Annotated in this window: 48 protein-coding genes and 2 tRNA genes (2 of these 50 only partly in view); 28 read left to right on the top strand and 22 right to left on the bottom strand. The window is 56.4% G+C overall.

The window, feature by feature from the left end; translation table 11 throughout:
* The 3 genes from hemW to Pla100_RS23235 form a co-directional block, all read right to left on the bottom strand.
* Window positions 1-427, bottom strand: the start of a protein-coding gene (gene hemW, locus Pla100_RS23245) for a radical SAM family heme chaperone HemW (RefSeq protein ID WP_146580653.1). The gene continues 749 nt to the left of window position 1, outside the view; the window shows 427 of its 1,176 coding nt (coding positions 1-427); its start codon is at window positions 425-427; its stop codon lies off the left edge, out of view.
* Window positions 424-1,263, bottom strand: a complete 840-nt coding sequence (locus tag Pla100_RS23240; protein ID WP_146580651.1) for an MBL fold metallo-hydrolase — start codon at window positions 1,261-1,263, stop codon at window positions 424-426. Before Pla100_RS23240 ends, hemW begins: the two co-directional genes overlap by 4 nt.
* Window positions 1,264-1,396: 133 nt before the next feature.
* A complete protein-coding gene (locus Pla100_RS23235) occupies window positions 1,397-2,200 on the bottom strand; it encodes a segregation and condensation protein A (protein ID WP_146580648.1) in 804 nt (267 codons plus the stop codon).
* A gap of 152 nt (window positions 2,201-2,352) precedes the next feature.
* Between Pla100_RS23235 and ilvN the strand changes: the two genes are divergently transcribed.
* The 8 genes from ilvN to ppdK all read left to right on the top strand — a co-directional run bounded on the left by ilvN (window position 2,353) and on the right by ppdK (window position 12,237).
* Window positions 2,353-2,874, top strand: a complete 522-nt coding sequence (gene ilvN, locus Pla100_RS23230) for an acetolactate synthase small subunit (protein WP_146580646.1) — start codon at window positions 2,353-2,355, stop codon at window positions 2,872-2,874.
* A 54-nt stretch (window positions 2,875-2,928) separates the two neighbouring features.
* Complete coding sequence (gene ilvC / locus Pla100_RS23225; RefSeq protein ID WP_146580644.1) at window positions 2,929-3,933, top strand: ketol-acid reductoisomerase; 1,005 nt, start codon at window positions 2,929-2,931, stop codon at window positions 3,931-3,933.
* A gap of 31 nt (window positions 3,934-3,964) precedes the next feature.
* A complete protein-coding gene (locus Pla100_RS23220) occupies window positions 3,965-4,564 on the top strand; it encodes a DUF4254 domain-containing protein (RefSeq protein WP_146580642.1) in 600 nt (199 codons plus the stop codon).
* A gap of 325 nt (window positions 4,565-4,889) precedes the next feature.
* A complete protein-coding gene (locus Pla100_RS23215) occupies window positions 4,890-6,722 on the top strand; it encodes a SpoIIE family protein phosphatase (protein WP_146580641.1) in 1,833 nt (610 codons plus the stop codon).
* The gene (locus tag Pla100_RS23210) at window positions 6,722-7,771 is read left to right on the top strand and encodes an SGNH/GDSL hydrolase family protein (protein ID WP_146580639.1); all 1,050 of its coding nucleotides are present in this window, start codon (window positions 6,722-6,724) and stop codon (window positions 7,769-7,771) included. Before Pla100_RS23215 ends, Pla100_RS23210 begins: the two co-directional genes overlap by 1 nt.
* Window positions 7,768-8,910, top strand: coding sequence for a Gfo/Idh/MocA family protein (locus tag Pla100_RS23205; RefSeq protein WP_146580637.1), 1,143 nt, complete (start codon window positions 7,768-7,770; stop codon window positions 8,908-8,910). Before Pla100_RS23210 ends, Pla100_RS23205 begins: the two co-directional genes overlap by 4 nt.
* Before the next feature lie 77 nt (window positions 8,911-8,987).
* On the top strand, window positions 8,988-9,368 hold the full coding sequence (locus Pla100_RS23200) for a DUF2237 family protein (RefSeq protein WP_146580635.1): 381 nt from the start codon (window positions 8,988-8,990) through the stop codon (window positions 9,366-9,368).
* Between the two features lie 220 nt (window positions 9,369-9,588).
* Window positions 9,589-12,237, top strand: a complete 2,649-nt coding sequence (ppdK, locus tag Pla100_RS23195) for a pyruvate, phosphate dikinase (protein WP_197168178.1) — start codon at window positions 9,589-9,591, stop codon at window positions 12,235-12,237.
* Window positions 12,238-12,414: 177 nt separating this feature from the next.
* Here the strand turns inward: ppdK and Pla100_RS23190 are convergent, their stop codons facing one another.
* From Pla100_RS23190 to tig, 3 genes are all read right to left on the bottom strand, one after another.
* Window positions 12,415-13,140 (bottom strand): histidine phosphatase family protein, encoded by a 726-nt coding sequence (locus tag Pla100_RS23190; protein WP_146580631.1) that lies wholly within the window; start codon window positions 13,138-13,140, stop codon window positions 12,415-12,417.
* An 817-nt stretch (window positions 13,141-13,957) separates the two neighbouring features.
* Window positions 13,958-14,377, bottom strand: coding sequence for an SDR family oxidoreductase (locus Pla100_RS23185; RefSeq protein ID WP_261344818.1), 420 nt, complete (start codon window positions 14,375-14,377; stop codon window positions 13,958-13,960).
* Between the two features lie 254 nt (window positions 14,378-14,631).
* Window positions 14,632-16,146, bottom strand: a complete 1,515-nt coding sequence (gene tig, locus Pla100_RS23180) for a trigger factor (protein ID WP_146580628.1) — start codon at window positions 16,144-16,146, stop codon at window positions 14,632-14,634.
* A 239-nt stretch (window positions 16,147-16,385) separates the two neighbouring features.
* Between tig and Pla100_RS23175 the strand changes: the two genes are divergently transcribed.
* A tRNA-Gly gene (locus Pla100_RS23175) sits at window positions 16,386-16,458 on the top strand.
* A 72-nt stretch (window positions 16,459-16,530) separates the two neighbouring features.
* Here the strand turns inward: Pla100_RS23175 and Pla100_RS23170 are convergent.
* Window positions 16,531-17,115 carry an anthranilate synthase component II gene (locus Pla100_RS23170; RefSeq protein WP_146580626.1) on the bottom strand — a complete coding sequence of 195 codons (585 nt, stop codon included), beginning with the start codon at window positions 17,113-17,115 and terminating at the stop codon, window positions 16,531-16,533.
* 197 nt (window positions 17,116-17,312) lie between these two features.
* On the opposite strand from Pla100_RS23170, the gene Pla100_RS23165 reads away from it, so the two are divergent.
* From Pla100_RS23165 to Pla100_RS23135, 7 genes are all read left to right on the top strand, one after another.
* A complete protein-coding gene (locus tag Pla100_RS23165; protein WP_197168175.1) occupies window positions 17,313-17,852 on the top strand; it encodes a DUF2617 family protein in 540 nt (179 codons plus the stop codon).
* Between the two features lie 6 nt (window positions 17,853-17,858).
* The gene (locus Pla100_RS23160) at window positions 17,859-18,728 is read left to right on the top strand and encodes a HisA/HisF-related TIM barrel protein (protein WP_197168174.1); all 870 of its coding nucleotides are present in this window, start codon (window positions 17,859-17,861) and stop codon (window positions 18,726-18,728) included.
* A 180-nt stretch (window positions 18,729-18,908) separates the two neighbouring features.
* A complete protein-coding gene (locus Pla100_RS23155; RefSeq protein WP_146580620.1) occupies window positions 18,909-19,247 on the top strand; it encodes a prepilin-type N-terminal cleavage/methylation domain-containing protein in 339 nt (112 codons plus the stop codon).
* 179 nt (window positions 19,248-19,426) lie between these two features.
* Window positions 19,427-19,909, top strand: coding sequence for a GspH/FimT family pseudopilin (locus Pla100_RS23150; protein WP_146580619.1), 483 nt, complete (start codon window positions 19,427-19,429; stop codon window positions 19,907-19,909).
* A 14-nt stretch (window positions 19,910-19,923) separates the two neighbouring features.
* The gene (locus tag Pla100_RS23145; RefSeq protein ID WP_231603427.1) at window positions 19,924-20,343 is read left to right on the top strand and encodes a hypothetical protein; all 420 of its coding nucleotides are present in this window, start codon (window positions 19,924-19,926) and stop codon (window positions 20,341-20,343) included.
* Window positions 20,340-20,888 (top strand): hypothetical protein, encoded by a 549-nt coding sequence (locus Pla100_RS23140; RefSeq protein ID WP_231603425.1) that lies wholly within the window; start codon window positions 20,340-20,342, stop codon window positions 20,886-20,888. The genes Pla100_RS23145 and Pla100_RS23140 overlap by 4 nt, the downstream gene beginning before the upstream one ends.
* Window positions 20,885-21,253, top strand: a complete 369-nt coding sequence (locus Pla100_RS23135) for a hypothetical protein (protein ID WP_146580617.1) — start codon at window positions 20,885-20,887, stop codon at window positions 21,251-21,253. The genes Pla100_RS23140 and Pla100_RS23135 overlap by 4 nt, the downstream gene beginning before the upstream one ends.
* A gap of 131 nt (window positions 21,254-21,384) precedes the next feature.
* Here Pla100_RS23135 and Pla100_RS23130 read toward each other — a convergent pair whose 3' ends face one another.
* Window positions 21,385-22,494 carry a DUF4261 domain-containing protein gene (locus Pla100_RS23130; protein WP_146580615.1) on the bottom strand — a complete coding sequence of 370 codons (1,110 nt, stop codon included), beginning with the start codon at window positions 22,492-22,494 and terminating at the stop codon, window positions 21,385-21,387.
* 329 nt (window positions 22,495-22,823) lie between these two features.
* Between Pla100_RS23130 and Pla100_RS23125 the strand changes: the two genes are divergently transcribed.
* A complete protein-coding gene (locus tag Pla100_RS23125) occupies window positions 22,824-23,456 on the top strand; it encodes a response regulator (RefSeq protein WP_146580613.1) in 633 nt (210 codons plus the stop codon).
* Between the two features lie 488 nt (window positions 23,457-23,944).
* Here Pla100_RS23125 and Pla100_RS23120 read toward each other — a convergent pair whose 3' ends face one another.
* From Pla100_RS23120 to Pla100_RS23110, 3 genes are all read right to left on the bottom strand, one after another.
* A complete protein-coding gene (locus tag Pla100_RS23120) occupies window positions 23,945-25,228 on the bottom strand; it encodes a DEAD/DEAH box helicase (RefSeq protein WP_197168173.1) in 1,284 nt (427 codons plus the stop codon).
* A gap of 389 nt (window positions 25,229-25,617) precedes the next feature.
* Entirely contained in the window at window positions 25,618-26,004 is a 387-nt protein-coding gene (locus Pla100_RS23115; RefSeq protein ID WP_146580709.1) for a M48 family metalloprotease, read from the bottom strand.
* Window positions 26,005-26,276: 272 nt separating this feature from the next.
* Complete coding sequence (locus Pla100_RS23110; protein WP_146580611.1) at window positions 26,277-29,972, bottom strand: bifunctional proline dehydrogenase/L-glutamate gamma-semialdehyde dehydrogenase; 3,696 nt, start codon at window positions 29,970-29,972, stop codon at window positions 26,277-26,279.
* Window positions 29,973-30,017: 45 nt separating this feature from the next.
* Between Pla100_RS23110 and Pla100_RS23105 the strand changes: the two genes are divergently transcribed.
* Complete coding sequence (locus tag Pla100_RS23105; protein ID WP_197168172.1) at window positions 30,018-30,392, top strand: DoxX family protein; 375 nt, start codon at window positions 30,018-30,020, stop codon at window positions 30,390-30,392.
* Between the two features lie 141 nt (window positions 30,393-30,533).
* Complete coding sequence (trmB, locus tag Pla100_RS23095; RefSeq protein ID WP_146580605.1) at window positions 30,534-31,238, top strand: tRNA (guanine(46)-N(7))-methyltransferase TrmB; 705 nt, start codon at window positions 30,534-30,536, stop codon at window positions 31,236-31,238.
* A 93-nt stretch (window positions 31,239-31,331) separates the two neighbouring features.
* Here trmB and Pla100_RS31855 read toward each other — a convergent pair whose 3' ends face one another.
* Entirely contained in the window at window positions 31,332-31,766 is a 435-nt protein-coding gene (locus tag Pla100_RS31855) for a substrate-binding domain-containing protein (RefSeq protein ID WP_261344817.1), read from the bottom strand.
* A 44-nt stretch (window positions 31,767-31,810) separates the two neighbouring features.
* On the opposite strand from Pla100_RS31855, the gene tnpA (Pla100_RS31850) reads away from it, so the two are divergent.
* On the top strand, window positions 31,811-31,972 hold the full coding sequence (tnpA, locus tag Pla100_RS31850) for an IS66 family insertion sequence element accessory protein TnpA (RefSeq protein ID WP_231603423.1): 162 nt from the start codon (window positions 31,811-31,813) through the stop codon (window positions 31,970-31,972).
* A gap of 46 nt (window positions 31,973-32,018) precedes the next feature.
* Here tnpA (Pla100_RS31850) and Pla100_RS23085 read toward each other — a convergent pair whose 3' ends face one another.
* The 4 genes from Pla100_RS23085 to tnpA (Pla100_RS23070) form a co-directional block, all read right to left on the bottom strand.
* A complete protein-coding gene (locus Pla100_RS23085; protein WP_146580601.1) occupies window positions 32,019-32,303 on the bottom strand; it encodes a hypothetical protein in 285 nt (94 codons plus the stop codon).
* The gene (tnpC, locus tag Pla100_RS23080; protein ID WP_146580599.1) at window positions 32,303-33,937 is read right to left on the bottom strand and encodes an IS66 family transposase; all 1,635 of its coding nucleotides are present in this window, start codon (window positions 33,935-33,937) and stop codon (window positions 32,303-32,305) included. The genes Pla100_RS23085 and tnpC overlap by 1 nt, the downstream gene beginning before the upstream one ends.
* A gap of 85 nt (window positions 33,938-34,022) precedes the next feature.
* Window positions 34,023-34,385, bottom strand: a complete 363-nt coding sequence (gene tnpB, locus Pla100_RS23075; RefSeq protein ID WP_146580597.1) for an IS66 family insertion sequence element accessory protein TnpB — start codon at window positions 34,383-34,385, stop codon at window positions 34,023-34,025.
* Window positions 34,382-34,732 (bottom strand): IS66 family insertion sequence element accessory protein TnpA, encoded by a 351-nt coding sequence (tnpA, locus tag Pla100_RS23070; protein ID WP_146580595.1) that lies wholly within the window; start codon window positions 34,730-34,732, stop codon window positions 34,382-34,384. The genes tnpB and tnpA (Pla100_RS23070) overlap by 4 nt, the downstream gene beginning before the upstream one ends.
* Window positions 34,733-34,855: 123 nt before the next feature.
* On the opposite strand from tnpA (Pla100_RS23070), the gene Pla100_RS31845 reads away from it, so the two are divergent.
* Entirely contained in the window at window positions 34,856-37,630 is a 2,775-nt protein-coding gene (locus tag Pla100_RS31845) for a DUF1549 and DUF1553 domain-containing protein (RefSeq protein WP_231603421.1), read from the top strand.
* Entirely contained in the window at window positions 37,620-39,137 is a 1,518-nt protein-coding gene (locus Pla100_RS23060) for a DUF1501 domain-containing protein (protein ID WP_146580591.1), read from the top strand. Before Pla100_RS31845 ends, Pla100_RS23060 begins: the two co-directional genes overlap by 11 nt.
* 84 nt (window positions 39,138-39,221) lie before the next feature.
* Here the strand turns inward: Pla100_RS23060 and Pla100_RS23055 are convergent.
* Window positions 39,222-39,297: transfer RNA gene (locus Pla100_RS23055), tRNA-His, on the bottom strand.
* A gap of 288 nt (window positions 39,298-39,585) precedes the next feature.
* Here Pla100_RS23055 and Pla100_RS23050 point away from each other — a divergent pair.
* Window positions 39,586-43,533: a serine/threonine-protein kinase gene (locus tag Pla100_RS23050; protein WP_146580589.1), complete on the top strand. Its 3,948-nt coding sequence runs from the start codon at window positions 39,586-39,588 to the stop codon at window positions 43,531-43,533.
* Here the strand turns inward: Pla100_RS23050 and Pla100_RS23045 are convergent.
* From Pla100_RS23045 to Pla100_RS23035, 3 genes are all read right to left on the bottom strand, one after another.
* Window positions 43,530-44,486, bottom strand: a complete 957-nt coding sequence (locus tag Pla100_RS23045) for a glycosyltransferase family 2 protein (RefSeq protein WP_146580587.1) — start codon at window positions 44,484-44,486, stop codon at window positions 43,530-43,532. The genes Pla100_RS23050 and Pla100_RS23045 overlap by 4 nt on opposite strands.
* A 152-nt stretch (window positions 44,487-44,638) precedes the next feature.
* A complete protein-coding gene (locus tag Pla100_RS23040; protein WP_146580585.1) occupies window positions 44,639-46,228 on the bottom strand; it encodes an MlaD family protein in 1,590 nt (529 codons plus the stop codon).
* Entirely contained in the window at window positions 46,225-46,830 is a 606-nt protein-coding gene (locus tag Pla100_RS23035; RefSeq protein ID WP_146580583.1) for a paraquat-inducible protein A, read from the bottom strand. The genes Pla100_RS23040 and Pla100_RS23035 overlap by 4 nt, the downstream gene beginning before the upstream one ends.
* A gap of 107 nt (window positions 46,831-46,937) precedes the next feature.
* Between Pla100_RS23035 and hisN the strand changes: the two genes are divergently transcribed.
* Window positions 46,938-47,759, top strand: a complete 822-nt coding sequence (gene hisN, locus Pla100_RS23030) for a histidinol-phosphatase (RefSeq protein ID WP_146580707.1) — start codon at window positions 46,938-46,940, stop codon at window positions 47,757-47,759.
* Between the two features lie 38 nt (window positions 47,760-47,797).
* Here hisN and Pla100_RS23025 read toward each other — a convergent pair whose 3' ends face one another.
* Complete coding sequence (locus tag Pla100_RS23025) at window positions 47,798-48,877, bottom strand: DUF502 domain-containing protein (RefSeq protein ID WP_146580581.1); 1,080 nt, start codon at window positions 48,875-48,877, stop codon at window positions 47,798-47,800.
* 197 nt (window positions 48,878-49,074) lie between these two features.
* Window positions 49,075-49,929 (bottom strand): ComF family protein, encoded by an 855-nt coding sequence (locus Pla100_RS23020; protein ID WP_146580579.1) that lies wholly within the window; start codon window positions 49,927-49,929, stop codon window positions 49,075-49,077.
* A 159-nt stretch (window positions 49,930-50,088) separates the two neighbouring features.
* On the opposite strand from Pla100_RS23020, the gene Pla100_RS23015 reads away from it, so the two are divergent.
* The 4 genes from Pla100_RS23015 to Pla100_RS23000 form a co-directional block, all read left to right on the top strand.
* Window positions 50,089-50,448 (top strand): hypothetical protein, encoded by a 360-nt coding sequence (locus tag Pla100_RS23015; protein WP_146580577.1) that lies wholly within the window; start codon window positions 50,089-50,091, stop codon window positions 50,446-50,448.
* A 334-nt stretch (window positions 50,449-50,782) separates the two neighbouring features.
* A complete protein-coding gene (locus tag Pla100_RS23010) occupies window positions 50,783-51,418 on the top strand; it encodes an RNA polymerase sigma factor (protein ID WP_231603418.1) in 636 nt (211 codons plus the stop codon).
* A 634-nt stretch (window positions 51,419-52,052) separates the two neighbouring features.
* Window positions 52,053-53,801 (top strand): BBP7 family outer membrane beta-barrel protein, encoded by a 1,749-nt coding sequence (locus tag Pla100_RS23005; protein ID WP_231603416.1) that lies wholly within the window; start codon window positions 52,053-52,055, stop codon window positions 53,799-53,801.
* A gap of 133 nt (window positions 53,802-53,934) precedes the next feature.
* Window positions 53,935-57,671 carry the 5' portion of an efflux RND transporter permease subunit gene (locus Pla100_RS23000; protein ID WP_146580575.1) on the top strand. The gene runs 217 nt beyond the window's last position, so only the first 3,737 of its 3,954 coding nucleotides appear in the window; it begins with the start codon at window positions 53,935-53,937; its stop codon lies beyond the right edge, outside the window.

The raw sequence follows: 57,671 nt of genomic DNA, 5'->3' as shown, positions 1-57,671 counted from the left end.
CCCGCTGGAGCAGCCGCAGCTTCGCGTTATCAAACGACTGCACCCCTAAACTCAAACGATTGACGCCCGTATCAACGAGCATATCGAGTAACACGTTGGTGATGTCTTCCGGATTGGCCTCGACGGTGAACTCAACGGTGTCAGCGATTTGAAAACGGTTGCGAACGGAATCGATCAATCGTTCGAGCCGCGGCATTGAAAGTTGCGTGGGCGTACCGCCGCCGAGGTAAACGGTCTCGAGCGGAACATCGGCGGGATGATCGATCGACGCCAATTCCGTTTCGGCGGCGTGAAGGAACCGACCTTGCAAATCATCTCGTCCGGCGACGACGCTGAAGTTGCAATAGCCGCACCGGTGTCGACAAAACGGCACGTGGATGTAAAGCGATCGCGGAGTCGGCCAACCGCCGGGTGGAGCGGAGTTCACAGCCACAGTTTCAATCGATCGCCGAGCATATCGGGAAGCGTCTTTTTGACAAATCGTTTGATTTGCGGGTCCGTGTACCGCGTGCTCGCGTGCGAACCGATGATCAATTCGTTTTGAAACTGATCTCTGCGTTCTCGATAATCGTCGACGTGCATGTGCCCGTGTTTGTGAATTTTATCGCGGCGGTGTTCGGGTGCGGCGAAAGTCAGTTCACTGATCAATACCTTGGCATCATAAAACTCGGGGTTTTGATCAAGGCCCTTCGGGGCGGTGTCTCCGGTGTAAGCGAAGATCGGCACGCGGACCTCGTTGGTGATTTCTGTTCCGGCGAGTTTCAGGTCTCGGATCTGCTCGCCGGGAAGATCGAGGTATTCCGGCTTGAGCTTGTGGCGTCGTTGATAAACGATGAAACCCAGTGCATCGATGGTGTGATGAACTTCAACGGACTTCACGACAAGCTCGCGACCGATCGGAGTCTCATCCCCGCCGAGCAAACCGATTAGCTCACAGGGCATCGCACCACGGTCAAGCGAACGGAACGTTTGCAACATTTTCCAAGCCGTGTCGACGGCGGAGTCAGGCATGTAAATCACCGGCGGGTCCATCTTCATCATCCGCCGCCGGGATACGTACGCGGGCAAGGCCGCGATGTGATCGAGGTGAGCATGTGAGACGAACATCGTGGGGGTCCCCATAAAATCCCACGGCTGGACACCGACATCAAAAAGCAGCTTCAGTTCATTGACACGCCAACAGGTTTGTACCGCCGCACGGGAATAGCCTTCGATGGTGAGACCATCGTGGGTGTGGGAAGCGACGGGAACGTTTTCGAGCATGGGAAGAAAGTGGCGAGTAGCGAGTTGCGAGAAGCGAGAAGCGAGTAGCGAGTAGCGAGTAGCGAGTAGCGAGTGGCGAGTGGCGAGAGGAAAGCAGCCAACAGCCAACAGCCAACAGCTAATAGCTAATGCGCTACCTCATTCGGATGGGCATGTTGCTTTTTTCGATCGCTTCGGAGGCGTAGTTGTCGACTTCATTGACGTTCAGTTCAGCGGAGTAACGCTCGGTTCGAACGACTTCGATGTCTCCGTTTTCGTTTTCGGTCACGGCGGCTCCGTGGTGGCGGGTCAGTTCCAACATAGCCAGGAACCAGCCGATGTAGGCCGACTTGTGCTGGCCCGGTCGGACCAAATCGACCAATTCGACGCGAGGTTGCTCGGAAAGTTTTTGGTGGATGCGTTGCATGTAAACGTGAATCGGGGTGTCGTCATAGATAACCTCGGTCGGCGGCGGACCGGCTGATTCTCTCATGATTCGGCCGAACGCGCTGACCAAGTCCCAGATTTCCAACCCGACGATCGGTTGGTCGGCCGGATCGTTGCGGCGGGAGGGTAAATCATCCGAAAGGCGTTCGAATCGGGTTTGCCATCTCGTCGACATTTCGTCCAAAACCGACGCCGCGTCGCGAATTTCCTTGTACTGCAGCAAACGCTCGACGAGTGATTCGTGATTTTCCTCGATGACTTCCTCCTCGTCTTCGTCTTCGATCTTGGGCAACACCGATTGGCTCTTCATTTCCACCAGCGTGGCGGCCAGATCGACAAAATCACCGACTTCGCCGAGGTCCAATTCCTCCAATAAGTCGAGATATTCGATGTATTGGTTCACTAATTTCGCCAAGGAAATCTCCGAGAGCGACAGTTCTTGGCGGCGGACCAAGTACAACAACAAGTCGATGGGACCGCGATAAATCGGCAAATCGATACGGAAATTCATGAGGAATCGGGGGATTAAGCCGGGCGTTGGATGACGAAGTGGTGTCGGAGGTCGGCGCAGCCCTTGGCAGCGTAGGGTGTCAAAATTATCATGCCTGCCCTTCAGTCGCGACCCGCTCCCTTCTTTGCAGCCAAACGGCTGCGTTTTGCGTCATGGCCAACTCGAATCACCGACACCTCCTTTCCGCACTCGTTCAAAACGTGCCAGGCGTGTTGGCTCACATTTCCGGTATGCTCGCTTCGCGTGGATTCAATATCGATTCACTCGCCGTCGGCGAAACGGAGGACCCGAAACTGTCGCGGATGACATTCGTGGTCGTGGGTGACGATAGCGTCCTGGAACAGGTCCGCAAACAGCTCGAGAAGATCGTAACGGTCGTTCGCGTCCTCGATATCAGCTCCAACGACTTCGTCGAACGGGATCTGTTATTGCTCAAGGTGGCCGCCCCGGCGGGCAGCATTCGGGCGGAAATCCGTGAGCTGGTCGATATTTTCCGAGGCCAGATCGTCGACGTCGGTCCTGATGAAGTGATGGTCGAGATCAGCGGACGCGAAAGCAAGGTCCAGGCCTTCATCGAACGGGTCCGCCCGTACGGAATCAGCGAGCTGGTCCGCACCGGACGCATCGCGATGGTCCGCAGCGGATGCCAAACCGCCGCCAAGACCGGCAAATAAGTATTCACCCCATAACTTTCCACACCGCCCGTACTTTACAAGGTTTTAAAACTGATGGCCGCCACGATTTATTACGACAACGACGCCGATCTGTCGCACCTCAAGGGTAAGAAAATTGCCATTTTGGGCTACGGCTCCCAAGGTCACGCTCAGGCTCAAAACCTCCGCGACAGCGGTTGCGAAGTCATCATCGGGCAGCGTCCTGGCAGTCCAAATTATGACTTGGCCGTCTCCCACAAGTTCGAACCGATGCCGATCGCCGAAGCCGTTAAGGCCGCCGACGTGATCAACATTTTGTTGCCTGATGAAGTCCAAGGCGACATTTTCCGTGATCACATCCGTGACAACCTGTCGACCGGCAACGTGCTGATGTGCTCGCACGGGTTCAATATTCATTTCGGTCAGATCGAACCGCCCAAAGGTATCGACACGCTCTTGGTCGCGCCCAAAGGACCGGGCCATCTGGTCCGCAGCGAGTACGAAAAAGGCGGCGGCGTGCCATCCTTGATTGCACTCGGCGAAGGAGCCTCCGAATCGACCAAGCAAATCGGATTGGCCTATGCGAAGGGCATTGGCGGTACTCGTGGTGGTGTGATCGAAACCACGTTCGCCGAAGAAACCGAAACCGACCTGTTCGGTGAACAAGTTGTTCTTTGCGGCGGAGTCAGCGAACTCGTTAAAGCCGGTTTTGAAACGCTGGTCGAAGCCGGATATCAGCCCGAAATGGCTTATTTCGAATGCATGCACGAACTGAAGTTGATCGTCGACTTGCTCTACCAAGGCGGCCTGAGCTACATGCGATATAGCATCTCTAACACGGCCGAGTACGGCGATTACGTTTCCGGTCCGCGGATCATCACCCCCGAAACCAAGGCGGAGATGAAGAAGATTTTGAACGAAATCCAGTGCGGCGAATTCGCTCGGAAGTGGATCAGCGAGAACCGTGCCGGTGCCCCGTTCTTTAAGGCCACCCGTCGCCGCGAACGATTGCACCAGGTCGAACAAGTCGGCATGGGGCTTCGCCGCATGATGAGCTGGATCGACGAAAAAGAGGTTTGATCCCCTGAGTCCTCTGCCGCCGGTCACGCGGTTGACCGAAATTCAAGTCGAGTGCGTCCAGCGATGGCATCGCGAACCGATTACCAATCCGTTCGACGACTCGGATGAATTCGAATTCGAAAAACTCGTGTGTCGACAACACGAGTTCAACTTTCGGCTTTGGCACGAGGAGGACCTCGCCCGCAGCCCCGAGGCGACCGACGAACGGATCGCTACGGTCAAGCGGGCAATCGATCGCTGGAACCAACAACGCAACGACGCGATCGAACAGCTCGACGATTTCATCGCGGATTTGTTAGCAAAAGTCGCAATCACGACTGGCGCGGCCGCGCCCATGAACACGGAGACCCCCGGCAGTGCGATCGATCGGCTCTCGATCATGGCCCTTCGGCTGTACCATTACGCCGAGCAACTCGAACGGGTCGAGGCGGACGCCACCCACATGGCAAGAGTCGCCGCGCGGATCGAGATTTGCCGATCTCAACACGCCGACCTTTCCAATAGTTTGCAAACGTTGATCGACGATTTGTTCGCCGGCCGTAAGCGGCATAAAACGTATCGTCAGATGAAAATGTACAACGATCCGTCGCTCAATCCCGCGATCTACGGCTCGGGCAACGCAAGCGGCTGATGAGTCCCTCGCCAGGAATCCTCTGCTCACCGGCGTGTTGATTGAGTGCACGTTTGGGCGTTTTCGTTTAACGGCAAGCCGCAGGCGCCTGCGTTTTCAAACTCTGTCGCCTGCGGCTTGCCGTTAAACGATTCAATCAACAGACCGTCACGCGTCGGGTTAGGGAATCAGGAAGTTATTTCCGAACGCGTCCTTACCGAAACTCTTGGCAATTTTCGCTACGGCGGGACCTGCGGCAGTTCCGCGAATGTTCGCCCGGTGCATTTGATTGCCAACGTGCTAGAATGCTCGCTTCAAATCATTTCGATTCGGACTGGGATTTGCGATGGCACATGTGACTACTTCGATCAACGGCACCCCTTCGGATCAATTCGAATTGGATCGGGATGAGATGCGGATCGGTCGGCACCCCGAATGCGACATTGTTGTCGATGCCGGTGCGGTCAGCCGCTACCACGCGAAACTCGTCCGGGCGGCTAAGGACTGGACGATCGAAGACCTTGGCAGCCGCAACGGTACGTTCCTCAACGGCCAGCTACTATCCCGTCCTCATGTTCTTTCCCAAGGTGACCGCATCCGGATCAGCGAAGTGGAACTGGTTTTCCACGACGACCAAGTCCCCGAGTTTGCGCGCGGCACCAGCGCGATGACTTTTGACGGTTCCAATTTCGGGATCCAGATGGTCGACGAGACCGACTCGAGCGCCAGCGGGCTGTCCAAGGTGGAATTTCGCAGCAGCGACGACGGGCTGAAAATGACCGCCACGCCGGAAGCCAAGCTGGCGGCATTGCTTGCGATCAACCGCAACCTGACCGGCGCGATCTCGATCGACGAAGTGCTACCCAAGGTGCTCGGTAGCTTGTTCGAAGTCTTCCCCTCGGCCGACCGCGGTTTCGTGGTGATGGAAAGTTCCGAGGGCGCCTTGATCCCGCGATGGGTCAAGACTCGCAACAAGCTGGACGAGACCGAGACCGTCCGCATCAGCCGCACGATCATTCGCAAGACGATGGAAACCGGCGAGACGATCCTGTCGCTCGACGCAATGGACGACAGCCGTTTCGATAGCAGTGAGTCGATCGCCGACTTTTCGATCCGATCGATGATGTGCGCGCCGCTGCATGACGGCGACGGCAAAGCGATCGGGGCCTTGCAGATCGACTCGACTCAAGGCCGCGGCCAGTTTCGTGATGAGGACATCGACTTGTTGACCGGCGTTGCGGCCCAAGCCAGCGTCGTGATCAACAATGCGAGATTGCACGAGCAATCACTGCGTCAAAAGGAAGTCGAAGTCGACTTGAAATTGGCGACCGAAGTCCAGCAAGCGTTCCTGCCGTCGGTGCCTCCGGAGGTCCCGAGCTTCCGGTTGGAAAGTTTCTACCAAGCCGCCAATCACATCGGTGGGGACTACTTTGACTACGTCGAGTTGCCCGACGGCCGCGTCGGCGTGGTTGTCGCCGACGTAGTCGGTCACGGCGTCGCGGCGGCGATGTACATGGCCAAGTTAGCCGCCGAAACCCGGTTCTGCTTGGCAAGCGAGCCCGATCTCGCCAAAGCCATCGAACGGCTCAACGATTCGATGAGCCGGCTCGGCGTCGAACGATTCGTGACTTATCTGCTGGTTGTGATCGACCCCAATTCCAATTTCGTCTCGATCGTCAATGCCGGTCACATGGCACCGATCATTCGTCGGGCGGCCGACGGCACCATCGTCGAACCCGGTGAAGAAGAGTCGGGCTTGCCGATCGCGATTGACGAAGGGATGGAATACCAGGTCACCATGTGCGAGTTCCTCGAAGGCGATGTCGCGGTGCTCTACACCGACGGTGTCAACGAAGCGATGGACGCCGACGACGAAGAATGGGGCACTGAGCCGCTGCGCGACATCATTCGGCATACGATCGCGATGCCGGGTACCGGAGAAGTCGCCGCGACGTTGGTCAAGCAACGAATCGTCGAAGATGTTTTCAAACATATCGGCAAAGCTGACCAGTTCGACGACATGTGCATGGTCGTGATTGAACGCACCGAAAGCCTCGCCGCGACGCCAGGGCTTAATGAAACCGTCGGCAGCGATACCGATCAAACCACCGATGCGATCGATCCAGTCGAAACCGACTCGGCGCTGCCCGAGAAACGCAACTTAAACGATACCATTTGATGATTTCTTCAACCTGCAATGCTTGGCACCGTCCCATGTTCCAACCGTATCGCTGGGAGTTTCGACTGCGTTCTGTCTGCTTTGGCCTGATCTTCGTTTGGTTCGCCCCGCATCCGGTCGCTGCTCAGTCGCCCACTCAGCCGCCCGCTCAATCGCGCACTCTGGCTGAACAAATCTGTTCCTCCGAGCGAGTCGTCTTTTTGGGTGACAGCATTACCTTCCAGGGCGATTATGTCGCTTTGATTGATGCTTATCTGCAATCGCATGCTTGCGGATCGCCTGCGCCGATGGTCATCAACGTGGGATTGCCCAGTGAAACGGTTTCCGGGTTGAGCGAAGAGGGGCACGCCGGCGGAAAATTCCCTCGCCCCGATCTGATGGAGCGTTTGGTGCGAGTTCTTGACACGACCAAGCCAAGTTTTGTTTTCGCGTGCTATGGAATGAACTGCGGTATTTACCAGCCAGTTTCCGCGGATCGAATGCAAGCCTATCGTGACGGCATTACACGGCTCCGAGATGAACTAACTCAGCGTGGTGTCCCCTTGGTCCTGATGACTCCGGTTGTGTTTGACAACCAAATCGCAAAAGCCAAAGGGAGCTTCGAGTACTGGCAATACGATGACACCCTAACCGCGTACAGCGAGTGGTTAATGTCATTAAACAAACAAGGACAGCCGGTGATCGACCTGCACACTTGTTTTAGCAAGCAACTCCAGGCACGCCGCGAGGACGATCCGAGCTTCACGTTTCAAACAGACGCCGTCCATCCAAGTCTGGAAGGTCACGAGGTGATCGCCGACTGCGTCGTCGAATGGCTGCGAAGCCATGGTGTCGGCTCGTCCGATTCAATTCCAAGCGTCGCGGATGAAAAGAGGCTGAAATTGTTTCAACAGAAAATGCGTTTGCTCCGCGATGCCTACGTCGCCGCCGCCGGGCACAAGCGACCGGGCATCAAAGCAGGTTTGCCGATCGACCAAGCGATCGAGCAGGCGAACCAATTGCAAGAACAGATCAACCTTTCCTTCTCCGGATCCAACACGAATCCATGACAAAAAAAATCTGCCGTTGGGGCTTTATCGGTGCCGCCGCGATCGCCCGCAAGAACTGGAAAGCCGTTCGAATGAGCGGCAACAGTGTCGTTGCGGCTGTGGCCAGTCGCGATGTCAGTCGGGCCGAAGCGTTCATCCATGACTGTTCGCTCGAATGCCCGCCGGTCATCGAACAGGAGGACGAGCACCCCACGCTAACACGTCCTCTTGCGATCGGTGATTATCAAGAGCTAATCGACCGAGATGACATCGATGCGGTGTATATCGCGCTGCCGACATCGCTTCGCAAAAAGTGGGTGATCGCCGCCGCCAAAGCTGGCAAACACGTGTTGTGCGAAAAGCCGGTCGCCGTTCACGGTGATGACGCCGAAGAAATGATCCAAGCGTGTCGCGAGGCGGGCGTGGGTTTCATGGACGGCGTGATGTTCGATCACTCGGCGCGGTTGCCGGAACTGCGTCGCTCGCTCAAGGATCCCGATCGGTTCGGGACGCTGCGTCGCATCCAAACGCATTTTTCGTTTTGCGGTGATGACTCCTTCGATCAATCCAACATCCGCGCCAGCGCGGAATTGGAACCGCACGGCTGCCTGGGAGATTTGGGTTGGTATTGCATCCGCATGAGTTTGTGGGCATCAGGATTTCAAATGCCGATCGCCGTCGCCGGTCGTTCGATCCGAACCCTGGATGAGGGTCGCGTGCCGAGCGAATTCCAGGGCGAACTGCGTTTCGAAGGTGATTTGTCGGCTGGATTTTTCTGTTCGTTCCACTGCGTCAATCAACAAACCGCTACCCTCTCGGGCGACCGAGGGTACATCACGATCGACGACTTTGTACTGCCGTTTGTCGACGCCGAAGTCAAATGGCAAACCAACACGCACGACCTACAAATTCATAATTGCCGTTGGAACTTCGGTCGTCACTCCACCTCGCACGCGGTCAAAGAGCATGCCAGCGGCGAGCCGGATTCACAAGAAGTCCGCATGATCCGCAACTTCGCCGTCGACGTGTTGCAAAACTCCCATCACATCGCCCCAGGCAGCATTCATGCGGCCGACGTGGCACTCAAGACGCAGCGAGTCCTCGACGCGCTGCGACGCAGCGATGCGGAATTCGGAGCCTGGGTGTCGCTCGAGGAATGACCGGCCACAGTCACCAGCCCTGATTTTTTCAATTTGACGTACCACTACCTCGTGCGCGATTCTCTCGATTACCCACCATGCCCGCATCCAAAGCCAAAAACGTCCTCGGTACTGAACTTCAAGTCTGCAGCACCGATCCGATGACCGGGTTCTATCGCGATGGTTGTTGCAACACCGGCGGCCAGGACGTCGGTCTGCACGTCGTGTGCGCCGAAATGACGGCTGAATTCCTCGAGTTCAGCCGCGACCGGGGCAACGACTTGAGCACCCCGGTCCCCATGTATGAGTTCCCGGGGCTGCATCCTGGCGATCGTTGGTGCTTATGCGCGGCCCGATGGAAGGAAGCCTATGATGCCGGCAAAGCGCCCAAGGTCCATCTTGCCGCAACGCATATTTCGGCGTTGGAATTCGCCAACCTCGAAGAGCTTCAGCAGTACGCGACCGACGAAGACGGCTGAAATGTTGGAAAAAGCGGGTATTCTGCGCCGGATTGGGCGTCTGTCTGATTGACCGAAATGGCGTCGGCAAATAGGCTTTGCGGCAATTGGCGTTATCCCATTGAACACCCGATCCAACTCACCCCCACAGGGACAAATTTCGACGATGGCTAAGTCTACGAAAGCTGTGAAGTCCACCCGAGCTGCGAAATCAACCAAAGCAGCTGCTAAACCCGACAAGATGGTCTATTACTTCGGCAAATCCAAGACCGAAGGCAAAGGACTGGCCAAGACGCTGCTAGGCGGTAAAGGCGTGAACCTCGCCGAAATGACGTCGATCGGTCTGCCGGTTCCTCCCGGGTTCACCATCACCACGGAAGTCTGTGGCGACTACTACAAGCACGGCAAGCAATTACCAAAGGGCTTGATGGAAGAGTGCCACGACGCGATCGCCCAACTCGAACAAGAACTCGGCAAGAAGTTCGGCGACAACGATAACCCGCTGCTCGTTAGCGTTCGTTCCGGGGCTGCGGTCTCGATGCCCGGCATGATGAACACGATCCTCAACCTGGGGCTCAATGACGCGGCCACCGAAGGTCTCGCCAAAGCGACCAAGAACGAACGTTTCGCCTACGACGCCTACCGCCGCCTGATCAACATGTACGGCGACGTCGTGATGGGCTTGTCCCACCACAGCTTCGAGGAAGCTTTCGACAAGATCAAGAAAAAATACAAAGTCACCGAGGATACCGAAGTCCCCGCCGAAGGACTCAAGGAACTCTGCGAAGCCTATAAAGATGTCTACAAGAAGTCGGCCGGCGAAGACTTCCCGCAGGATCCGATCAAGCAATTGCAACTGGCCATCGAGTCCGTTTTCGGATCCTGGCACGCCGACCGCGCGATCTCGTATCGCCGAATCGAAGCCGCCAAGGGCAACACCGAAATCGCCAACCTGATCGGTACCGCCGTCAATGTGCAAGCGATGGTGTATGGCAACATGGGTGACGATTCGGGAACCGGTGTCGGATTCACTCGCGACCCGAACACCGGACTAAACAAGTTCTACGGCGAGTTCTTGATCAACGCCCAAGGTGAAGACGTTGTCGCCGGGATCCGCACTCCGCAGCCGGTCGCCGAGATGGGCAAGTGGGACAAAGCGGCCCACAAAGAGTTGATGGAAATCAAGGACAAACTCGAAACGCATTACAAAGAAATGCAAGACATCGAGTTCACCATCGAAAAGGGCAAGTTGTACATGTTGCAAACCCGAACGGGTAAACGCAACGGTATCGCCGCTGTGAAGATCGCCTGTGACATGGTCAAGGAAGGTTTGATCACCGAAAAAGAAGCCGTCTTGCGTGTGCCCGCTTCGGACCTGACGCATTGCTTGTTGCCGTCGTTCAAACCGACCGCCCGCAACGCCGCCGATGTGCTGTGCCGCGGCTTGAATGCGTCTCCCGGTGCTGCGGTGGGCAAGCTGGTCTTTACGGCCGTCGAAGCTCGTGAGCGATTCGAAGCTGGTGAAGACGTGATTTTGGTCCGTCGCGAAACCAGCCCTGAAGACGTCGAAGGCATGTCCGCCGCCGTCGGGATTTTGACCAGCACCGGCGGGGCAACCAGTCACGCCGCCGTGGTCGCCCGAGGTTGGGGAAAGTGCTGCGTCGCGGGCGCTAGCGATGTCGAAATCAATGAAAAGGCCAAGACGATCACTGTCAATGGTCGCAAGTTTACCAACAAAGATACCATCAGCCTCGACGGCACGACCGGCGAGGTGATGGCGGGCGAAGTCGAAACTCAAGAACCCAAGCTCTCAGGCGATTTCGCCAAGCTGATGGAGTGGGCCGACAAGTATCGCACGATGAAGATTCGCACCAACGCCGATTCGCCCGCCGACGCCAAGCGAGCCCGCGAGTTCGGTGCCGAAGGCATCGGGCTGTGCCGCACCGAGCACATGTTCTTTGAAGCCGATCGGATCATTCACATGCGTTCGATGATCCTCGCCGACGATGAAACCGATCGTCGTGCGGCGCTAAAGAAGCTGCTTCCGTTCCAGCGCAAGGACTTCGAGGGCATCTTCAAAGCGATGGCGGGCTTGCCCGTGACCATCCGTCTGTTAGACCCACCGCTGCACGAATTCTTGCCGCACGAAGCCGCAGCTCAAAAAGACATGGCGACGGAACTTGGCGTTAAACCCGCCGACATCAAAAAACGCAGCGAAGCGTTGCACGAGTCCAACCCGATGCTCGGTCACCGGGGATGCCGCCTCAGCGTGACGTATCCGGAAATCTTGGAAATGCAAGTTCAAGCGATCGTCGAAGCAGCCATTATTTGCGCCAAGAAGAACATTGATGCTCAGCCAGAGATCATGATCCCATTAGTCGGAACCGCCGCCGAGCTACGCATCCTGCGAGCCAAAGTGGAAGAAACGATCGAAGTGACCAAGGCCGCCAAGAAGCACGAAGGTGAACTCAAGATCTTGATCGGCACGATGATCGAGATCCCACGTGCGTGCTTGACGGCCAACGAAGTCGCCGAGTACGCCGACTTCTTCAGCTTCGGCACGAACGACTTGACTCAAATGACGTTCGGCTATAGCCGTGACGATGTCGGTGGGTTCTTGCCGGATTACATCGAGCACAAAATTGTTCCGGTCGATCCGTTTCAATCGCTCGACCAAGCTGGCGTGGGACAACTCGTTGAAATGGGTGTCACGAAAGGACGCAGCGTCAAGAGCAAGTTAAAGATCGGCATCTGTGGCGAGCACGGCGGTGACCCATCATCGATCGGATTCTGCAACAGCACCGGACTGGACTATGTTTCCTGCAGCCCGTTCCGAGTGCCGATCGCCCGTCTCGCCGCCGCCCAAGCGGCACTGAAACAGGCCAAGTAAGCAGTCACTGCCACGATAGGCTGGTCACACCAGCCTATGCGTTCATGCACGTGCGAAATTCATTTTCGGCAATCACCCTCCATCCGTGAGGGTGATTCCGTTCAGAAGATGGTCTCGGGCTTGATCGGCAAGACATCGGCGGGCGATCAATTGCCCAGCCTTAGCCGGAGACGGTAACTACCACTCTCGACCGGTGATCAGCCTTGGGGGCAGATGGGTGACACTATTGAGATAACCCAATCGCCATCGGCCGTGATCAGGTGAGCCACTGTATTGGAGTTCGGTGACCGACGTGTTGGCAATCGGCCCAACGGCATCGAGGTCAAGAATGTCGCTGAGCATGAGTTGCAATAGTTCACGCTTGAAGTCGGCGTGCACGACCAAGGCGACCGAACCGCCCGTCCCGGCAAACGTTCGGATCAAGCGTTCGTTGACTTGGATCGCGCGTTCTCGGGTTTGCTCGAGAGCCTCCCTTGGTCGCCCGCCCCACCATCCGTCGACGCCGATTTGTGAATCGATGACCAACCAATCATCCGATGAATCGGCGACCGAGGGCGTGCCGAAGAATTGAACGATTTGATCGCGATTCAGCCCCGGTGCCCCTGCAAAATTGGATTCATGGTGACCGTGATAACAACCGCCGGATTCAAAAATGTCGTGCCAGACTTCCGTGCGTCGTCCTCGTGCTCGCAGGATTCCTTGAGCGGTTTGCAAGGTTCGCTGAAAGGGGCTCGTGATCAGCAATTCCAATCGCAAGGTTTTCATCCAATCGGCAAGATACTGAGTCTGCAAGTGACCGCGCTGAGTGATCCGAGGGTCACATACTCGCTCGTGAACGGGACGTGCGTTGTTCTCACTTTCGGCGTGCCGAATCAGGTGTACCGAGAACGCTTGGCTGTTCATTAAGTTGGAGATGCAAATGCTTAGGTAATGGACTCGAACAGTGACGGATCTTTGGGAGCATCCGATGTCAGATGGCGTCGTATTTGAGCCTATTTTGAGTGAGGTTGAAACAAGCACAACGATCAACGGCATGTTGGTCGAAGGTAACCGGAAGCTTGACGGGCTATCGATTTTGTTCTCATAGAAGCCCGACGTGTGAACCAGGAATAACTAATATTGACTAATCCCTCGCTCTGCGGCGTGTTGATTTAGTGCGTTCGTCAGTTTTTGTGAGCCGATGGCGCTAGCGGGCTGTTGATTTAATCGTAACCCGAAGCGTCAGCGAGGGATTCATCACCATTAAGTCCTTTGTATGTATCCCTCGCTCACGCTTCGGGTTTCGATGAGGACTAAATCAACAGCCCGCTAGCCACGGGTTCCGAATGGTGGCTTATTTGCAGTAAAGCCCGCGGCTAGCGCCGTCGGCTCACTAAATCAACACGCCGTTTGGCGTCGGGTTACGATTAAGTCAATAGGCCGGTGAGTTTTGAGGTTGCGATAATCGTCGCTCGAGCTCGAAATGCATGGTCAAGGGCCGCCTCTAGGTAGCGCCAATCAGCGATTTCTTCCAACGCAGAGCCCGCTGAGACGCAGAGGATCGCAGAGCTCGGTGACGTCGATGAGCTCGTCGGGCTTTAGTTCTGCGGCCCTCTGCGCCTTGGCGAACTCTGCGTTTAAACGTTAGCAGTGACTCTTACGCTAGGCCCGCAATCAAGTGGATTCGCGACATTGCCGACGAACCAGGCATGCCTTTAGGTTTGTTCGGTGAAATTCCCGCTTACTGCAGCAATGATTGGGCCCCGTCGATCCAGACCGGTGTACCGGTAATGTGCGAGGCCAAATCACTGAGCAGGAACACCGCCATAGCGGCAACATCCTCGGGATCACCCATCTCGCCCTGTGTCAGCGGGATCGGCCCCTCGGGATACTCCGTGGGGGTTTCAATCTTGTCGAGATTCTCCCGCTCGGTCTTTTCGTGAATGTTCGAATGGATGCCGCCGGGGCAAATCACATTAACGCGAATTTTGCTGGGGGCGAGTTCCATCGCAAGCATTTTCCCGAACGCGAGTTGTCCGGCCTTGCTGCTGGCGTAGGCGCTCGCGCCTTCGTTGGTGAATGTGCGAGTGCCGTTGATCGATGACATGATGACGATGCTGCCTCGGCCTTGCTCGCGAAGATACGGTACCCCGTGATGAATGGTTAGTTGGCTTGTCTCTCACTTTGAATGGGGCGTTCGTATCGACCATCGGGAAGGACGTGGCAAACGCCATACCGATTTTGTCTCAACGGGCCAAGCCAGCACGACTGCGGCGAGTCGTGCCAGGGTAAGGGAGCAGCGAAACGAATTTCGCTACCCCAAGATTCAATCTCGGAGAAGCACTCGGTACACAAAAAAACGCGGCGAGTTGCCTCGCCGCGTTTCTGGTCTCAACATTGTTTCGAAAGAAAGAATCAGTCTTTCTCTTTTTCGATTTCCGGTTCCGACCCGGCACCCTTGGGGGTGTTGTCGTCATACTTGGCTTCTGGAATCGCATCGTGATCACGGGTCGTGATGACTTCGTGATAGATCGCGAATTCCTCGTCCTTGGATTCCGCTTTTTTCGTCACCGGTTCTTCGGTAACGTTGGCGGCGGCAACAATCGAATCGATCACTTTACGCTCGACGATTTGATTGCGTAGCCCATCCATTTGACCGGTTTTTTCGAACCGGGCGCGGATGCGACGCGGTGATTCATCACTTTGCTCGGCGATCAAAGCGATTTCGGCTTCGTATTCTTCTGGCAACGCATCGATCTTTTCGTCTTCGGCGATTTGTTCGAGGATGAAGTGCTCACGTAGTGAAGCCTCGGTGCCGGCCTGCAAGTTTTGGCGGTTGGCGTTAACGAATCGTCGGATCGTGTCTTCGTCGAATCCGCTACGACGGAACTCGATCACCTTACGATCAAGTTCGCGTCGGGTTTGACGTCGAACCAAAGTCGGTGGCAGATCGAATTCAGCCGACGCCAAGAGCTGACCGACGATCTCGGTTCGCAATGCCTGTTCGGTGCGGAAGTTGACCTGACGCTCCAGGGAGATTCGCACGAAGTCGCGGAGTTCCTGCTCGGATTCGAATTCGCCGAGTTCGTCAAGAAATTCCGGAGTCAGCTTGGGAAGCTCTTGCTTGAGGACTTCGACGACGGTGAAAGTCGCATCGACTTCTTTACCTTGTAATTCCTCGTTGGCATGTCCGGCACTGAGTTTGACCTTGCCGGTGATCGTGTCGCCTTCGCTGCATCCGCTCATTAGCTCGCCGAAGTTTTCGCAAACGCCGTCGGACAAGCTCAAGCGATTGGCTAACGTGACGCGTTCCTCGTCCATCTCTGACAACTTTTTGTCGCCGTCTTTAAAGACGCAGGTGACCAGTAGCTTATCGCCGAGCTCCGCAGGAGCGTCGCTCGCCTCGAGTGTCGCGTAGCGTCCCAGAACACGTTGCATCGCCACGTCGACGTCCGATTCCTCGATCGTTTCGACGGGTTTGGTCAACGACAGACCTCGCCAACTCGGCGTTTGGAATTCAGGGCGAACTTCGATTTTGAACTGATACTTGAATTCACCTTCGTCGGGCAATTCGATCGATTCGTAATCAAAATCTGGTTCGCCGATGGCCGAGAACTCCGCTTCCTCAGTGACTTGAGAAAGACTGTCCATCAACAACGAACCTTTGACCCGTTCGTGGATGCGTTCTTTGAATTGTTTTTCGACCAATTTTCGCGGGGCACGACCCGCGCGGAATCCGGGAACTTGAGCGTCCGTGACCAGTTCGTCGAACGCTTCCTTGAGGTACCGGTCGACCTCGCCGCGAGGGATCGAAACGATCACTTCTCGCAAGCAGGAGTGCGGTTTTTCCACGGTGACTTGCAGTTGCAACGCGGCTTTTTCAGGCGGCGTATCGCCGGCGGTGAGTTCGTTTTCGACGGACGTGGACATCCTGTGTTCTTACTTCTGGCCAGAGGAGGGCGTCCCGACGAAAATCGAGGAGCACCACGGAAGGGGATCAACTCGGAAGTGTAGTGTTTTGGAGCGCGAAATGGCAAGACGCCCCTCCCGCAGAACCCCAAAGTGGGGCTAAATCGGGAAAACCTGGATTCGAAGATGCGAAAAAGATGCCAAGACGGTCTTGTCACTTCGACGAACGACTTTATACTCTGACGCAACCAACCTGACATGCGGCTGTAGCTCAGTTGGCAGAGCATCACGTTGCCAACGTGATTGTCGTGGGTTCGAATCCCATCAGCCGCTCTTTAACGAAAAAAGCCACTTCCTGTCTCGGAAGTGGCTTTTTTTATGATGTGATTCCGGACCGTCGGGTTGTTACGAGCCCCAGTTGAGGAACCGGGTCAACAATTCTACGCCCGGTTGGGTTAAGAAGCTTTCCGGGTGGAACTGCCATCCTTCGAGTGGAAACTCACGATGGCGGACCCCCATGATCTGCCGGACGCCACCGGTGTCGGTCCATGCGGTGACCACCAATTCTTTCGGAAGTGTCGGCGGATCGATCACCAACGAGTGGTAGCGAGTCGCGACAAAGGGATTGGACAACTCCGCGAACAGTCCGCCGTTGTCGTGATGGATTTCATCCGTTTTGCCGTGCATGAGTTGCGGGGCGCGAACGATCGTACCTCCGTAGGCCTGACCGATCGATTGATGTCCCAAGCAAACGCCCAGCACGGGGATCTTGCCGGCGAAATGCTTCACGCACTCGACACTCACCCCCGCTTCGTTAGGCGTGCAAGGGCCGGGCGATACGAGCAGGCGGGCCGGCGCCATCTCGCGTATCTGGTCCAACGTGGCGTCATCGTTTCGGATCACTTTGACGTCAACGGAGGAATCGATTTCGCCCAAGCGTTGAACGAGGTTATAGGTAAACGAATCGTAGTTATCGATGACCAGCAGCATGGCGAAAACGCAATCAAAAGAGAGGGGCGTGTCAAGATGAATTCGAACCAGAACAAGAGAAAGGATATTCTTCGTCGCCTACCGCGTAAACGCTCTTTAGACTTCCCCGTCACCAAGCGTATAATTGACGACCCGGCGTGTCACTGTGGTGAGTTCCGGTTGCTTCCTTTTCATTCCACTTGTTTGGATTCATCGACGTGATTTCGGTTCGCCCAAAAGTCGCTGAACTTGCTTTTCATTTATTCAGCCGCCCGATTCATCCTGAACTGATCCTGGTTCACCAATCGCGTAAGATCGAGCGAGATCAGTACAGCGCCAAGATCGACATCACGAACTGCGGCCACGTGGTCACGTTCAATTCCGGCAAGGCGACATTGTGCGAAGTGGCCACCAGTGCGAGTCAGCCGTTACCGACGCGGCGATGTTTAATCCACCAATCGCTCAAGGGAAGCCGCACCGAAGAGGCGACGTGTCAAAGCGGTTTGGAGTATCGAAGCCATTTCCAATTGGAACGGGTCGGGGCAGAAATGTTCTGGATGGTCGGCCAGCAGCTCGGCAAAGGCCCGACCGAAGGGTTGTTGCATCAGTTCAGCTCGAGCGGACGGATGGCTCTCGGCGCGGTGAGCTATGTCAATATCGAAACCCGCCGCCGATCAATGCTCATTCAAGCGATCCATACGTTCCCCGACGATTACGCGATCGTCAAAGTGGAGTCCATTTACACCCTGCCGAGCTAAATCGGCGTGGACTGGAAATCCGTTGCAGATCGAATCGTCGGGGTGATCGATCTCAAGAACCATGTCGCCGTGCATGGAATCGCAGGCCAACGTCATCTCTATCGACCGGTCGAGCTATCTCGCTTCGCGAGCGGAAGCTCCTCACGAACAATCGACGGCGATGCCATCGGTTTGATCAATCACTATCGCCAACGAGGGATCCATCGGTTCTACGTCGCGGACTTGGATGCGTTGTCCGGGGGTGCCGTCCAAACCCGTCGTCTCGAAGACCTCATCGCGGATAGTCATGCTCATCACCGGCGACCGGGCGAGCAATGGATTCTCGATGTCGGCTTAAACGAAAACGTCGACGCGGATGATCTGGCTTGGCTGCTCGATCTCAACCGAAGATCTTGCGGTTCGATCTCGTGGGTCGTCGCCAGCGAATCCTCGTTAAGCGATCAAACGGTCTCCTCTCTCGCTAAAACCATCGATCCGGCATCGATGGTTTTGGGGATCGATCTTCGACAGGGAAAACTCAACGTCGGAACGACTGGTTTCGCGGGATCGAAAAAAAACGACCCGTCGGCGGACCCGATCGACCAGCGGACCGTCACCCAGCGGACCGTCACCCAGCGGACCATCACCCAGCGGACCCTGGACCAGTGGGTCGAGTCGGGACGCGAGGCTGGCGTCGAAGCGGCGTTGGTGCTGGACGTTTCCGCAGTCGGAACGGCTTCAGGGCCTGCGGCGATTGATTGTTGCCAGCAGTTGCACCAGAGATTCCCGTCCTGGCGATTGATTTCGGGAGGCGGTTGTCGCAGTGCCGCCGACGTGGCGACGTATCTTGAGGCCGGTTGTAACGAATGTTTGGTCGCGACCGCTCTGCATCGTTGACCGAAGGCGTGATCTAGCGTGCCTGAGCCAACTTCTTGAAAAAATTTCTCGGTCTGGGGGGATTTTCTGACCTAGGTTTGCTTCGTCGGGTTGTCGATGTCGACCGCCCATGTCGCCATCGTGTCATGTCGACAGTTTCCTTGCTATCACGTTTTGCCCAATCGAGTCGAAGCTCCTATCATGAAACGAAATCAAACAAAGAAGAACGGCTTCTCGCTGTTGGAAGTCATCGCCGCCGTGGTCATCTTGGCGGTTGTCGCGGCCGCCACCGTTGCCACCGTTGCCCCGATGCGGGCAAAGAGTGAAGCGAAGCTTGCGATCCAGGATGTCGCGTCGCTCAACGCGATGTCGCAAACCTACTATCTCGAAAACGGTCGCTTTCCGGCCAACGTGAACACATTGGTCAACGCAGGTTACATCTCCAACCAAACGCCAGCGGAACAAACACGCCTGCGAAAGTTGCGAACCTATCCGTACAACCGGGCCGACGGTCGTTTCAGCGAACCGACTACGCCGTAGTTCGTGACGAGTAATTGGTTCCCTCTAAGGATTGGAACCAATCGCGACAAATGACAAGGCTGAGGGCTTTCGCGCCTCTCCGGCCTGTTTATCACCGATCGGCAGTCTTTTCTCTCGGAGTTCGTTACGTGCTCATTGATCTCCGCAAACGCCAGGGCACTTCTTTATTGGAAGTATTCATGGTGCTTCTGATCCTGACCGGGTCGCTGTCGATCATGGGTGTTAGCGGTGCTTTTCACACTCGCACCGATTTAAAGCAAGACACCGACGAAGTGCTCCGCTGCGTTCGTCTTGCTCGCGAGACCGCCATCACGTGTGGTTGTGACATCCACATTCGAACCGCGAGGCGAACGCATCCCTCGTCGGGTCAACGCTGCGTCGTTGTCGAGTTGCTCGCTCAGCCGAGTCCGTATTCCGGCGCGGTCGACGCGTCCAATGCAAGCCATTTCGGACTCGTGTCAACGAACCCGAGTGAATGGATGGTCGATCCGATCTGGTTAGCGTCGACGACTCGATTGAACGCCGACACCAACGAGATTGTTTTCCAATCCGACGGGACGAGCACGCAGGATGCCAACTGGAGCCTGTCCAACGGTGGCGAATCGTACTCGATCCGAGTCGAGTCAGTGACCGGCAACATTCTGCTGGGAGGTTCGCCATGAGACGGAGGTTCGCCATGAGACAGTGGACAACTCAACGAAAGGGAGCATCGCTGATCGATGTTGCCGTCGGCGCGGCCGTGTTGTCGCTGGTCTTGATTCCCGCCATGCAATTGATGGGCAAGTCAACATCGCTGGTTTCCGACATGACCGTTAAAGAGGCCTTGCTGTTCGAGGCTGAACGCGCGATTCAGATGCAGATGATCGAACTGTGTGACGTAGGCGTGTTCGACCTTGCGAGCTCTCCAGGCGATCGACCGGTGACGGACAATCATTCCAAACAGTATCGAACTCGAACTCGATTGATTCGCGATCCTCAAATCGCCAATCTTTTGACGATTCATTGTGTGGCCTACCAAGACGCCAACGCGAACGGTCGCCTCGACGCCGACGAACTCGAGCAAACACTTCAAACCCAGTGGTGCCGCCCATCATGACGTCATCGACCACACATTGTTCGTCGATCCGGAGATCAGGGCTGAGCCTCATTGAAACGGTGGCATGCGTGGCGATCGTCGCGTCGATGGCCACTTCGATCGTCGGTCTGATGCAAAATTCGGCGAGGGTCGCCGCGTCGGCCCGGATGACCTCGGGGGCAGTCGCTCAAGGGCGTCAATCGCTTCGCGAACTGGCTGACCGTTTTCAAACGTGGGACCAGATCGGCGGCATTACCTCGATCAACGGTCGTACGATTCAAAGTGGCGCTCGCGTATACCAATTCGTCAAACAGTCTTCGCAGACCGGCGTGGGATCGGACTTGATCCTTAGGGACGATCTGGGAAACGAAACGACCTGTGTACTTGGATCATTCGTGGATATTCAACTCAATCCGATTCCCGGCAACACCTCCCCGAGCGGTGTCGAAATTCGTTTACGTCTTAAAAGGACTGATGATGAGGCGGCCAGCCTGCGGCCTGACGATCGGGAAGCTGACTTGAAAACGGCAGTCTGTTTTCCTCCTCAAATGCGAGCCCAACCATGAGTCACCGAAAAGGATCTGCGATCGTGCTAGCGATCCTCGCGATCGCGGTGGTTTCCTTGGCCGGGGTGACAATCGTGAGGTCACATCGACGCATGAACTTTCGCCAGTCCGCAGTGCAGGCCAGGACTCAAGGGCGTTTGATTGCCCATGGTTTGGTCCATCGAGAAATTGCCTTCCGGCGAGTCACCCCGAGCGGACCGACCGCGCCGATCGATCAAACGCTCAGTGATTTTCCCCTGTTCGAAAACGCCCAGTGCATCGCGAACAATGTTGATGTCGCCAATCAGATGATGGACACGTCGGTCATCTTATATCCCGGCGGGCCGCCGGCGGACGTCCGGCAACGTTTGGACATTGGTAACTAAGAGCCTATCCGAAAAGGGGTCTGACCCTCTCCGGCGAAACCAGAAACGCAATCAATATCGACTCGCCTCCAAAGGGTCAGACCCCTTTTCGGATAGGCTCTAAGATCCATCATTCGGTTTGAAGTCCGATTCTAGAAAGGAGCTGAATCGGGTGAATCGTCGTCGTCGTCCTCATCGTAATCATCCAAGAAATCATCGGAATATTCCGGTTCCGAATCACCCTGAACATGGTGATCGTCGAGAAAGTCTTCGTCGTCATGTTCGTCATCATCAAGTAAATCATCATCGAGTTCTTCGTCGCCGGGATCGAGCAAGTGCTCCGGCGGCGGATGATTGTCGCCTGGGATCCAACGGATCGTCGGCCGTGGTGGATCCGAAAGCGATTGAGCGCATTCAATGGCCGACCACAGGATCTCGCCCGGTCCGTCGGCGGTGTCTCCCGTGCAAACATCCTCATCTCCGGCGAGCAGGTACAAGGTCGCGTGTCGCAAGAAATTCTCAACCTCTCCCGGCGGATAGACTTCGCGTCGACAAACGGCTTCCATGTCCGGCAAATCGAACTGGCCGTTGCCGACGGTGTCCATCACCACCCATTTTTCGTCTTCGGAAAAAATGCGAACGTTGGTCCACATGTCCAGCGGCGGCAATTCGTGGCACCAAGCGTGATTGAGCCCCTGTCGAAGCAAGGTCGCGTCTCGAAGCACTTCGCCACCGGGATTGAAGTAGCAAAGTGCGTCGGGCGACTCGAGCAACGCCGCCACGGCGCGCGTCAACGTATCCAACTCCGACATCGAATCGTAATCGTCGGGTACCAACGGCAAGTCGTCGTCGTCTTCGTCGTCGGCGCCCAACACATAACTAATCAACAACCGAATGTGTGCCGTGTGTTCTTCGACCGCCGTTTGGGCCCCTTCCCACCCCCACGACTGCGAGGCGGCGCGTTCCAACCCGCCGGGAAACGCCAACGGGCCGAACTGACCGAGCGACCAAGCGACGAATCGTTCCGGCGATTCATCCGGATCGCCCATATCGTCGGGCCACGGAATCGACGTCGGCGTGACCAGCAAATGACCGCCCACTTCCGGACGAAAAGCATAGACCAGCGTTTCGGGAGCGTCCCCGTCGTCGGATTCCTGGCGGGCAACCAATTCAAAACTTTTCAGTCGCTCATGGATCTCGTCCAGGGGCATGGGGCGACGCAGCAGCACGCTCATGCCCTGTGTGAACAATCCTTTCGCCATCAACAAAACTCCGTAAAAACCCCCAATTTACGCCATACAGTCGTCGCTTGCGACCGATCGATTCACAAATATTCAAGCTCTGGGCAGGAAAACAGCAAGATTCTTCGCCCCCCCCCCAAAAAAAACGCTTTTGGACGGATCGAACAAACCGCCCCCAAGGGTGTATTATTGGTAATCCCCCAAAAAGCCGTGAACGTTTCGCGTACCTAGGGAAAGAACAATAAAATCCCCACCGTTGGTTGCCGTCTTGATACCATATCGAGGTAGCTGACCTGTGGATCACTATCCCCTCCCCCTCTCTTCTCTTCTCCATATAAAGGCAGAGACTTATGTCAAAACGACTACTAATCGTCGATGACCACGCCGTTTCAAGACTGGGCACGCGTGCTGCCCTCAGCGACACGGATATCGAAGTGGTTGGCGAAGCCACCAAAGCCGCTGAAGCCCTCGCGTTCGTCGAAAAATCCGTTCCCGATGCGATCCTGTTGGATATTCGCATGGAAGGTGGCGACGGCTTGAACACTTTGGGCCGAATCAAATTAGATCACCCCGACCTCCCCGTGCTGTTGTTCTCCGGATACGACAACCCGACCTACGTCGCCCGTGCGGTGGCTTTGGGTGCGGCGGGATACGTACTCAAGTCGGCACCAGTGGAGCGTTTGATCGAAGCGTTGAACCTGTGCTTCGCCGGCGAGCAATCCTGGACTCGCGAAGAACTTCGCCGAGTCACCGGTGCGTTGGCCACACCAAGGATGAATCAGGACATTGATGTCCCGCTGACTCAACGAGAAAGCGAAGTGCTGCGTCAAATGGCGTTGGGATTGACCAACAAAGAAATCGCCAAGATGCTCGGGATCAGCTATGAAACCGTCAAAGAGCACGTGCAGCATATCCTGCGCAAACTCGGTGTTTCGGACCGAACCCAGGCGGCCGTTTGGGCGGTTCGCAAGAACCTCGTCTAGTGGTTTGCCAGCCTGGTGGTTTGCCAAAGTAAAAATTCGGGTTACTGAAGCAACCCGATGGAGCTAGCGGGCTGTTGATTTAGTTTGCATCGCAACCCGAAGCGTAAGCGAGGGATACATCCAGAGAATTTAATTGCGTTGAATCCCTCGCTCACGCTTCGGGTTACGATTAAACCAACAGCCCGGTCAGCGAGGGATTGAACGCGATTAATTCTCTTTTGAGTATCCCTCGCTCACGCTTTTTGAAGTTGCGCTTTTTTCGTAACCCACTGCGTAAGCGAGGGATCATTGATTTGGACTGATCCCTCGCTCACGCTTCGGGTTTCGATGAGGACTAAATCAACAGCCCGCTATCGCGTCCGGCTCACCCTGAAATTCGATCTCGATGAAGCACACGTTCTGTGTGACGGTCAAATAAAAAACCTCTCGTTCGATTCGCTAACGCGATCGGACCAGAGGTTTTTTTGTTATCCGTAATCGGCTTCCGATCACACCGCAGCGTGACGGCCGGTTTTTTTGCTGTGATTGAAGCTGCGTCCGCCGCCGTTGGAGCGGCCACTACTACCACGTCCGCCGCCATTGCCGCCGCCTCCGCTTCGTCCGCCTCCGCCGCGTTGTTTCGGAGCACCCGATGGGGCCTCGAAGGCTTCTTCGGGATTCTCGACCGGGATCTTTTTGCCGATCAAACTTTCGATCGCACGCAACTCGTCTCGCTCGTCGCCGGTGCAGAACGAGATCGCGATTCCGGCTGCTCCGGCGCGGCCGGTCCGGCCGATGCGGTGAACGTAGCTTTCCGGTTCGACGGGCATGTCGAAGTTGATCACGTGGCTAACACCGTCGATGTCGATGCCGCGGGCCGCCACGTCGGTCGCGACCAACACGCCGATGTCATTGTTGCGGAACGCGAGCAGCGCCTTTTGACGCGCGTTTTGAGTTTTATTGCCGTGAATCGCGACGGCTTTGATCCCATCGCGTTCCAACTTGCGGACCAACGCGTTGGCACCGTGCTTCGTTCGCGTGAAGACGATCGCGCGATCGCACTCTTGGCTAGACAACAGCTTCGAGAGCGACGAAACCTTGTTGTCTCGTCGAACGATTCGCAAACGCTGTTCGATTAATTCCACGCTGGTTTTCTTGGGCGTGACGTTGATCGAAACGGGGTTGAACAGGAGCTTTTCGGCCAACTCTCGGATCTTCGGTGCCAACGTGGCCGAGAAGAACAACGATTGTCGTTGTCCGGGCAGCTTAGCGATGATTTTGTTCAGCGCGGGCAGGAAGCCCATGTCCATCATCCGATCGGCTTCGTCGAGAACGAAGATTTGAACGTCGCGGAGATCGACGTGACCTTGGTCCATCAAGTCGATCAACCGGCCTGGGGTGGCGATCAAAACGTCGACGCCTTGTCGCAACGAGTTGACCTGGTTGCCTTGACCGACGCCACCGTAAACGAGGGCGGATCGGAACTTCATGTGTTTGCCATAACGGCGAAAACTTTCTTCAATTTGGATCGCCAATTCACGAGTCGGTGCGAGCACCAAGGTCGTCGGGCGATTGGGGTTGGCACGTGGTTTTTCGTGGCCGAGGAAATCCAAGATCGGGATCGCGAACGCGGCCGTCTTGCCGGTTCCGGTTTGGGCACATCCGAGGATGTCCTGCCCGGCGATCCCCGGCGGAATCGCCTGGGCTTGGATGGGGGTGGGGGTGGTGTAGTCTTGATCAGCGAGCGCCTTCTTAACGGGCGCAAAGAGATCCATCGATTCAAACGTGTTCAAAATTTTCTATCACATTGTGAGAAAGCTAATAAGAGAGTGGCCGTTGCCACTTCTGGAAACTTCGGACTAACAAGAGGAGTCTCGAAGCAAGGTGCTTCCTAATGTGAGGAAGCGAGCAGCTTTCCAGGAGGGTCGACACGACCTTTTGGTTGGCAGCAGTGGTGAGGCGAAACAAACGTGTTTGTCATCCCTCAACCATGGACGAGAAGCTGAAACCTTGATTCAGATATGTCTCGCCGGTCGATTCACGCTTAACAATGAGAAGCGTTTCCTGTTTTCAATCGACCTGTCTTCGGTGAAGCCGCCAATCCGTTTGGCGTCCTTTCACCCCACAAGAGTACACCGCAAACGGGATGACGCCAAGTGCAATCCCAATAAATACGAGTAAATCAACGGTTAGGGTAATGAACAAAGCCCCAAGACGCCGCCAATGCGTCGGCGGCCTGTTCAATATCGGTGATCTCGCCCCAACCGCCGTTTCGCAAGAACGCGTGCGCAAACTCGTGAGCGATCACGTAGTGCGCAAACGATTCGCTCGCTTCGGCAAGCTTGGAACGCAAGATCACGCAACGACTGCCCTGACCATCGACCCCGGGCGGTGGCATCCAAAACGACCAGCCGACGCCGGGAATATAGTTGTCGATCTCGACTCGAAATCGAGGGTCGTCCAAAAAGTCCCGCTGTACCTCATCGGGGAGCGACTCCAAGACATGCAGCACTCGTCGTTGCAACACGGGATGACTCGCGAACGGCTCGATATAAGCGGCAAACGTCATCAATGGGTATTCACGCAATGTATTTTCATGGGTTCTTTCAAAGCGAGAGATTGTTTCCGACATTCGTTCCCGCGACCAACGTGTATGGTCGCTAAGCATCGCGTGAACAATAAGTGATGGATTCTTAACGTGGCGTCGACTTTCAGTCGACGTTTCAGGGTTTGGCGACTGAAAGTCGCCACCACTTAATGTTCACGCGATGCTAAAGTGCAAAACTTTACAGAGTGCCAGACTTTATAACGGATCATTCGGCAATAGGAGGTGGCGAACGATCATCGGCTTTGGGCAAAGGGACGCCGGCCGAGGTTGCCGTAACGGTGGTAGTCGTGCGATATGGACTGCTCGTTCAAATAACGCAGACATTCAATGCGGCCTTCGTCGACGATCGGTTCATCGATGATCGTGACGAAACGTTCGCCGCATGCTCTTCGAATGAGGGTGCTTGGCTTCGACACACATCGCAGACGGGTCACCGCCCCGCTTTTGATTCTCTCGGCGACGGCCTCGTCGGTTTCTTCGAGCGGATCGATCAAGCCGGGCAACCAATCCGCGACCGATTCCAACATCGACAATCGTTCCGCGGGCAAGGTCGGTGAGAGCGACAATGTGATCGGTGTTCCGACACATACCGATGCCGCGATGGCGATGATCGCGTCACCCAAATCGGCGGCAGCGTCGATCCGGATCGCCATGCCGTCGACGGGGCGATAGCGACGAATGATGTCTTGGCCGGTCAATCGAAACGTGTCGTGTTCCTGAGCGAAGTCCGAGTCGTTAGCGCGCCGTTGAGAATGCAAAGCTTGCTCGATTCGCGTTCGCAAGTCGGCCTGAAGCTGTCCCTCGGCGAAACGATTGCGTCGCAGCCAATCGGAGAAGCGGTCCAACGGGCCGTGCTCGATCGATGCCCCTTCGGCCGTATTCTCGCTCGACGTCGCGTCCACCGGTCCGATAGCGTTCGATCGCACACGCGAGAGCGCCAGCACATAATGAGGCCCACCCGCTTTGATGCCGGGTCCGTAAGCCGACAAACCGACACCGCCGAAGGGTTGCCGCAAGACGATCGCGCCGGTCGTCGGTCGGTTGATATAAAGATTTCCCGCCGGAATTGATTCTCGCCACAAGGCGATCTCGCGTTCGTCTAAACTTTCCAAACCGCTGGTCAAACCGTATCCGGTCGAGCGAACGATCTCGATCGCTTCTTCCAAACGGCCAAACCGCATCACACCGATCACCGGCCCGAACAACTCCGTCACGTGAGTAAAACTGCCCGGTTGAACATTCCATTTGACCCCCGGTCGGAACAACGTCGGATTGCCGTCGACGTGTTCGGGCATCACCAACCAAGACTCATCGCGTTCGAGTTCTTGCAGGCCACGACGTAGTTTATCGGTCGGTGGATCGACCAGCGGCGTGATCCGCGTGTGCAAGTCCCAGGCTGAACCGACCGGCAAGCTGCGAACGGCATCCGCGAACGTTTCGCGAAACTCGAGATCGTCAAAGACTTCTTTTTCGAGCAACAACAACGACGTCGCACTGCATTTCTGGCCGCTGTGGCCGAACGCGGAATGCAACACATGCTTGATCGCCAAATCTCGGTCGGCCATCGCCGTCACGATGGTCGCGTTCTTGCCACCGGTTTCGGCGAGTAGATGCAAGTCGGGACGGACTTCGAGCATGCGTTTGGCGGTCGAGGTCCCACCGGTCAAGATCACCGTGTCGACTGCTGGGTTCTTCACCAACATCGCCTCGGCGACTTCGTCTTCGCACGGAATCAACTGCAAGGCGTCGTGCGGAACTCCCGCGTCCCAGAACGCCTGGCACAACATCAAGGCGGGCAACAAGGTTTGCATCGACGGTTTCAAGATCACCGGGTTGCCCGCCGAGATCGACGCCGCGATGCCACCGCACGCGATCGCCAAGGGAAAGTTCCACGGCGTGATCACCGCCACGACTCCGCGAGGCTCGCACGTGATACCGGGGAAGTTCGCCCAAGCTTTCATGGTCAAGGGATAGAACTCCAAAAAGTCGATCGCCTCGCTGACTTCCGGGTCGGCTTGGGCTACCGTTTTCCCCGCCCCGGCGACCATGCTCGCGATCCAATCGCCGCGGCGTTCACGGCCGAGCTGCGCGACCCGGCGCAAGATGTCATGACGAGCGTCGACATCCAGGTCTCGAGCCCACGTCGAACCGCTGGCTACGTCGACGGCCGCTTGCACCGCTTCAAGCGGAGCCGTTCGGTAGCGACACGTCACGATGCCGGGACGAGAAACGTCCCGCGATGTTTTCCAGGGCCCGTCAACCTGCACGCCGGCGATCACCGGAACGACTTCAGTGGCTCGGTCACCGCAAATCGGTTTCCAACGATCCAGCGTCGCTTGCGCCCAATCGGCGTTGTGGGGCAAGGACCAATCGGTGTCCGGTTCGTTGACAAACTCGGTCCAATGGCGGGCAACCGGTGGTTGCACCGGAGTCAACCGGCGATCTTGAGTTCGACGCGGCTGGATCGAAACCGATCCGGCATCGCGACATGCGTCTTTGAACCGACCGGCGAGCAAATCAAATTCCGGTGTATCGGGTTGTAAACGATAAGCATGACGCAGGAAATTTTCCGGTCCGGTATTTTCATCGAGTCGACGGATCAAATAACCGATCGCGTGCAAGAAATCGGACTTGCGGCACGCCGGGGCGTACAGCAACATCGGTGAATCTCGCTCGGTCAGCGCTCGGCGTTGATGGTTGGCCATGCCCTCGAGCATTTCAAACTGAACCGCCGACTCACACTGAAGTTGTCGTGTCCAGATCATCGCCAAAGCGACATCGAACAAATTGTGTGACGCCACTCCGACTCGGACGACGCCTTGTGAGGCGGCTTCGATCAGTTCACGCAACATCCGTTTGAAGTTCGCGTCGGTTTCGTGCTTGGACGGGTACGGGGCCTGCGGCCACCCACCGACCGAAGCGTGGACCCGTTCCATTTCCAAGTTGGCACCTTTGACCAAACGGATCGTCAACGGTTTGCCGCCACCGGCGACGCGTTCGGCCGACCACGCCAAAAGCTCTCGCATCACCAAACAGGAATCCGGCACGTAGGCCTGCAAGGCGATGCCCGCGTCGACCGATTGCAGGTCACCGCGGTCGAGTGTTTCCCGCAATACGTCGGCCGTCAAATACAGGTCGCTGTATTCTTCCATATCCAGATACACGAACTTGTGGCGGTGACCCGTGGCGTTCGAATCGCCGTTGCTTTCATGCCGGATGTCATTGGATTCCTGATGATTGGCCATCCGGTACAACGTTTCCAATCGGTCCGCGACCACCGCGATGGTGTGCCGGCGGGCGAGCGGCGAGACGTGACTGTAGAGCGTTGTTAGCTTAACGGAAATGCAACGAACATCCGGCATCCTCAACAGTTCGTAGAACGATTGCAAGCGTTTGCGAGTTTCGGCATCGCCGAGCAACGCTTCGCCGAGCAAATTCACGTTCATCGCCACACCGTGACTTTGCCGGTTCCTCAGGTGGGAGGCCAACAGTTCCGGTTCGGCCGGCAGAATCACGTTGGCCGTTTCACGACGCATTTTCTCTTTGACTAGGGGCACCGCCACGCCGGGAAGATACTCACCGAAGGATTGAAATCCACGCAGCATCGCCTGTTCGACCGGGCTGAAGAATCGCGGGATGCCTTGCACATCGAGTATGTGAGTCATCTGGTCGGCGACGCGGGCCGCCGTGTGGGTTCGGAACGCTTGGTCGGTCATCTCGACGAGGGTTGCCTTGTCCGCATCGTGTCCGATCATCCGATCGAGTTCGGATTGCTGACGGCGTTCCTGCGGCGTTTGCAATTTGCGAGCTTCTCGCAACAAATCGGCCGCCAATTCGATCGCCGTCGCGGCGTCCTGTTCGATCTGTGACTCGGAGAAGCGAACGCGATCGTTTCCGACGGTGATCGAATTCGGTAATTCGTGTGTCATGCTCGTGTGGCCTCGGGGGGAAGGAATCGTTATCGTGCGTGGCCTTTGCGTTCCTTTCACTCTAACGAAGACAACTCGATCGTGCCGACGTCGCAGGTTTTAGGCTGGATCCTCGCCATCACGATCGCCTCCATCGCGATTGCCAGTGCGACGGCCAAATGGATCGGCTTGCCGACGATGCAGCGGAAGTGGGACGAGTTCCTACGCTTGCCCCGTTGGCTGTTGTTCTGGTCTGGAGTATTCGAAGCGATCTCCGCGATCGCCTTTCTCATCCCCGGCACGGTCCGCTGGGGGGCGGGTGGTTTGACGGCTTACCTTTTGGCGGCCTGGATCATTCACGCCCGCATATCCGCTTGGCGGACATGTCTGTATTTGACCGTCATGGTGCCCCTGGTATGGCTAAGCGTCCATTGGCGATAACCGCCCCAACGCGCTAAACTCACCCCACCACTCTCCACTCTCCACTCTCCACTCTCCACTCTCCACTCTCCACTCTCCACTCTCCACTCTCCACTCTCCACTCGCCACTCGCCACTCGCCACTCGCCACTCAAAACTAACCATGCCCCGCGCCGCCCTTCGCAAACCCAGCCCCGATCTCGACCTGACTCGCTACCTCAAGCAGCCCGAAGAACTTCCTGAAACAATTTCGAGCCAAACCCTTTTCGGCAACGATCGACCGCTGGAAATTGAGGTCGGTAGTGGCAAGGGGTTGTTCTTGCAGACCGAATCGCAGCGACGGCCCGAACACAACTTTTTCGGGATCGAGATCGCTCAGAAGTACGCCGCTCACGCGGCGGCCCGATTCGCTCGCCGTGAATTAAGCAACGCGATGATGTTGGCCGGCGACGCAACGCCCTTGTTTGCACCGTTTCATGCCGAGTCCATGCAACCGACGCTGCACCCTCGACCTACCGACGGTCCGCCACGGATCGCCGATGGCTCGCTCGAGGCGGTTCATGTTTACTTCCCCGATCCTTGGTGGAAGAAACGACATCGCAAACGACGGGTGCTCAGCGAAGCGAACATTCGTCAATTCAGCCGCACGTTGCGAGTCGGTGGACGAATGCACTTTTGGACCGACGTGTTGGACTATTTCGAACTGACGGTGGAGTTGATCGCCGAGATCGCTCCCGAACTCGGCGTCCCGTTGCCGGAGACGCAACGGGATTCCAACCATGACCTCGACTATCACACTCACTTTGAACGTCGCAGTCGCAAGTTCGGAATCCCGGTCTACCGGGTCTATTATCGAAAGAGGGCTTGAAGGTAGTGGATCTTGTTAAAGATCCTCCAAGAAGAGGATCTTTAACAAGATCCACTACGACTACGAACACGTCAGAGCTGATGACTGCCGATCTTACTTCCCGGGAATGAAACCGACTTCGGTAATGATCGCGGCGGCTTCCGTTGACGATTGCGACCACTTGATGAACTTCATCGCCTCGGGTGACGTTTTGTCAGCGATCGTGTAGTAGAAAAGCTTACGCGAGAGCGGATAGGTCGACGCGTTAGCCGGATCGGGCGTAACGCCTTCGATTGGGACTGCTTTCACCCCGGGAGCGTTCGCGTAGGACAATCCGACATAACCGACGCCGCCCAAGTTATCGGCAACGTTTTGAGCGATCTCGCCGTTACCGCCGGTCTTGATCGTGTTGGCTCCATACTCTTGGCCGCCCATCGCGATTTCTTGAAAGACTTTGAAGGTGCCCGAAGTTTCGTTTCGGGTGAAAGGTTTGACCAGTGGTTCGCCAGCCAGTCGTTTCGTAAGCGTTCTATCTCCCCATGTTGACAGGCGGTTTAGCGTGACAGGTTTGTTTCCACCTCCAGGAGAAAACCATGAACGCGTTTCCCAATCCCGAGCTCGCCAGGCAGTGGCGTGAGCGAATCGAGCGTTTCGACGATGCCGGGACGACCATCGCTGAATTCTGCCATGCCGAAGGCTATAGCGTTGCTTCGTTCTATCAGTGGCGAAGACGATTGCGACAAGCCGCTTGGTAAGCGTTCTATCTGCCCAGGCGGGTGAACCGGGGCAGTGGGCCGCGTACTAGAAGTCCGAGTCACCGTCGCCGGTTCGTTGGGCGCACTCCAGGTGCTCGCACAGTTCCACGACCGCATCGAGGTCTCGCCCCGTTTTATCTTTGTTGCAACGGTGAGTTAGGTCGCTGATCAACCAACGAAGCTCCACCCGATCCATGCCCACACGGCGAACCATCTGGCCCTTGGGCCAGCGACGCAGCGATGCTTCCAAACGACCACTGACGTAGCCGTATTTCAGTATCAAGTCGCGATCATAAATCGTCAGTTCGATGCGATGAGTCAACTTCGCCATCAAGCCACCCGGGCTTCACGACGACGCGTTCGTCGCTGCTGAGTCGTCAAGCGACGCGACGTCGCCTCGGCTTCGCGGTACGGACGTATTGCCTCGGGGTGAGCCTTTCGCCATATGTCCGGTAGCAAGCTTTCATAATCCGTACTGCCACCGGCAAGCTGACGAAGACAGTCATCGACATACGCCCAAACATCCAGCTTATGACGCGCCGCCGATGAGACCAAGCTGTACATCGCAGCAGCCACTTCACCGCCACGACTCGAGCCAACGAACAGCCAGTTCTGACGACCGATCGTCAAGCTGCGAAGTTCGCTTTCGGTTTGGTTGTTGTCGATCGGGATCGCGCCATCGCCCAGGAACACCGACAGCTCGTCCCACTGGTTTAATGCATAGCGAACTGCTTTGCCGATCGAACTCTTCGGCAACACCCGCGGGTCGCTGCTCTTCTGGATCAACCAGTCATGAAGTTCGTTCATGAGCGCAACCGATTCCTTTTGGCGAAGCTCCAAGCGATCCGCCGCTGAGAAATCGTGGCAGCGATCTTCGATATCGTACAGGCCGCGGTAAAGCGACAACGCATGCGCAGCGGCGACCGGATCATTCGGCTTCGCTTCGTTGAATTTTCGTCGCGCGTGCGAGTTGCAACACGCCGCATAGATTCTATCGGTGGCTCCTAGATAAACTCCTTCATGAACTCCGTAGGCATCGACCGTCACATGGCCGCGGAAGTCTTTCAAGAAACTTGCCGGACCATCTCGACCACGGCTTTCAGTAAAGTCAAACACGTTGTAAGGATTGTCCTCGCGACCTCGATAAAGCCAGAAACGTCCTGTTCGCATCTTGCCAGGAAGGCTCGGGTCTTGCACCCGAACCGTCGTGTCGTCCGCGCCGATGACCTTGCCTGATACGACGCGCGAGGCCATCAACTCGAGCAGTCCACCGACCAACGCCGCGATGTTCACCAGCATCCCAAACTGCGTATTTCGTGGGATCAGCATCCCGGCGCGGGCGAAGATGTCTTCCCCACGATAAAGCGGAAGGTGATCGGCGAACTTATTGACGATGATCTGCGTGTAAACGCCGAAGCCGTAATCACTGCCGGGTATCGGTGTCGTCAATCCACCGGGTTCTTCACCGGCGGGAACCTGTGCGATGGTGTCTTTGCATTTGCCGCAGGCTCGTTTGTGACGATGAATTTCCCAAACGAACAATTCGGCGGGAATTAGGTCTACTCGTTCGGTGATGTCGGTACCGATGATCGGCATTTCTTCGCCACAGCATGAACACATCCGCTTCTCGGGCGAGACATCCGCCTCGATGACCTTACGTTTCAAATGCGACGGAATCTTCTCGGACTTCTTTTTGCGGCGACGACGCTTTGTTTTGGAATCGTCTTCCTGATCGTCCTCGAGTTCGTCGACGCTGCCTTGTTCGTCGCCCGTCTCAAACAGCCGCAGTTGAGACTCGTCATCGACGAATCGCTCGGATGATCGGCCAAAGAGCTTGCGGCGATACAGTGCAAGTTCTTCACGAAGTTGTTCGATAGTTTTCTGTTGCTGCTCGACCGTTATGACAAGCTCCGTGTTGTATCTCAACACGCTTTGCAAGTCGCTATTGTTCTCCGGTGCAGGCATGTGTTTGTTGTCGCATATCCAAAGAAAAACGCAAGGCTCCGCTGGGACCTTGCGTTGGGTTTCTTTCAAAAAAGTTGGTCGTTGATCAGGCGGCGTCTTGTTCGCCGAGCGAGTACCGTTTTCGTCGCCGCGATCCTTCGATCTGGACTCCGCGAAGCATCATGATCAGCTCAGCGGCATCGATCTCGAAGTTTGTGTCGTCGCGTCCGGTGATCTTTTCAAAGGTTCCGCTTTCGAGCCGCTTGGACCATAACGACAAACCGTCTTGGTCCCAGGCCAAGATCTTGACGTAGGTGCGAGTTCGATTGAAGAACACAAACAAATGGCCTGAGAACAGGTCGGCCTTGAAGTGCTGGGTCACGATGCCGGATAAGCCGTTGAAGCTTTTTCGCATATCGGCAGCCCCGGCGTAGACGAAGATGCGAGTTCCCGAGGCGACGGAGATCATGGCGCCTCCTTCGCGGCGGCGTCGGTGGCGGCAACGACGGCGGCAAGCAACGGCTCGAAAACGGAGACGCCACCGTGAGCATTTAGACGAACGATAGCACCGCCGGGAAGTTCGATCTCGATATTCGCCGGCACGACAGATAATTCTTGATTGTCCGGCACTTCGACCGCGATAAAGCCCGCCGGTTCGCAAGCGGCTTGTCGCAATCGTCTTCGCCACTGATAGAACGAAGCAACGCTATAGCCTTCGGCATGGCAGAATTCAGCGATGGTCGTCCCGGCATCGTCGAAACGCTCGATTCGCTCACGCCACTGCCTGGCGAGCTCGGGATTGGGAAACGCGTTCATGGTTTTCTCCTGGAGGTGGAAACAAACCTGTCACGCTAAACCGCCTGTCAACATGGGGAGATAGAACGCTTACCCGGCGATAGTTATCTAATGGCATTGGTTCGTCACGATGAAGAACCTGCGATGCCTTTTAAGAAACCGAAGCTTCCCAGCGACGCGATTAAGCGAATCGGTGATTGGATCGACCTGGGGGCTCCCTACGATGCTCCACTGACGGACGTGTCGTCGGAGCCGAAAGGTCCGATGGTGGTTACCGACGATGACCGTAATTTCTGGTCGTTCCAGCCGTTGTCCAAACCACAGGTTCCAGAAGTAACCGACGAAGCTTGGTGCCGAACGGACATCGATCGGTTCATTCTTGCTTCGCTAGAAGCGAATGGTTTGACGGCGAATCCAGATGCCGATGCGAGGACGTTGATGCGACGAGCCGCGTTCGGATTGGTCGGATTACCGGCCCAGAACACGTCCGACCAAGCGGCCTTGGACGATGACGTCTGGGAGAGCATGATCGACGAACTGCTGGCATCGCCCCACTATGGCGAACGCTGGGCGCGGCATTGGATGGACGTGGCTCGTTTCGCCGAATCTTACGGCTATGAGCAAGACTACGATCGCCCGCACGCGTACCACTACCGCGATTTTTTGATCAAAGCGTTCAATGCTGACATGCCGTTTGATCAGTTCGTGCGTTGGCAATTGGCAGGCGACGAATTCGCACCAAACGATCCACTGGCAAAGATGGCCACGGGGTTTCTGGGGGCGGGTGTCTTTCCAACCCAGCTGACCGAAGCCGAGTTCGAATCGACTCGATACGACGAGTTGGATGACATGACGGCCACCACCGGCGTGGCATTTTTGGGATTGTCGGTCGGATGCGCACGTTGTCACGATCACAAATTTGATCCCATTCCGACTCGCGACTACTATCGCCTTGCAGCGACGTTTACCAAAACGATTCGTAGCGAAATCGAATTGGACCTCGATCCCGACGCTAACGAAAATCGGCGTCTTGAATTCGCCGAAAAATCGAAACTGCTAACAGCCGCGATCAATGACTATGAAACCGGTCCACTCAGAGTTGCTTTTGAGGCTTGGCTTGAATCACACGACGAGCTTCCCTCCGAAGATTGGATCGTCCTTGCTGCCGACCGGATCGAATCTAACGGCACTTACGAGGTGCAGGCGGACAACTCCATCTTGGCAACCGGAAGTTCTCCGAACCAAAACACGATCACGTTTTACGCGACGGTGCCACAAAAGAATCTTACGGCGTTGCGAATCGAAGCTTTAACCGATCCGTCTCTTCCGAGACGAGGTCCAGGGCTCGCGGGGAACGGCAACTTTGTTTTGAGCGATCTGTCAGTTGCGTTCGATCGCACGCAGAACGGAAAAGCGACTCCCCGTAAAATCAAACTGTCCGCAGCTAATGCAACGCATCAGCAGAACACGGCTGACCTCTCCGTTGCGGCTTCGATCGACGATCACCCAACAACCGGCTGGGCGGTTGACTTTGGGGGAATCGGAAAGGACAACGCGGCGGTCTTCACATTCGCTGAACCGCTGCTGGTTGAGGAGTCGGGGTTGCTGAAGATTGAAATGAGGTTCGATCATCCGAACCCCAAGCATGTCCTTGGACGACTTCGCCTATCCGTCACCGGATTGCCTACCCCACCCGTCGTCGTCGGCGGCACTGGTCCGGACGCCGCAACTTTGGCCGCTCTTGATGCGGTGAGGAACGGTTCGCAAGATCCGGAACAACTCAAAACGGCATTGAACTGGTTCAAGTCGACTCAACCCGCCTGGACGACGCTCAATCAGTCGCTGGCCGATCACATCGCCAAGGGCGCAGGTGTGAAGTTGACGAAGGTGCAAATCAGCAGCGAGAACGTTCCCAAGCTGGAACACCATGCCAACGGACGCGGTTACCCTCATTTTTACGAAACCACGCACCTGTTGGATCGTGGTGACGTCCATCAAAAGCAGGGCGTCGTGAAAAGTGGACTGTTGGAGGTGCTCAATGCTGATGGCGCGGACATCTCAGAATGGTCGTTGCCAAAACCTGAGAACGCGACGACTGACTTTTCTCGCGCGACACTGGCGACGTGGTTGACCGATCCGAACAACGTATCTGGACAGTTGGTTGCCCGCGTCATCGTGAATCGAATTTGGCAACATCATTTTGGGCAGGGTCTCGTTGCTACTCCGAACGATTTCGGTTTTCAGGGTGAACGTCCGACTCACCCTGAACTCCTCGATTGGCTGGCCGCCGATCTGATCGATAACGGCTGGAAACTGAAACGGCTGCACAAACAAATTATGCTCAGCAGCGTATATCGCCAATCGTCAACGTTCCATTCCGACCGAAGCAAGCTTGACCCGGATAACCGACTTCTGTGGCGACGCACGCCTCGTCGTCTGGAGGCCGAGGCGATTCGCGATTCAATGCTGGCCGTGTCGGGGCAACTTGACCCGACCATGTACGGACCGGGCACTTTGGACGTGAACATGAAGCGGCGAAGCATTTACTTCTTCGTCAAACGCAGCAAGTTGATTCCCATGATGATGTTGTTCGACTGGCCGGAGCATTTAGTCAGTATCGGACAACGTTCGACCACCACGATCGCTCCACAAGCCCTGATGTTCATGAACAGCCCTCAAGGGCGACGACATGCCACGGCGTTCGCGGCTAGGCTCGACACCGCTGCACCGATTGCGGATGCGTATCAGCTAGCCTTCGGTCGGGCTCCGTCAACACGAGAGTCCGAATTGGCGGAAGCATTTCTTCGGCAACAGATTGATGTTTACAGTCAAGCGAAGATCGCGAATGCGGCTGAGGCCGCGTTAACTGATTTTTGTCAAACACTCTTCAGCATGAACGAATTTATCTATGTCGATTAATCGCAAACACATCACATCTGAATTGCCTCGCACTGTTCTCAATCGGCAACAAACGGTTCTCGATCGGCGGCAAGCGTTGGCAAGCGCGGGTTGTGGATTCGGCATGCTGGGGTTAGCTGGTCTTCTTCATGACCAAGGCTTGCTATCATCGACGTCGGCTGAGGATCTCGGTAGCCGCGCGCTCAACCCGCTGGCTCCTCAAGCGACGCACTTTGCACCAAAGGCGAAACGGGTGATCTGGATTTTCGTCAATGGCGGGCCGAGCCAAGTTGATACATGGGACTACAAACCGGAGCTCGAACGTCGGAACGACAAATCGATCAAGGAATTTGCCCCGGAATTCACGAACACCACGGGATTTTTCAAGGACGCGGTGGGGAACCTGATGAAGTCGCCGTTTGCGTTTACCCCGCGTGGCGAGTGCGGCAAGATGGTATCGGAAATCTTTCCGAAACTGGGCGAACACGTCGACAAGATGGCCTTCATTCATTCGGGCCACACGGAATCCAATAACCATTCGCCTGCGCTGTTTGCAATGAACTGTGGACTGCCTCGGATGGGATTTCCGTGTGTCGGGTCATGGGTCACGTACGGCTTGGGAAGCGAAAGCAGTGACCTGCCTGGGTTTGTGGTGATGAGTGATCCCAAAGGTCGAGGGCTACCCAAAGGGCACGCTTCCAACTGGAGCTCGGGATTCCTGCCGGGCGTTTTCCAGGGGACGCACCTGAGTCCCACCGGCGCGGCGATCGACAATTTGCAGCCCGTTCAGCCAGTCGTCCATGCGCAACGAAACCAACTGGACCTCCTCAATCGTCTCAACAACTTGCATCAGGAAGAACGAGCGGCCGAAGCGGAGCTTTCCGCCAGGATCGAAAGCTTCGAGTTGGCTTACCGAATGCAGTCGGCGGCTCCGGAGGCTTTGGACATCGATTCGGAACCGAAACACATTCAAGACCTTTACGGGATCGGCGATGATCGGTGTGATCATTTTGCAAGACAATGCCTGACCGCGCGGCGAATGGTGGAGCGTGGCGTACGCATGGTGCAAATTTACTCAGGCGGCATGGAGAACCAGCGATCTTGGGACGGGCACAACGACATTCACGGCAACCACAGCCAGTTCGCCGGGGAAACCGACCAACCCGTCGCGGGCCTGCTTGCGGATCTTGATCAGCGAGGTCTCTTGAAGGATACGCTGGTGATTTGGTGTGGCGAATTCGGTCGACTTCCTGTGGCTCAGAAAGCTGCCAAGCCGGGCCGGGATCACAATCCTCACTGTTTCACCGCATGGCTTGCCGGTGGCGGGATTAAGGGTGGCACGACCTACGGCGAATCAGACGAAATCGGATACAAAGCTGCTGTGGACAAGGTGCACGTCAACGATTTACACGCCACGATCCTGCATCTGCTGGGCATCAACCACACACGGCTAACGTACAAGTACAACGGCCGCCGTTTTCGGCTAACCGACGTGGCCGGCGAAGTCATCGAGTCCATTATCGCCTAACCGTTACAGTCGAACGTGCACCGTCAACTCGCCCGGTGTCTCAAAAACCGCGTCCAACGCGGGAGAATCGGCAAAAAAGAAGCAGGGTGGAAGACGGGACTCGAACCCGCGACATTCGGAACCACAATCCGACGCTCTAACCAACTGAGCTACAACCACCGTAAGTGAAGTCGGCAAACTATCGGTGCTAGTGTGTTAATGGCAGCGACGGTAGTTACGACTAACTCAGATGAAAATAACTTGCTGAAGGTTCGCGGTCAATGGCTCGGCCGCCGACTTTGCGGCCTGGTTTTGGCGACGGTTTTTTTCGCAAGTGACCGGCGTGGGGGCGGGGATCGATGCGGCATTTCGGGCGACTGGGACCCGGTTTTGATTTGCAAGGTGAACAGAGGTGTGTCAATATGTCGATCCAGTGACGTTATACCTTGGAAAATGGGGCGGTTAAGCGATGACGGATTCGGACGATTTCGCCGACCACGATTTTCGTGGTGATGAATGGCTGCGTCCGAGCAGCGCTCGCGAAACGCGGCTGAAGATTTCCGACGATCAATTGACGCGTGGCGTCTCCAAACGCCCGCGGTTGGAGAAGCCGCCGTGGGGTTCGGGCGAGGTCGTTGCCGGATTTGAGTTGATCGAAGTCATCGGCTTTGGGTCTCATGGTTGGGTGTTTAGCGCCATCGAAGTCGCCACGGGAAAGGAGTTTGCCGTCAAAATCTTGCCGGCAGTGAACCAAAAGGAAGCCGTCCGGGCTAAGACGGGTTTTCGGCGGATGAGCAAGTTGCGACACCAGGGATTGGTGAGACTGCATCGAATTCATCATTCCGATGAGTGGCTTGCGTTCTCGATGGAACGTATCCACGGCGAAAACCTGGTCGAGGTATTGCGGCTTTGGAAATCGTTACCGCTGGCGGAGGCTTGTGATCGTTTGATCGAAATGATCCGCCAAGTCGGTTCGGCGCTCGCTTGGACTCATGCCCATCAACTTGTTCACCGCGATATTAAGCCGACAAACTTGATGATGACCGATGACGGCGATCGATTCGTTATCATTGATTGTGACCTGACTGGAAAATTCGAAGCCGAGAGCGACCCTGAAAACATTCGCGCGTACCTGATCTGGACGCCGATGTATGTTGCGCCGGAAGTGATGTTTCGCCAATCCTATTGTCCGGCTAGCGACATCTTTAGTTTAGGCATGGTCGTACTTGAGGCCTTGCGTTTGTTCAGCGCAAGTCATCGCGAGTCCATCGCGCGCGATCAAATCGTTGCCTCTCGAACAGCGAAAAAGTCTGACGATGTGATCGCGTCGAATGCAGTCGACGACGACGCGATCGCACGGGACGAAGAAAGTTACGAAACGGATCGTGAACACATCAACAATGCCATCTTGGGGATCGATGATTCGATTCCCGATTTGTTGCGGGACATTGTCGACGAGATGCTCTCACCGGACGTCTCGGATCGCCCGACGGCGATGTCGTTGTCGCGACTAGGCCAACCTTTGGCGACGGCACGTCCGAACGCCTCGTTTACCAATAATGAGTCCATTCGCGCCGTTCGAATTACGCAAACCGCGCGTCAGACCGAACTGGCCGAGTTTCGACGTTGGACTCATTTGATTTTGGGTGGTCAGGTTCAACGTCTGCACATCGAAGGGGCGTCGGGCATCGGAAAGTCGACGTTTCTGGACATGGCCGTGGAAGAACTGCGGCGACAATCGTGGGCACAAGTGTTGACCGCGCGTTGCCAACGTTTCGAGCAACGTCCTTTCCAAGCCTTCAGCCAGATTGTTGATGAGATCATCATGCGATACCGGCAAGGCAAGATTGGAAAACTTAGCGTCGATTCAGTCAGCGAGTCGATCTTGCAACGGAGTCTTCCGGGTTTCGAGGAGGTCTTGGAGGTCGATTGGTCCGAATCGCCCATTGTGACCTCGCCGAGTCGACCAGGTGGTCTGGATGCAGGCATGAAAGCGTGCAACGAATTGCGGCGTGCCGGTCCGGTATTTTTTGTGATTGATGATGTCCAGTGGGCCGACCAAGACACGCTGCATGTACTCGATCATTTTCAATCGACCGTGGATCACCGCATCGGGCCGCCTCAATACCAAGGATTGGGGATCATTACCGTCTCGCGATGCGATGGAGATCGCCAACAACATAAACCTCATCATTCGATCAATTTGGGACCGCTCTCGAAGTCGGTCACACGGCAAGCGATCCAACAGGAAGTCGCTCATCAAGGCGTCGAACTGACCGAGGAACAAATCCAATCTCTCAACGAGCAGATCGATGGTTTGCCGTATCGGCTGGATGTTTATCTCGGCGAGCTAACTCCTTCAGGCCTATTGCAATCCGGACCGACTGCGGCGGGCCGTTCGGCTCCAACCATCCACGAGGTTTGGCAGTATCGCAGCGATCGTCTCTCGGTACCGATTCGCCGCTTGCTGGATTTAATCGTTGTCGCCGGACGTCAGGTGACATTCGATGAATTGCGTTGGATTGCGGATACCTCCAATACAGCGTTGTTGGAAACCCAATTGGATGAACTGGTCGAACAACGATTGCTCGTCCGTGACGGTGCCGATGGTCAATTGCTGAGTGTCTGGCACGACCAACTTGGGCAACAACTCATCCGTGAGATTCCGGAAGACCAACGCATCGCGATCCACCGGCACTGGGCCGAGTCTTTAGCGTCCCAGATTACGATCCCGTGTGACGAGGACAGCGGCTCGTTTCATACCGGACAATTCAAAGCGGCCAGCCGGATCGCGGAGCACTTTGAGAAAGCGGGCATCATCGAATCGTTCGTCTACTGGGCCAAGGTCGCAGCGGAACAGTCACAGCACCTCTACGCCCCCATCGAATCGGCGCGATGGTATCGAAGCGTTGCCGATCATACCTGGGGTGCCGAGAAAACGGACGCGTTGCAGATGTCCGCCGAAGCACTCGAACGGGGAGGTCGTGTTTACGAAGCCGCTCAGGTGTACTTGGAGCTTTCCGAGCTACTGACCGGCCAAGCCAAACTGGAAGCTGAACTAGACCAAGTCCACTGCTTTATCCGTTCGGGGCGATTCAATGAAGTCACGGATCGGCTTGCGCCCCTGTTGGCTCGGTTGAAGTTACCCAGCAAGAAATCGCCGTGGCGGACTCAACTGTCATTGGTGTGGCGAATGTCCAAATTGCGACTTCGCGAGCGTTTCGGGCCGACGCCAGCGTATGACCCGGCGATGCGAACGATGCTGCAATCCAATCAAATCGCCGCTTGTTTGCGATTGATCCGGCCACTCAGTTATATCGACAATTGGTTGTCAGCTGAGCTGAGTTTGTATTGTGGCGATTTAGTTCGAAACGTCGGAACGAAGCATGAAAAGATCGAAATCCTGGTCGGCGAGTGTGTCTTCAATTCTTATCAACCGGGCAAAGCTCGGCGACAAGCGATGGAACTGCTCAATGAACTCGACGCAAGTTTGGATCAGGGCGACGAACCCTCACGTCGCGGCGATGTGAAAGCCGGATACGCTTGGGCGGTCGGGATGGATGGTCGATTCGCGGAGGTGTCGGACTTTGCCCAACAATCCCGCGAAGCCTACCTCTCTAGTGAAATCTATCACGGTTTCGAGATCGCCCACACTAGTTACATTGAATCGGTTGCGTACTTTCAAACCGGTCAACTCGATGCGTTAGGGACTCTCGTCGACAACATGCAAAACGAGAGTGCGTCGACGAGCGACCAATTCGTCCTGGCGATGGGGTCGCTCGGATATGCGTCGGTAGGCTTCCTTCGACGTGATGACGTGGCAAGTTTGCAACAAATCGATGACTCGCTTTCCGTAAACTTGGCCGCACTCGGTGTCGATGGATTCGCCTTAGTCGGCGACACAAAGAATCTGCTCACGGCCATTTATCAAAATCGCTCCGGCGAACTTTTATCGGCATTGCAGCGGGCAGAAAAGAACTGCATTCGGTCAGTGACTTACCGACGCGTCCAGGTGTTGAGGATCTTGGTCGATGAATTGCGAGCCTTGGTACTGCTCTCGCACCTACCTCATGCCGACGCGATTGAAGTCCGAAAGTTCAACCACGTGATCGGGTGCCTGCGTCGTCAAAAGCTTCCCGTCGCCACCTGCAAGGCTGACTTGATCGAAGGGATCGCCTTGTGTCGTTATCCGGAGAAATTCAATCGCCTTGCCGCTCGATCGTTTGATCGGGCAGAGCGTTTGTTATTGCAAGCGAAGAAGTCCGCCGGAGAACAAGGTCTACTACCCTCGAAATTGGTTGCCGAGGATCAACTCAGTCGTTTAGCCGGGAAGACCAATCCATCACGACTGAACGATTTCCTCGAACAACAGGGCGTGAAAGATACGATCGCATTCGCGAGGCTCTACGGCGGTTAAGCGGCGCGGCGTTGCTCGGCCAGTCCGCTAACAGGGATGCGAAGCGTTTCAGCCTGTTCGTCGGCACGCAGTACGCCGGTCGGCTGAACAAGCGGACCAACCGCCTTAACCGCCAAGGGTGCCATTGCACGACCGATCGCCGGTCGCAGACCGCTTCCTAGACAGGTCGTCATGAAGCGACCCAAACTCTTGCTCCAACCGCCGCCGTTTCCAATACCGTCGGCGATCGCTTGCAAGCGACGTTGATTGCATCGAACTCGCGTCTCGTAGTCCGATGCGGCGAATGCGCACTCCAAATCGGATGCGAATAATGTGCTTTCACGGCTCACCACACAACGCCACTTGGCACGTTTGCAGAGCAGTCCATAAACCAAGGACGCTTCGACGATGTCTTCACCCAGAAACGCACCCGAGAGACTACGGAGCAAATCTCGTCTCCAAAAGCTCGCCGACAAAAATCCGCCCTCGACCCGCAAGCACTGCCGTGGTGTTACTTCGGTCGCCCCCGACGCGATCAGTTGGCAGACCGATGCCCCGGTACGGCTCCAACCGGCGTGCAAAACTTCCGACGTGGCAATCTGTTTCGAATCATCTGCGACGCGAACGACCGGAACAACCACGCCCGCTTCGCTGTATTCGAACTCGGCCAAGGCGGGCTCGGTCCACGACGAAGTGGCCAAATGCCCGTCGGCGACCACATGAACGAAACGACCGCGAGCGACATTGGCTGCTGCTGCGATTTGCTGGACCAGGTCCGGGCTACCCGCGTCGACGAACTTGACCTCATCACTCAGATCGAAGGGGTCATCGTAACTACCGGAGTGCGGAACCAAGACTTCGCAATCGTCGGGACGATGTTGCAAGACACTGACCAATGAGCTTTCAAAGGACTCCGTCTCGCCGAAATGAGGGACAACAATTGTCAGTCGCGGAATCGTGGGGAATTTGGGCACCGATGCACCTGCTTAGAATGTGGACAGACCAAGACTGCCTTATGGGTTTCGGTAACGGCCCTTGAACGAGTTGAGGCGATTGGTCAAGCAACCGTTGGAAACCGTCAAACCAGCATTCGAACGCACTGACTTGGCGTTTTAATCGGCAAACTCTACCAAATCGCGATTCGAACTTCGCCGGCATCCACAACAAGCATCCCGATGCACTTTTCGTCTTTCGCAGAAATGACTGGGGCCCCGTGCCATAAATCCCGGCTCAAACGCGTCGTCGAACATCTCCAGAACCCCTCGCCAGCTCTCAGATCTTGGCTGCCGATCATCTCCAACAACACCGTTTGAGAACCATCGCCCGACGGACTCGAAGGTCCTTTTGCGCTCGAAGATCGCGTGGAACTCGAAGGTGTCGCATTAGATTGGGCATACCGGACCACGAAGCAATCTTCGATCTGATCCGGCGAACGCAAGCGTTTGCGGGAAACCCGCTGTTTCACGATTTCCGACGACGCGGATCGTTCGATCGAAAGATCATCGATCGCGATCCGCGTGACCAAACAATCGCTAACAGGCACCTCGCGTCCTTGAAGCGTGGGAATCAAACTGACCTGAGATTCCGGACTGGACATCGGATCGATAACAAGACTCAGATCGAAGGAAACCTTCTCGCCTGAATCTTGAAGTTTGATCAAGTCGCAGGGGAAAACCAGTTCGTCTTGATGTTCGCCTTCGATGACGAGGGCGGAGGCATGTTCGATCCGTTTGCGATTGAAGCCAAACGTCTTTTCGCTCCATGACGCGCGGACCGCGATGGGAGTGGGGATCGGTTCGGAGAGTACGTTGATAGCGGCTTGCGAATCGAGCCACTGCGGGTCCGCTTTCTCATGAAGCTCGAACACAAATCCTTCGGCCAGTTTCGTCGAGTCTGTTCGGATCGTTCGATTGCCTGGCGTGGCAAAGGCCACCCCGCCACGAAGCACGGTTGCCAGCGACTGCGCCGAAAGTTCAACGCCTTTGAGGCTAACAGCGATATCGATACCGCTGGTTTTCCAAAATTTGGTATCGGAAGAAACGAGTCGATCATGGGGCGAAACGATTTGGACGATTGTATCGACGTATTTCGCATCAGGAGACAAACTGCTCGAGAGTACTCGACCGACTTCGACGCCCCGAAAGGTCACCGGTGATCCGGCCGAAAGTCCGTAACGATCCTCGCCGCGCAAGACAACCTCGACGCCCGCCTGCTCGGCCCCGTCCGGTGGCGCGACTGACATGCCATCGAAACGATCGACCACCTCGGGACCATCGCCGGGCAACACACGGATGTACTTCGCACCGATAGCGGTCTCCAAGCCACGAACGCCACCGAAATCGACTTGAGGATGCACGATCCAAAATCGGGAACCGCGGCGAGCGATTTCCTTGGCGTGCCGTTCCAACACGGCCACAACTTCGATCCCGGATAGATCTGGCATCAACTGAACACTTTGAACTCGCCCGATCTCGATCCCGCGGTGTCGGATCGAATCCCCCTCGGCGAGTCCGTGTCCCTGGTCGAATCGAATCGTGATCTCGCGTCCGGGGGAATCCATCGACGCCCAAGTCAAGCCGATCGCCAAGATCAAACAAACGACCGCCAACCACCACATCCTTGAAACGATCGTTGTGGATCGGACCGATTCGATCTCAGCGGTCGGTATTGGTTCTACGTGGTCGATGTTTTCGGTCGATGAATCAGGAGCGTTCACGCGGCGGAATCTTTCCAAATCGAGTGGGGATCGAACGAGAGCGACGCGATCATGCTCATGGCCACGCAAATGGTAAAGGCGACCACGGCGGGGCCGAAGTTGAAGTGAACGAGATTACCGAGTTTGACCAACATGACCAAGAATGCCAGCAACATCACATCCATCATGCTCCAACGCCCTGCGTGTTCCATCCATCGCAAAGTGGTCGCCTTGTGACGAGCGTGCAAGATCTGCCAACACGACAGTTCCAATAACAGCACCAGTTTGGTCAGCGGAAACACGATCGAGAACAACAACACGACGCCGCCGACAAAGTAATTGCCTGTCGACAAAAGTTCGATGATGCCCGACAGAATGCTTTGTTCATGATGTCGGCCAAGTTTTTCGATCGACAGAATCGGTAAGAGGATGGCCGGCCAAAAAAGCACGAACGCTCCCAAAGCAGCCGCCGCCGTTCGGCTGGCCGAGACGCTCGCCGAAGCCGCCGGTTGTCCCGATGCGATCGATGATCGGCAACGCGTGCAGACAGCACGCTGTCGAACCGACAACGTTGGGATACGATGAATCATCCCGCAACAATGGCAAGCTCGCAGTCCGGTCATCTTTCCTAGGTTCCGATAGATAGTTAGGCTCAGACGAATATAACAAGTTCGAGCCCCGCCGATCGTAAGCTCGTCTGGTGATACTACGAAAATGATGAGAAATGAATATGTCGAGTACAGCTAACATCACGCAAGATTGGGCACTGCTTCACGAGGGTCGTTTGGCGGCGTTAGTCGACGTCGCGATCGCCGCCGGTGAGGTCACACTGCAACACTTTCGCAAGCACGACCTCGTCGTCGATCGCAAGGGTGACAATTCGCCCGTGACGGTGGCCGATCGCGAAGCCGAACAGAAAACACGAACCCTATTGAGCGAACGATTTTCAGGGGACACGATCGCCGGCGAAGAGTTTTCAGAACAATCAGGTGAGAGCGAGTATCGATGGACGGTCGATCCGATCGACGGAACGAAGTCGTTCATTTGTGGCGTGCCGTTGTACTCGACACTCTTGGCACTGGAACATCGTGGTGAGCCTCTGGCAGGAATCATCCTGATCCCCGCGTTGAACCAAGCCGTCGTCGCGGCGACCGGGCAAGGATGTTTTTACACCGATGATCTTACGACTTGGACGGCTGCGAAGGTATCGTCGCAAAGCAACCTGAGTGACGCGGTGTTCGTAACCAGCGAAGTCAAAACATTTGCGACTCGCGGCGACGACGATGTTTACCGCCGGCTGGAAAAATCCTGTTTCCTGACCCGGACTTGGGGCGACGGATACGGATACTTGATGGTGGCCACGGGCAAAGCGGACCTGATGGTCGATCCAATCTGCAATGCTTGGGACGTCGCCGCGATGGTGCCGATTTTAACTGAGTCGGGCGGACGATTCACGGATTGGAAAGGCGTCGAGACGATTCGCGGCGGTGAAGGATTGGGGACCAACGGGCGACTGCATGAGGAAGCCTTGAAGCTTGTTCGATCAACCTAAGGCGAGCGGCCAAGTCAATTGAACCGTAGCGACTTTCGCTACGCCTTGGCGACATCCGGCGAGATCTTCGCTGGGCGGCTGATTGCTCCCACCGGCGCGATCGGCGATGGAACCAGCGGTCGTTGTTGCGGTGGCACGACGACGCCACAGCTGACGATAAACTGGATCGCTTCATCGATCGTCAAATCCAAATCGATCGCTTCGCTGCGACGTACCGTGACGGTGAATCCGGTCATCGGCATCGGGCTGGTCGGCATCAAGACGCTGAGCATCGGCTCGCCAGCCGCCTCTGAAATCTCACGCATCGAATTGCCCGTCACAAAACCGAGAGACCAAATGCCTTCGCGAGGGTACTGGATCGCGACCACTCGGTTGAACTCAATTTGTCGGTCGTCGAACGCAAAGTCGGTGATCTGTTTGACGCTGCCGTAAACCTTGTTGACGATCGGAATTCGCAAAATTGTGGCGTCGAACGTTCCCAAAAACCATCGCCCGATTCCGCCGGTGAACAATCGGCCGAGGAAATACAACAACGATAAAAAGACGATAAGAAAAACCGGAACTACCACCGAGCGTGGCATGTAGCGAAGTTGGACATAACGATCCCAGTACGCGGCGGCGGTGGCCGGCGGGATCGCCTCCAACCCGAACGCGTCGATCTCTTCGTCAACCTCTTGGACGACGTAACCGGGCAGATAACGTCGGCCCGTCGGATCAGGCACGTAAGACAGCCCGTTGTAGGTGAAACCCAACGTGCGATCTCGACCGGTTCCTCGTCCGGTTTGTGATCCTTCGGGCGGCGGAGGCGTGTCGTTGCGGATCGCGGTGTCGGGGATTTGGTCACGGATATCGGCGACACTCCACACGAGGGCGCTGCGGATCCCCAATTCCACGGGCCGGAGCACGTAATTTTCGATCGCGTTCCAAGCCCAAATCAAAACCACGATGGTCAATAGCGGGGGCAAAACCACGCCCAATCCCCGCAACACGGCACGACGGACGCTACCGCCGGCCTTGCCGCCGGTCGCGCCAGACTCGTGATCGTGGTTATGAGCCACGTCGTGATTCGCTTCGTGATCCTTGCCGGGGGACGAATCAGGTGTGGTGGGTTCGGTCATGAATTAGGTCTGCAGCGGAACGATGGACAAAAAGGAACGGGAAAAACGGGATGAAGACAGTACCGCCATCAAATTCAGCCGCCTGGGAAACTGTAGCACGCAAAGCCGATCATCAATATGATTCGAACGACAAAGTCGCTGGCTGCGCCCCGTCATAACTGATAGAAGCCGAATCGCCAAACCGTTCGGCGAAACATTCATAAATCTTCACGCATCGCCAAGGCTACCACGGCGACCGACACGCGAACGGCCCCCGCGTCGAGCAACACGCGGGTAATTTCATCGGCGGTCGCCCCGGTCGTCATCACGTCGTCGACCAAAATGATTTCCCGGCCCATCAAGACCGGCCTGCGAAACCCGATTCGGCGAAGTGCGAACGCTCCCGATACGTTTTCCCGGCGCGAATCGTCGTCCAGCCATGCCTGTTTGGCGATGCTTCGGGTCGTTCGCATCAAGGCTCGATAGGGCAGCCCGGTCTCGGCCGCGAAGTGTTGGCCGAGCAAACGCGTGCCACTGCCGCCTCGGCGAGCCTGCCGCATCACCGGGCTGGGGACACTGGTCACGATCGGAGTCGATGAACGCGGCAAGACCGTTAATTCCGGCCATCGAGTTTTGCACCGGACCGCCAATCGCCGGGCGAGCTCGCGAGTGATCGCCGAATTGCGAGGATATTTGGCCGCCACGACGGCGGCCGTTACCGTGTCCTGATATCGATAAAGCGGAGTGATGCGGCTAAACGGATGCGAGTTTTTCCGCGCGGCACAACGCGGACAAGGCAGCAACTCGCCACCGGACGCGAAACCGCGGCAGAGACCTCGGGGCCACCCACAATTCATGCAGGCGTTCTCCAATAGCGGGCCGGTCTGCACTAATGATGTTTCGCATGCCCGACAAAAAACGGTAATCAATGCAGACTCATTTTCACCCGTGATCCGCATCGGCGTCGGCTCGCTGCACAAACAGCAGGCGGGCGGAAACACCAGCGGAGCGAGCGAATTCCAAGCGTCGGAAATCGTTTCGGCGATCGTTCTGGCAGGCTTTTGAAACAACATTCGAAAATTTTACAAATTTCCTTTGTGTCAGCGCGAACCATCTGCTGAAATAAACCTCTAAGTCGTCAGCCTCCAGGACACCCGACGGTGTGGGACGGGGCTGTCTTTACCACTTGTGCTTCCAAATCCGCGCCGGATCAACGGTGCCGGGAGGATCCAATGCGAAACTTGATCTCCAATCTGAACGTCATTCGCGACACCCGCATCAGCGGCATCGTACGCAATGGATTCGCCCGGATTTCGACGTTGGTCGCGGACCTCCACGGCGTCATCGAGTTTGCCGGCAAATGCATGGCTTCGATGCACCCCGGTACGGGGTGGCATACCGAGATCATGCCGGCGACCCATGCGGTCATGCCGGCAAGATTCCCGGCCGGGCCTCTCGCGGCGGCATTTGGAAAGCCTCTTCATGCCATCGCGATAGCGGACCAGACGTGTCCGAGTTATCGGCGATTATATGAGCAAACACGCCAACGTGAATGCTCGCGTCCGAGTCGTTCGAACACCTCGATCGGCTAACGTCAATCTCGCCGCTTGGCGATTTTGACCGCTAACGAACCCATCGGCATGCAAGCATCCGAAATGCTCGCGCCTTGAACCGGATCCAACCAAGCCTAGCTGGGCTGACGTGGTCGTTCCGCTTGAAAGACTTTCAAGCCTGACCGCGATCACCTTCTCCGCTCGGTTCACTTGATCTCGCTCTCGGCTCGTCCTTTTCGATCGCCCCGCAGCCAACTCCAACGACAATCTCGTAGCCGAACTTGGCAACGTTCGGCCTACCCCTACGCAATTCTCAAGTCAAACGACGTCGGCGAATGAACCGCCGCGCGACTTTGGGAAGGAAGAAACGATCATGATGATGACGCAACGCAAAATCACTGCCGATCTGACCACGTTCACCGTGGCTCAACTCGTCATGCTTGCTCAAGAGGGCGACCGCGACGCAATGGGCGAACTGTTCGAACGATACCAACCGACCATCGTCGCGCTGGCGATGCGCCGGGTGCGAAACACGCACGAAGCCGAAGAGTTGGCCCAAGACGTTTTCATCCAAGCAATGCAAAAGGTCTCGCAACTGCGAGTACCCGAAGCATTCGGCGGTTGGTTGCGTCAAATCGTTCACCGCATGGCGATCAACCGCGTCACGCGGGGACGATTGTCGATCGCTTGCGATCCCGAAACTTTGGAAGCGACGTGCGCCGACGGAGGCTCGCCTGACGACATGGCCGAAGACCGTGAACAAGCCGACGCGGTACGTTTAGGTTTGAACCGGTTGGGCGATCTCGATCAACAGACCTTGCGAGCGTTCTACTTGCAAGGACAAACGTTGATCGAAATGAGCGACCGGTTCGACGCACCCGTGGGAACGATCAAGCGACGTCTGCACACCGCCCGAAAGCGATTGGCCGAAACGATGCGAAACGACTTCCCCGCCACGGTGCCGATGCCAACGCGATCCGAAGAGCTAGCCGTATGCCAAGCGGTTTAACGGCGGCAGCATTGAAGTCAAGTCGGCCCTATCAGGCCGACTCGGCCCGCACGTCAGACCGCAACGTCTGACGTGCGGACCGGCAGATCTAAAGACCGACCCAACGGTGCCACCCACCCTGCGCCTCAGTTATCCCGTGGTTTTCGCTTCGCTCGACCACCGGCTAATGGCTGACAACGCCTTCGGCGGGAAATTCCGAAAGGTGCCACCCACCTTACGACAGATGGTGGGTGGCACCTTTCAGTGGCGTTACGACAGATGGTGGGTGGCACTTTTCAGGTTCGTTTTGGCAGGAAGATTGTGGGCAGAAAAATGGGTGCCGTTCATCTTCCGGCCAATCTTTTTGATAAGAGTGCGACTAGGGCAGAAGCCTGGCGGAGGCGGATTAGGCAAACAGGGCAAAAAGCCGGGGATCTGTCTACCGGTTCTTTAGAGGCGGACGGTTACGCCGTTGATCGAATCCTAGGCGTGGTTTGGTTTGATGCCGCGGCCCGCACAGGCACCGCAACCGGTAAAGTTTGCCAGTTTTGCTCAACCGGCCTGATCGGCAGGCCCGATACATGGATCAGGCGGATGTTTCGCGCGTCTGCTGGAAATGGGCACAATTACACTCTACCGATCCATGAAGCCAGTGATGAACACCACTTCAAACCTTTCCCGAAGAAACGTGATTTGGCTGACGATTGCCGTCTTTGCGATCAGTGCCGCCAGCTCCGTGAACGTCCACGCTCAGGTCCGCACGAAAAAGCCGGATCGAGGTGTCTATCAACCTGGCGGGTCGACGCTCTACCCCAAACCCGACTCGACGAAAACGATCGGTGGGCAACCTGTTTCTCAGCCAAGTTCCTCGGATCCAGAAGACGATCGAGGTCGCACCCCGGCGGTGATCAAGCCGATCCGTATCGAGCCGTTGCGGGTTGATTCGCCAAAATTGCACGAGCTCGAGGACCCACGTTCGGTTCAACTCGAGTCCGTCAATGAAATTCAGCGAGTGAGCTACGCCGAGCCATCAGCGACTCGGCCAACCGCCCCGATCGGTCGAGCGATCTCGACGAATCGAACCGCCGCGACCAATCGCGTCGCTTCAACCAATCGCACTTGGATACCGCGTCACGATGATCGCCATGTACCCATGGGTGACGAAACGCTCATTCAACACGAAACCATTCTGTCGGGCGAAAGCTGGGTCGATGAAGAACCTTACCCGATTCACGGAGATCACTTCGGGGGCTGCGGTTCCTGCGATGGTGGATGCGACGGGTATGGATGCGATGGCTACCCATACGACGGGTTCGGACATCACGGATACGGTCATCACAGCAATGGATCACTGTGCCTGGATCCCTGTCGTTGGTTCGGTTCGTTGGAGCTACTGTTGTTGTGGCGAGAAGGCGATCGGATTCCGCCACTCGTCACGACGAGCCCTGGAAACACGCCAATCGCGACGGCGGGACGCTTGCCGGCCGCGACGATTCTTGCCGGAGGTGAAAACATTTTCGACGAGATTACCGCCGGTGGACGACTGACGATCGGGACTTGGATCGACTCTTGCCATAATCGAAGCATTGTGGGACGACTGTGGACGGCGACCGAAGAGGACTACTCGTTTGGCCGACGCGAATCGATCAATTCCGGAAACATTTTGGCGATCCCGACGACGACCGGCGGCACGCCCAACGCGGTCATCGTGGCATTTCCCAACACCGCTGAAAACGCAGGTCGCTTTGGTTCCGTCAACGTCTCAGCGTCGAGTAACGTTTACGGTGCCGACGTATCGGTGCGACAGTTTTGGACCGGGGGTTTGGGAACGACCTACGACGTCCTGTACGGCTACCAATTCATGCGTTTGGACGAAGACCTGAGTTTGCAAACGTCCAGCACGATCACCCAACAACAACTTCCGCTGGAAGTCGGCAACAATTTGACGTCGCTCGACGAATTCGATACACGCAACGAGTTCCACGGCGGCCAGTTTGGTTTAGCCGGACGGTATCGTGAAGGATGTTGGAGTTTTGATTTCCTCGCTAAGGTGGGGTTTGGGCAACTGACCCGTGAAGTCGAACGCCGTGGACGTACCATCATCACGACGGACACGCCGCCACCTGGAGACACTCCCACCGGCATTTTGGTGACCGACGACAATCGCGGGCTCATCAATGATTCGACGTTCGGATGGGTACCGGAACTCGATGTTTCGGTCGGCTGGCACAAGTATCCTCGGTTCGATGTGACGTTCGGTTACAACTTAATTGCCTTGACCGATGCGGTGCGTCTGTCGGGCGTGATGGATCCGGACAACACCACCGACACGCCTCAGGCCGGGATTCGCGGTGATACGTTTTATCTGCAAGGGATCCATTTCGGCATCCGTCACGTTTATTGAGCTAGAAAGTCGGGACCTGACTAGAATCAGGTGCGAGCGGGTGAAATGCGATGGTTCTGAGAAAGAATTCTCGCTAGTTTGTGTGGATTCTTCCGCGTAAGATGCTGTCTTTTTCCACTCTTTGTGCCCGCGAATGACCTCGTCCCCCGATCATCGCTCTTTTCTCGAACGCCCCGGTCCTTGGGGCACCAGCGTCGCTTTGCTGGTGCTGATGGCGTTTTTCTTTATCTTACCATCCGCCTTTCGAGGGGCACGTGAGGGTCTCAAGAAAAAAGAAAACAACATCAAGGACTGGTTACCCAGCGATTTCCCGGAAACGGCGGAATTGGACTGGTTCGCCGATCATTTCGCCGGCGAAAGTTTTGTGCTGGCGACTTGGCCCGGCTGCACCGTCGGTGACCAGCGGCTGCGGCTGCTCGAAGACAAGCTGTTGCACGAATCGGCCGATTTTCGTGACAAACTGCTCGCCGAGGAAGAATCCGCCGCCAGTGGTCTGACGTTGGCGGAGCGTCGCGCCCGGGTTCGGGCCCGCGAGCTGGGCATGGAATTAAAACTGTTTCCGCCCGGACAATCGCTCAACAACTGGGGCGGCCGGGACGAAAAGTGGCTCGCATCGGCGGACGGGACGTGGTATTTCCTGACGCCCGATGGCCGTTTTTATCGTTGGGAAGAAGCCAACAACGGGCCGGCGGGTTTGATCCGTTCGATCAAACGAGCGCTCAATGTTTACGAACTCGAAGGGACCCTGGTCACCGCGATCGGCGAACCTTCGACCGACGAGCGAATCAACGAGTTTTACAACGACCCGGCGTTGATGTGCGCCCCGTTATTCGAAACGGTACAAACCGGGCAAACGATCGTCGAAGAACTCGCGTCCGAAGGTGGCGCGTTGTGGCCGGTCGATTTAACGGATGTCGAGAAACGTCCCCTGATCGCCCGTCGCCGCGCGATGGAACGACTCACGGGAAGTCTGTTCGCCCCAGCGGTCCCGCCGGGGTTCGATTGGACCGTCGACGACTTCAAATCGGTACTCCCGCCCGAGCGCCGCGATGAAGTTCCCGAAGCGATGGACATGATCGTCCAAAACACGTTGCAAGCGTTCGCCGACGAGCGATTCGACGGCGACGTCTCGCGAATCAAAACGGCCACGATCCCGGTTCAAGACGAAGCCTGGTATGCCGTGTTCGATTCGTTGCAAGTCGAACCGCCGCCACGGCTAACGTGCTTGCTCGTCACGTTGACGGACTTGGCCAAAGACAACCTCGCGTATGCGATCGGCCGCGGTACGTTGGGAACACCCAAAGGACGCTTGCTCGCCCTGGCCGAACAAAGCGGCGTGCACCCGCCGTCGCCGCCATCGACCGCTCCACCGCCGTTCAATCGCGAACCACCCGAGTCGGTCGGCGGGATGCCGCCGCTACGAATGGGCGGACCACCGGTCGACAACATCGCGATCGATGAAGAGGGCACGGTCACGTTGGTACGTTTGATCGGCTACTGCATCTTGATCGGTGTGTTGCTTTCGTACTTCTGTTTTCGCAGCTTCAAGATCACGATCATGTTGTTCATGGTCGGCGGCAGCAGCGCGATGTTGTCGATGTCGATGGTCGGTTGGACAGGCGGTCACGTCGACGCGATTCTATTGAGCATGCCGTCACTTGTGTATGTGCTTGGTCTGTCCGGCGCGATCCATGTGATCAATTACTACCGCGACGAAGTCAGCTCACGCGGTCGCCGAGGCGCGGCCGGGCGAGCGCTTCAACACGCGATCTTGCCGTGTACGTTGGCAGCGATCACGACGGCCATCGGATTGGGTTCGCTTTACACGAGCAACCTGAAACCGATCAGCAACTTTGGTCTGTATTCCGCGATCGGCGTGCTCTCGACGCTCGCGATTTTGTTTTCGTACCTTCCCGCCGCGTTGGAAGTTTTTTCGCCGCCGTTGGCCGGTCAGAAGAAACGAAACAAAAGCCAAGCCGACGAACCAGACGGTGAGAAAACCGAAACTGCCAAGTTAGCCGGTGCAACCGGCGGTCAAACCGCACTCGAAATCGAATTGGCCAGCTGGTGGGTGGGCGTGGGCCGATTTATCACCTCGCATTACCGAGGTGTTGCGATTTCATGCATGATCGTTTTGGTGTTGGCCTCGTTGGGACTGTTTAAGATCACGACGTCGGTTCAATTGCTGAAACTGTTCGACCCCGACGCCCGTATCTTGCGAGACTACGCGTGGTTGGAAGAAAACTTCGGCAACCTCGTACCGATGGAAATCATCGTCCGGATGCCGGTCGAGTTACAAAAAGAACATCTGGACGCCATCGATCAAGTGGCGACATCGGATCCACCTCCGACACCACAAGAAGACCCGATCGCGCTTACCTTGCTCGAGCGGATCGAAGTTGTCTCGCGGATCCGCACGGTCGTCACAAGAACCCTCGGCGAAGAGGGCACCGGCGAAGTCGGGCAAGCGTCGAGCATGGATACGTTCTTGCCACCGCTGCCCGCAGTGAGCAACGGCTATGACGTCGTGCGGAGCCAATTCAATCGTCGGATCTCGGCTTCCAAAGAAGAGTTGTTCGAGAGCGATTTCGTCAAAATTGAAAAAGCCGGGCCGTTGGCCGGCAGCGAGATGTGGCGATTGAGTTTGCGGGTCAGCGCCTTGTCGGACAACGACTACGGCTTGTTCATCAACGATCTGCGTCACTCGGTCGAGCCCGTCATCGAAGCCTATCGGACCCGTGCGGCGTTGCTTACCGAATTAAGTTCGGCACCCGGCGGTTTGTCAGGGAAACAACGCGTGCTCGTCGTCGGATCGACCGGAGTGGGCGATTTGCAAAGCGCGGAATTGGTTCATGAAGACGGAACGCTCGACGCGCAAACGGTTTACTTAGCGACGCTGAAGGAACTGCTCGGTAACGAGCGGCTTAAGAGTACGATCTGGATCGACCCGAACGACCCGGACGCCAAAGCCAAACCGGGCGACGAAGTTTGGGAGAAGTTGGTCTCGGCGGTCGACGCGGTGATTTGGGTCAGCGGCATTGAAGAAGCGTTCGGTTCTGAAAATCGATCCGGGTCGGCTCCACCCTTGGCCGCTTCGCGTGCGACGGAGTATCTCGCCGCCGCCAAAATCGTCATTCGCGCCGATCAGATCGCGGCCACTCCGATCGGCAAAGACATCGTCACGATCGACTCCGATCCATCGGCCGATGGCACCGGCATTCGCATTGTCGAAACGCCACGTCGCGTGCCGGTGTTCGATGTCGATCGCGCGACGTCGCCGCAAGTCTTGTTTACGGGTATCGTCCCCGTCGTTTACAAAGCCCAGCGAACGTTGTTAGGCAGTTTGCTCGAGTCGATCATGATGGCGTTCGTGTTGATCGGCGGGGTGATGGTGGTGCTACTGAACCCAGGCCGATTCCCCTTCGAATGGCTGCAACCGGGGAATATGGTCACTGGATTCGCCGCCGGCGCGGTATCGATGATCCCGAATATCTTTCCGGTTTTGTTGGTGTTCGGTTTGATGGGCCACTTCAACATCGCCGTCGACATCGGCACGATGATGACGGCGTCCGTCGCGATGGGTGTTGCCGTCGACGACACGATCCACTTCTTGTCATGGTTCCGCCAATTCCTCGAAGAGGGCAAAACGCGAGTCGAAGCGATCATCGCCACGTATCGCAAGGTCGGCCCCGCGATGACCCAAACGACCATCGTCGGTGGGCTCGGTCTGTTCGTGTTCGCGTTATCAACGTTCACACCCACTCAGCGATTCGGAACGTTGATGTTGGTGATGCTCGCCGCCGCGTTGATCGGCGATTTGATCTTGTTGCCCGCCCTCTTGGTCAGTCCTCTGGGGAAATGTTTCAAACC

Origin of the sequence: Neorhodopirellula pilleata (assembly GCF_007859915.1) — a bacterium.
Lineage (GTDB): Bacteria > Planctomycetota > Planctomycetia > Pirellulales > Pirellulaceae > Rhodopirellula > Rhodopirellula pilleata.
Note: the sequence above shows the minus strand (reverse complement) of the source record. Positions and strands in the feature narration are given on the sequence as shown.

Bases quoted from the DNA above. Each gene is read 5' to 3' on its own strand.
- Pla100_RS23190 (WP_146580631.1), bottom strand. From the start codon at position 13,140: ATGAACAGCCAAGCGTTCTCGGTACACCTGATTCGGCACGCCGAAAGT.
- Pla100_RS23035 (WP_146580583.1), bottom strand. From the start codon at position 46,830: ATGACCGGACTGCGAGCTTGCCATTGTTGCGGGATGATTCATCGTATC.
- Pla100_RS23170 (WP_146580626.1), bottom strand. From the start codon at position 17,115: ATGCTGCTGGTCATCGATAACTACGATTCGTTTACCTATAACCTCGTT.
- Pla100_RS23025 (WP_146580581.1), bottom strand. From the start codon at position 48,877: ATGACCGAACCCACCACACCTGATTCGTCCCCCGGCAAGGATCACGAA.
- Pla100_RS23200 (WP_146580635.1), top strand. From the start codon at position 8,988: ATGCCCGCATCCAAAGCCAAAAACGTCCTCGGTACTGAACTTCAAGTC.
- trmB (WP_146580605.1), top strand. From the start codon at position 30,534: ATGCCCCGCGCCGCCCTTCGCAAACCCAGCCCCGATCTCGACCTGACT.
- Pla100_RS23240 (WP_146580651.1), bottom strand. From the start codon at position 1,263: ATGCTCGAAAACGTTCCCGTCGCTTCCCACACCCACGATGGTCTCACC.
- ppdK (WP_197168178.1), top strand. From the start codon at position 9,589: ATGGTCTATTACTTCGGCAAATCCAAGACCGAAGGCAAAGGACTGGCC.
- Pla100_RS31845 (WP_231603421.1), top strand. From the start codon at position 34,856: ATGCCTTTTAAGAAACCGAAGCTTCCCAGCGACGCGATTAAGCGAATC.
- Pla100_RS23050 (WP_146580589.1), top strand. From the start codon at position 39,586: ATGACGGATTCGGACGATTTCGCCGACCACGATTTTCGTGGTGATGAA.
- Pla100_RS23020 (WP_146580579.1), bottom strand. From the start codon at position 49,929: ATGTTGTTTCAAAAGCCTGCCAGAACGATCGCCGAAACGATTTCCGAC.
- tnpA (WP_146580595.1), bottom strand. From the start codon at position 34,732: ATGAACGCGTTTCCCAATCCCGAGCTCGCCAGGCAGTGGCGTGAGCGA.
- Pla100_RS23005 (WP_231603416.1), top strand. From the start codon at position 52,053: ATGAACACCACTTCAAACCTTTCCCGAAGAAACGTGATTTGGCTGACG.
- Pla100_RS23205 (WP_146580637.1), top strand. From the start codon at position 7,768: ATGACAAAAAAAATCTGCCGTTGGGGCTTTATCGGTGCCGCCGCGATC.
- Pla100_RS23085 (WP_146580601.1), bottom strand. From the start codon at position 32,303: ATGGCGAAGTTGACTCATCGCATCGAACTGACGATTTATGATCGCGAC.
- Pla100_RS23110 (WP_146580611.1), bottom strand. From the start codon at position 29,972: ATGACACACGAATTACCGAATTCGATCACCGTCGGAAACGATCGCGTT.
- Pla100_RS23150 (WP_146580619.1), top strand. From the start codon at position 19,427: ATGGTGCTTCTGATCCTGACCGGGTCGCTGTCGATCATGGGTGTTAGC.
- tnpC (WP_146580599.1), bottom strand. From the start codon at position 33,937: ATGCCTGCACCGGAGAACAATAGCGACTTGCAAAGCGTGTTGAGATAC.
- Pla100_RS23210 (WP_146580639.1), top strand. From the start codon at position 6,722: ATGATTTCTTCAACCTGCAATGCTTGGCACCGTCCCATGTTCCAACCG.
- Pla100_RS23155 (WP_146580620.1), top strand. From the start codon at position 18,909: ATGAAACGAAATCAAACAAAGAAGAACGGCTTCTCGCTGTTGGAAGTC.
- tnpA (WP_231603423.1), top strand. From the start codon at position 31,811: ATGAACGCGTTTCCCAATCCCGAGCTCGCCAGGCAGTGGCGTGAGCGA.
- Pla100_RS23010 (WP_231603418.1), top strand. From the start codon at position 50,783: ATGATGATGACGCAACGCAAAATCACTGCCGATCTGACCACGTTCACC.
- tig (WP_146580628.1), bottom strand. From the start codon at position 16,146: ATGTCCACGTCCGTCGAAAACGAACTCACCGCCGGCGATACGCCGCCT.
- Pla100_RS23140 (WP_231603425.1), top strand. From the start codon at position 20,340: ATGACGTCATCGACCACACATTGTTCGTCGATCCGGAGATCAGGGCTG.
- Pla100_RS23135 (WP_146580617.1), top strand. From the start codon at position 20,885: ATGAGTCACCGAAAAGGATCTGCGATCGTGCTAGCGATCCTCGCGATC.
- ilvC (WP_146580644.1), top strand. From the start codon at position 2,929: ATGGCCGCCACGATTTATTACGACAACGACGCCGATCTGTCGCACCTC.
- tnpB (WP_146580597.1), bottom strand. From the start codon at position 34,385: ATGATCTCCGTCGCCTCGGGAACTCGCATCTTCGTCTACGCCGGGGCT.
- ilvN (WP_146580646.1), top strand. From the start codon at position 2,353: ATGGCCAACTCGAATCACCGACACCTCCTTTCCGCACTCGTTCAAAAC.
- Pla100_RS23115 (WP_146580709.1), bottom strand. From the start codon at position 26,004: ATGACGTTTGCCGCTTATATCGAGCCGTTCGCGAGTCATCCCGTGTTG.
- Pla100_RS23145 (WP_231603427.1), top strand. From the start codon at position 19,924: ATGAGACAGTGGACAACTCAACGAAAGGGAGCATCGCTGATCGATGTT.
- Pla100_RS23015 (WP_146580577.1), top strand. From the start codon at position 50,089: ATGCGAAACTTGATCTCCAATCTGAACGTCATTCGCGACACCCGCATC.
- hisN (WP_146580707.1), top strand. From the start codon at position 46,938: ATGTCGAGTACAGCTAACATCACGCAAGATTGGGCACTGCTTCACGAG.
- Pla100_RS23235 (WP_146580648.1), bottom strand. From the start codon at position 2,200: ATGAATTTCCGTATCGATTTGCCGATTTATCGCGGTCCCATCGACTTG.
- Pla100_RS23125 (WP_146580613.1), top strand. From the start codon at position 22,824: ATGTCAAAACGACTACTAATCGTCGATGACCACGCCGTTTCAAGACTG.
- Pla100_RS23215 (WP_146580641.1), top strand. From the start codon at position 4,890: ATGGCACATGTGACTACTTCGATCAACGGCACCCCTTCGGATCAATTC.
- Pla100_RS23060 (WP_146580591.1), top strand. From the start codon at position 37,620: ATGTCGATTAATCGCAAACACATCACATCTGAATTGCCTCGCACTGTT.
- Pla100_RS23130 (WP_146580615.1), bottom strand. From the start codon at position 22,494: ATGGCGAAAGGATTGTTCACACAGGGCATGAGCGTGCTGCTGCGTCGC.